Raw genomic sequence first — 57,671 nt, 5'->3', positions numbered from 1 at the left:
TGCCTGGTTTTAAAACCGCAGAGGCTGGGCAAGCTATTCCTTTGCCTCTCTTGATCATTATTATCCGATGTTAGGCGTGGACCGTTTTTCTCCCCCTTACCGCGCATTGCCAAAGAGGGCGTAAGGTAAGCAGTGCGTACCTTGTCAATCTATGATGCCGCCGGCGGATTTTAACTAACCCGCCAGTCTCCGTAATTCAGCGGCCAAATCGCGACTCAAACGGTTGAGGCATTCGTTGAGCGCCGCCACGATAATGGGATAGTCGGAAGTCGAAGCCGGTTCCGTGTAGGATACCTGCCGGCTCATTGTCACTCCATCGCCGCGCGCGATGCGCCATTGCGCGGTCAGGCCGGCCTGTCCCTGTGCGTCCGCATGAAATTCGAGAATAGTGACCGAGACCCGGAAAGTCGCCCGTTCCGACCTGTTTGAAGTATCGGAACTCCTTACTTCTGCTGGCACCAGCAGCGTGAGGTTCTGGGTCAACACACGGCGGATATTGTGGTCCAGTGATTCGGCCCAACGGTTGAGTTCGCTCAGTCGATAAGCATTTTTGCCGGCCGCGGTTACAATCTGGGGCCTGTCCACATAATAGGGAATGCGAACAGATGCCAGAATGACAGCGGGCTTTGGGGCGGCGATGGCCGGTCCGATGCTTTCGGCTTCACTCAGCGGCTCAAGCATAAAAAATTGCGACGGGGACGAACTGCAGGCTGCCAGGGACAGCAGTAAAACGGGCAGCAGGGGAAGAAAAACGGGCCGGTTCGCGGGCATGGCGGATATCCTCTAGTCTTGTTTGCCTGAAAGCACCGCTTCCGGGTGGCGTTCCAGATAGTCGGTCAGATTTCTGACGGAGCGCGCTGTCTCCCTGAGCGCTTCCAGGGTTTCCTGCAATGCCGATTCAGGGCCGACGGCGCCGCCCAGCTTCGTCATCGAATCCTGCGTCCTGTCAAGAGCGGCGGTGGCGGCCATCAGCGTCTTGTCGGTGTTGGCGATAATGGGCTGCAAATCCTTGATCAAGGCGCCAGTGTTGGCCATGGCGTTGTTGGTATTGACCAGCAACGGTCCCAGATCGCGATTGATCGTCTTGACCATGGTTTCCGTTTCCTCCAGGGTGTGGGCCAGGGCGACGGTGGACTTCTTCATCTCCTCGGAAGACAGAAAGGTCTTGATTTCACGCAAACTGGCCGATAAATCCTGAACGATGTCTTCCAGCGGCAATTCGTTGATTTTCCTTGCCACTTCCTCGGCCGTGTTGCGCAGTTCGTCAGCCGTCGTCGGAATGGCCGGGACTTCCAGTAATTCCCGATATTCAAGGCCGGTAAACACAGGCGGTTTGTCGGGATGCACGTCGAAGTCGATGAAAAGCAGCCCCGTCAACAGGCTTTGCATTTCGAGCCGGGCGCGAAAACCCGCGGCAACGAGCCGGTCCCGGTTCTCCTCCCGCTCCTTACGCGTCACCGCCCGGGGAAAAGATGCGCCTTCCGGACCGGTTAACGTATCGCGATCGATCTCTATCACGACCGGCTTGTAGATTTTGTCGGTCTTAGGATCGAACTGCAGAACGATATCGGTGACTTCGCCGACTTTGACGCCCTGCATTTTTACCGGCGCGCCAATCTCAAGCCCATTGAGCGAGGACTCAAAGAAGATCACGAAACGGACTTTATCGGCACGTAAAAACCGCCCGCCGCCGAACACGAAGACCGCTATCAGCAAAAGCGCCAAAGCGCCGACCGTGAAGCCGCCGATAGCGACAGGATTGATGGGTTTACTCATGGCAGCATTGCTCCCTTCTAAGGAACGGGAATGAAATAAGACCCGCAAATGAGGCAGGATTTCTGTTCATGTTCAACGACTGCATGGATGCAGGAGGTAGAGCAACGCATGGAGCAGTTGCCGAGGCGCGCAAACAGGCGCATGGCCAGCCATGTAACTGTTTGCGCAACGCTGAAGAGGGATGGAAAGACAAGTCAGTTGCGGGAATTATAAAATTCACGTTCCTAAGCCGGTTTATCGACATTGCTTTCGCCTCGGGTCAAAAATTGTATGATTCTGGGATCGCTGGACTCGGCTAGCAGTTTCCTGGGCGCACCGGTCGCCAGCATGGTCTTGGTCTCGGGGTCGAGGAACACCGAGTTGCTGCCAATGGCGAAAATGCTCGCCAGCTCGTGGGTGACAACGACAATGGTCGTGCCCAGCGTATCGCGCAGGCTAATAATCAGGTCATCCAGCAGCCTGGCGCTGACCGGATCGAGCCCGGCCGACGGTTCGTCGAAGAACAGGATCTCGGGGTCGAGCGCCATGGCCCGGGCCAGGCCGGCGCGCTTTTGCATGCCGCCGCTGATCTCGGACGGATAATAGTCCTCGAACCCGGCCAGGCCGACCAGGGCGAGTTTGTAAGATGCGATGTCGGCGATCTCGCGAGAGCCCATATCGGTGAACTCGCCCAGCGGCAAGGCGATGTTTTCGGCCAGGGTCAGGGAACTGAACAGGGCGCCGCTCTGGTACAGAACCCCGATGCGCCGCATGATGCGGACACGCTCCTCGTCGCTGGCATGCCAGAAATCCTGCCGGTCGTAGAAGACAGCGCCTTTCGCGGGCCGCTGCAGGCCGATCAGATGCTTGAGTAACGTGCTCTTGCCGCAGCCGCTGCCGCCCATGATGATGAAGATGTCGCCATGGTCGATGGTAAAAGTCAAATCCTGCTGAATCACGAAATCGCCGTACGCCATGGTCAGGTCGGTGACGGTGATATGCGGCGTGTTCATGGCGCGTCCCTGGCGTCGCTCATATGCCCAACCGGTTGCATAATAACGTGATCAGCGAATCCGCGACCACGATGTAGACGATGCTGTTGACCACGGCCGCCGTTGCCGCATCGCCGACCGCGGAGGCGCTGCGTCCGCACTGCATGCCGCGCATGCAGCCCGCCGTGGCGATCAGCAGCGCAAACACCAGGCTTTTAAAGATACCGATGCTGAAATCGGTCAGGTCCACAGCCTTCTGGGTTTCGTTGTAATACTGGATCAGGGATACATCGAAGGCGCTGACCGTGACCAGCGCCCCGCCCAGAATGCCCATCAGGTCGGCGTAAAGGCACAGCAGCGGCAGCATCAGGATCAGCGCCAGCATGCGCGGCAGGACCAGGAACTCCATCGGCGAGATGCCCATGGTCTTGAGCGCGTCGATCTCGCTGTTGACGTTCATGGTGCCGAGCTGCGCGGCATAGGCGGCGCCGGTGCGGCCGGACATGATCACGGCGGTCATCAGCGCGCCCATCTCGCGCACCGTGCCCAGGCCGACCAGATCGGCGATATAGATCTGGGCGCCGAACATGGCCAGCTGCACGGCGCCGACGAAAGCCAGGATCAGGCCCACCAGCAGGCTGATCAGCGTCACGATCGCCAGAGCCGCGGGGCCTGCGTCCTGTATGCACAAAAGTAAATCGACGGCGCGAAAGCGCGCCTTGCCCCGGATCAGCGACATGAAAGCCAGCATGGTCTCGCCGATAAAAGCGATCAGCCCCCTGACATCCTTAAGTCCGTTCAGGACCGTTTTACCGATGTCGGCCAGCATGGATTTTTTTTGCGTCGCGCGGCGCGCACCGGTTCGTTCCGGCACAGCGCGCGCTAGTTTGAGCAGCGCCTGTATACCTTCGGGCAGGCCGGAGGCATCGACTTCGATCTGCCGGGCCTGGCAATAATCGATGATTTTGAGCAGATAGGCCGGCAACCGGCTGTCCCAGCCGGCAAGCTCATGCGCTTGCAGCAACACGCGACTGGGACTGGTGGCGTCCAGCTCCGCCAGCACCTGCTCGGCCGGCTTGATTGCCGCGCCATGGCTCCAGTCGCCGGTCACCTGTATGGCCGCGGTCGAGTCGTCAATGGGTTTGACGCCGATAGGAGCCGGGGCAGCGTCGACCGCACTCACGGCAATTCCTCGCAGGCACTGGCGCCAAGGCATAAAGACCCGGTCCATAGGTTCAAAGGGGAGTTCATAATGCCTGTCGCTAACATGATCGGTTCCGCTTTAAGAAAAGGTTCATGGCAAGTCCTTTTTATAAGGGCATTGCAGGAATGTAACCGGGCTTTGAGAATATATCAGTAAGATACGGAATGAGACAACAAGGCTGGCTTTTGTATCCGTAGAGCTTCCGTTTTGCGTTCAGCCATGCCCCGCAAAGGCACATGAACAGACTCGTTCCTGCTGGTTACGCACCGAGTACCTGCACTGCCGTAGGTGCGAATTCATTTATGCCCTATGGGTACTTGTGCCCTTCAGGGTATTCGCACGAGCAAGGGGCGCTCTTTAAAGGCACATGTCAATTCGCACCCACATAGGAACACATGCCTCTGCCGAATACCAGCAACGGACCCCAGCGCTGCAGCGCTCAGCACGAGAAATAGCGATAAAACGCCCCATGCCCAACATCAATCAATAACAGGGCCAGGTCGTTTTGACGAAGCTGAGCAGGCCTAAAACGGCCGGCTGGCTCATTTCCTCCGGATGGTTCTTCGCCCAGTCGACAAACAGGGAAATCGCCTGGTCGCGGGTGGGCAGCGGATTGCTCATGCAGTACTGGGCGCGAACATCTTCCTGTTCGAAAGCGAGATTGCGATAAGAGTCGAAACCTTCCATATAGCCCGCGCAGAAGTGTATAGCGGCGACGTTATTGGGATCTTCGGCCGTAACGCTGCAAAGCGCCACCAGGTCGCGGGTTTCTTTTAACTGAAAGTTTTCCGGCGCGACTTCCGCTCCGGCGGCCAGCGCGCTCAGCGCCAGCGGAATTAAGACGATTAGCTGTTTGCATTGCATAAGGTAGGCCTCGCTGACTCGACGCTAATGGGCTGGTTAGCCATTTATTGAGACCCCGTGAGGGGAGGAGTGAATTAGCCATGATTATTCATTGTCATGGCCGGCTGTCTATTCGCGCCATTACTTATCAATAAGCGATATGAAGCGGTCGGCTGAACTGAAATTGAGTTAATTGAACCGTCCGGGCGATTTATGCCGCTCCAAAAAAAGGCGCTGGAAAATCCGTGGCATCAGTTTAAGATTACAATAGTCAGGGGCAGGCATTGAGTGATGCTTTGTCCCGGTTATTTTTATGATTGTTTCCTACCCGATAGATAAGAGGACGAATATGCACCAAGGCAGTGTGACAGCAAATATCGTGCAACCGCTGGAGCGGCGGATTTTTCTGGCCGATGTGCGCTGGGAGCAGGGCAGGATCGTCGATATCGCCAGACTGGGCGATGAAGACCCGAGCCGGTCGTACCTGTTGCCCGGTTTCGTCGATGCGCACGTCCATATCGAAAGCTCGATGCTGACGCCGGCCGAGTTCGCGCGCATCGCTTGCCGGCACGGCACGGTGGCGAGCGTTTCAGACCCGCATGAAATCGCCAATGTGCTCGGGCTGGAGGGCATTCGCTACATGTTTGACAACGCCGCGCTGACACCGATGCCGATCCTGTTCGGCGCGCCGTCGTGCGTGCCGGCCACGCCATTCGAAACGGCCGGCGCGCGCCTGGAAAGCGAACAGCTGGACTATCTGTTCGAGAACAGACTGAGCGGTTATCTGTCGGAAGTGATGAATTACCCGGCCGTGCTCGACAAGGATCCGAAGCTCATGGCAAAGCTCGATCTGGCCAAACGCTACGGCTGCCCGATCGACGGCCACGCGCCCGGCTTGACCGGCGACGCCATGCGGCGCTATGCCGAAGCGGGCATTTCCACCGACCACGAATGCGCCACGCTCGCCGAAGCGCGCGAAAAGCTGGCGGCCGGCATGCATGTCCTGATCCGGGAAGGCTCGGCGGCGCGCAATTTCGAGGCCCTGCATGTGCTGATCAGCGAGCATCCCGAGCAGGTGATGTTCTGCAGCGACGACAAGCATCCCGACGACCTGGTCGCGGGCCACATCAATCTGCTGGCGGCCAGGGCCGTTGCTTACGGCCATTCCGTCTTCGACGTGCTGCGCTGCGCCAGCCTGAATCCCATCCGGCATTACGGCTTGGTAACCGGCCAGCTGCGGGTCGGCGACCGCATGGATGCCGTGGAAGTCGAAAACCTCAAAACGTTTGCGCCGGTCAGCACCTGGATAGCCGGACAGCAGGTCGCCTCGCAGGGCAAAAGCCTGTTGCCCTACCGCCGGCACGAGCCCATCAACCGCTTCAATGCCCAGCCGATCACGGCGGCCCATCTGGAAGTGGCGGCGGGCGACGGGCAAATCCGCGTAATCAAGGCGAGCGACGGCGACCTGTTCACGCAGGAAACGCTGCACACGCCCAAAGTGGAAAACGGCAGACTGGTGCCGGACCTGGAGCGCGATATTCTGCTGCTGGCCGTCGTGAACCGCTATCAGGCCGCCCGGCCGGCGCTGGCGTTTATCGAGGGCTTCGGCCTGAAGCAGGGCGCTCTGGCGTCCAGCGTCGCCCATGACTCGCACAATATTATCGCGGTCGGCACCGACGCCGACGCCGTGTGCCGGGCCATGAACGCGGTCATCGGCGCGCAGGGCGGCATCGCGGCTGCCAGTCAGGATGGCGTCGAGCTGCTGCCGCTGCCGCTCGCCGGCCTGATGAGCCCAGACGATGGCGATACGGTCGCGGCGCGCTATGCACAGCTGAACGCCGCTGCCGGACGGATGGGTTCACCCTTGCGCGCGCCGTTCATGACGCTGTCGTTCATGGCGCTGCTGGTGATTCCTGAATTAAAACTGAGCGATAAGGGCCTGTTTGACGGCCGGACGTTTGCTTTCACCTCGTTGACGGTGTAATCCATGAGCCGATTCCTACTCAATCAGCGTCTGGTCGAAGAACAGCTGCCGGCCGGCACGGTCATGCTCGATGTGATACGCCGCCGTCGCGGCCTGACCGGCACCAAGGACGTCTGCCGCGAAGGCGATTGCGGCGCCTGCCAGGTGCTGCTGGGCAAACGCCAGGCCGGCGGGCTGCGCTATCAGGCCGTCAATGCCTGCTTGCTGCCGCTGGGCGCCGTGGACGGCGGCCATGTCGTGACCGTCGAAGGGCTGAACGGCGAGCGTTTGAATCCGATCCAGCAGGCGTTGGTCGACAACGGCGCGATCCAGTGCGGTTTCTGCACGCCTGGGCTGGTCATGGCGCTGACCGGCTTTTTCCTGAACAGCCCGGCATCCGATGAACACGCCGCCGTGGACGCGGCAGCGGGCAATCTGTGCCGCTGCACGGGCTACGCCGGCATCAGGCGCGCCATTAACCAGTTATGCCGCCGGTTTGATCTTTCCGGCTCGCCGCTGGCGCGACGAATCGAGGACCTCGTGCACTGGCAGATCCTCCCGCCTTATTTTTTGACAGCGGACGAGACGCTGGCCGCATTGCCGCTGCATCAGGCCGCGCCGTCGCCCGATGCCGTGCGGGTGGCCGGCGGCACGGACCTGTTCGTGCAGAAGCTGGCCTGGCTGCAGGCGCAGCCGCTGGATTTCCTGCCGGCTTCGGGCGACGGCATTCGCCGTGAGGGCAGGGATGGTATTGTCGATGCTACGACGACAATCGAACAGCTCAGAACCTCGCCGTTGTTCCGGCAGTGGTTTCCGTCCGCGGCGCAGGATTTCGAACTGATCTGTTCGGCGCCGGTCCGGGCGCGCGCGACGGTCGGCGGCAACCTGGTCAATGCCTCGCCGATCGCCGATCTGGCGGTGTTTTTTCTGGCTCTGGACGCGCGGCTGGTGATCGCATCGGCCACCCGTCTTCGCACCGTGGCCCTGAAGGATTTCTTTCAGGGCTATAAAAAAACCGATCTGCAGCCCGGCGAGCGGGTCCGGGAAATCCGGTTCGATACCGCCGCCGCGCAGCATTTCAGCTACGAGAAAGTCAGCAAGCGCACGCATCTCGATATCGCCGGCGTCAATTCGGCCCTGAGCATCGAGCAGGCCGACGGGCGCATCGTCAAGGCCCGTCTGGCCGCCGGCGGCATCGGGCCGGTGCCGGCTTATCTGGCGGCGACCGGTGCCTGTCTGCAGGGTAAAACCATCGAGCCCGCAACCGTTCTGGAAGCCGTCGAGATCGCCCAGGGCGAAATCACCCCGATCTCCGATATCCGCGGCTCCGCCGAGTACAAGCGCCTGTTGCTGCGGCAGCTGATATTCGCGCATTTTCTCAAGCTTTTTCCCGACACTATCCGCTGGGAGCAATTGCATGCACGCTAACGACACCGATCTGCACGCGCAGGGCGCCTCCACGTTTATCGACGATATGCCTGAGCCGGCCGGCCTGCTGCACGCCTGTCCGGTCGTATCCGGCATCGCCCACGGCCTGATCGAAAGCATCGATCTGAACGACGCCCTGGCCTGTCCGGGCGTGGTCGCGATCCTGCTGGCCAGGGATATTCCGGGCTGCAACAACATCGGCAATGTCGAAGCCGGGGAAGTGCTGCTGGCCGAACAGGAAGTCGTCTACCAGGGCCAGCCGGTCGCCGTGGTCGTGGCCGAATCCGACGCCGTCGCCCGGCGGGCGGCCGGACTGGTGCGCATCTGTTATAAAGAACTGCCGGCCGTGTTCGACGCCCGCGCCGCGCACGCGCAGGGCCTTCATATCGCGCCGCCGCGCATTTTCTCACTCGGCGACGTCGATCAGGCCTGGAAAGATTGCGACGTGATCGTCGAAGGCTCGGCCGTCTCGGGGGCGCAGGAGCATGTGTATCTGGAAACCCAAGTCGCCGTCGCTTATCCGCTGGAGAACGAGGGCCTGAAGGTCTTTTCGGCCACGCAGTCGCCGGGCATGGTGCAGCGCGTCATCGCCCGGGTGCTGGACTGCGCCATGAACAGGGTGGAAGTCGATGTCCTGCGCCTGGGCGGCGCTTTCGGCGGCAAGGAGGAGCAGGCGACCGGCTGGGCGGCCATGGCGGCGCTGGCGGCCGGCCGCCTGCAGAAGCCGGTCAAGATCAGGATGAACCAGGGCGAGGACATGCGCTGGACCGGCAAGCGCCATCCTTACGATTCGGACTTCAAAATCGGCCTGGACAAAACCGGCAGAATCCTGGCCTACGAAGTCTGCTTCTACCAGAACGCCGGCGCGGTCGCCGACCTGTCGCTTGCGATACTGGAGCGGACGCTGTTCCATGCCGGCAACAGCTATTTCATCCCCAACGTGCGCGCCACGGCCATCAGCTGCCGGACCCATCTTCCGCCTAATACCGCCTTCAGGGGCTTCGGCGGGCCGCAGGCCATGTTTGCGCTGGAGGCGGCGATCTTCAAGGCCGCGGCGGCCATGCACGTCGATCCGGCCCACATCCAGCGCCGGAATCTGCTGCAGGAAGGCCAGCCATTCCCTTACGGCATGCCGGCCGAAAACTGCCGGGCGCAACGGTGCTGGCAGCAATTGCACGATCGGTTCGACCTGCCGCGCCGGCAGCAGGCTATCGACAATTTCAACGCCGGCCACAGCCTGGAGAAAAAGGCGCTGGCCCTGATGCCGATCTGCTTCGGCATTTCCTTTACCGCGACCTTTCTGAACCAGGCCAGCGCCCTCGTGCATGTCTATGCGGACGGTTCGGTCAGCGTCAGCTGCGGCGCCGTCGAAATGGGCCAAGGCGTGAAGGAAAAAATTAGGCACGTGGCCGCGCGAACGCTTGGCATCGACAAAGCCCGCATCAAGGTCGAAAGCACCAATACCGCGCGCATCGCCAATATGTCGCCCACGGCCGCCAGCGTCGGCTCCGATCTCAACGGGCAGGCGACGCTGCTGGCCTGCCAGCGGATCCTGCAAGGCCTCAAAACGGTTGCGGCCCGGCTGGCGGGCGGCGAACCCGAGCAGATCAGCATCGAGCAGGAGCAGGTTTGTCTCGACGGCCGGCCGACGGCAACAGGCTGGAACAAGCTCGTCAGCGAGGCTTATCTGTCCCGCACCCCGCTGTCGGCGCACGCCCATTACGCGACGCCCAAGGTCTTTTTCGACAGGAGCACAGAGCGGGGCAGGCCGTTCGCCTATCACGTCTACGGCTGCGCCGCCGTGGAGGTGGCGGTCGACTGCCTGCGCGGCACTTACCGCGTCACCGACGTCAGCATCGTCCATGACGGCGGCAGAAGCCTTGCGCCTGACATCGACCGGGGGCAGGTGGAAGGCGGCGTCGTGCAGGGACTGGGCTGGATGACCCTGGAGGAAGTCCGGCATGACGGTCAGGGCCGGCTGCTGACCGACAGCCTGACTGCGTACAAGATCCCCGATCTCTATTTCGCGCCGGATATCGCCGTCGAATTTCTGGACGGCGATAATCCGGCCGCCGTCATGCATTCGAAAGCTGTCGGCGAGCCGCCGCTGATGTACGGCATCGGCGGCTATTTTGCGCTGGTCAAGGCGATACGGGCTTTCAACCCGGACTGGCAGCCAGGTTTCAGCGCGCCGATGACGCCGGAAAAGGTATTGCTGGCGCTGTATGAATGCGGCTGCTGACACTGCGCAACAGCTTGTCCGGCGCGCTGGTCTATGCCACGGGCGACAGCATCGCGGCGCTGCTGACGGGCGAATTCCAGGTTGCGCGCCTGATCGGCATGCTGTTGCTGGGCGGCACCTTATACGCGATCGAAATTCCCGCGTATTTCGCCTGGCTGGAACGGCGTTTCGACCAGCGTGATTTCGCCGGCCGCATCAAGCGGGCGCTGATGGCTCAGGCGTTCTTCAATCCGCTCTGGATCGCCAGGCATCTTGCGCTGATTCACTGTTTTTCGGGCCGGTTCGCCGAGATCCAGTGGCATCTGCTGAACGTCGGGCTGGCTTCCTTCGTGCGGATCGTGCCGGTCGGCCTCGTGGCCAATTACGTGATTCAGCATTTCATCCCGCTGCGCTGGCGTTTTCCGGCCAGCGCGGTTTTTTCCGCCTCGATGGCGGTTTACTACGCATTGAGCGAGAGGTTCTTTGGCTAATCAGGCAATATTTTGGCAGCGGGTCGCGGACGGGCTGGAACAGCACGGATCGGCCGTGCTGATGATCGTGGCCGGCAGCGAGGGCAGCTCGCCCGGCAAGGCCGGCGCGAAAATGGCTGTGTTCGCGGACGGCGAGTGCTTCGGCACGATCGGCGGCGGCGCGGTGGAGCACAGACTGGTCAAGAAGGCGCGCTCGCTGCTGGCGCATGGCGAATTTCAGCCCTTTTTAAGCCGGCAGCGGCACAATCTATCCGGGACGGACGGGCAGGCGACCGGCATGCTCTGCGGCGGCGAACAGACGGTCCTGGTGTACGGCTGCCGGTCCGGCGACAGCGCGCTGTGCCGGCAGCTGGCCGGCAAGATGCGCGGCGTGCTGACCCTGTCGCCGGCCGGCATGGCGTTCGATCCGGCGCGCACCCTGACCGGACACTATGCTTTGCAAGCCGGAAGCGAATGGCGCTACGAGGAAAACATCGGTGTCCGCAAACAGGCTTACCTGATCGGCGGCGGGCACGTCAGTCTGGCGCTGTCGAAAATTCTCGCCACGCTCGATTTCGAGATCACCGTTATCGACGAGCGCGACAACCTGGACACGCTGGCGCGCAACAGGGATGCGCATCGTAAAACGATCGTGCCGTACCGCGACATAGCCGATGCCATACCGGAAGGCCGTCAGGTGTTCGTGTTGATCATGACGCACAGTCACAAAACCGATGAAAAAGTCGCCGAAAGACTGGCCGGCAAAAAAGTGCGCTATCTGGGGATACTGGGCAGCCGGAAAAAAATCGCCCAGCTCAAAGCCAACCTGAGCGCCAGATTGCCGATCGAAACCCTGCAGCGCATCCGCGGCCCGATCGGCCTGCCGATCCACAGCCATACGCCGGAAGAAATCGCTATCAGCATCGCGGCCGAGTTGATTCAGCTGGTGAATGGCGGTTAGCCTGAATATTTCACCACGAAGGACACGAACGCCTCCAAGGACAGGAAATGATCCCGTCATTTCTCTGCATTCACCTCATCCATGGGGATTATGGAGGCGGTAGAATTGCGTCTGGAACAGCAATCGAGTACACGAAGGCTTTTCAATTCAAATACTTAGAAATATTTCATGATGAGCTTATGAAGTTATCGGTGATAAATGATAACGCCATGATTTTCTTCGTGTTCTCGGCAACTGCTCCTGCGTTGCTCTACCTCCCACATCCATGCGGTCGTTCGTGTTCTCTGTGGTTTCATGAAATATCCGGGTTAGGCTTTGATAATACTGGCGTAGGTGCGAATTCATTTATGCCCTACGGGTACTTGTGCCCTTCAGGGTATTCGCACTCAAAAGCACTGCCGCCTCCTGAAAAGCATCGGGCCGAATTACAACGACAGGCTAGTAGTCAGTCAATTTAATTATGGCGGGTAAATTGTAGGTGCGAATTCATTCGCACTAATCGCACGCTATGAATACTCTGCAAATTTTACTCGTTGGGAACGCATACCGGGCCATAAGACGTGCCGCTCCCAAAGTCCGGTATCGGTCCCCACGGAGGACTGTGGGAACCAGAAATAAGTAGATTGACTCACTGCCCGTCAGCTGCTTAATGCGGCGGCATCGGCCTGAAAGGTTTTGTGCATCCTGAGAAGAATGAACACGCGGAACGCCAGCACATTGCCGTCGACCCGCGCAGACAGCGCTTTATCGCGCAGCCAGTTCTTGACGGACTTGGGGAGCAGCGAGCTGATGTTCTCCTTTAATGTCGGCTTTCGAGCCTTCGATGCGGGCGTCTCTTCCCTGATCCCGTCAAGAATGTATTTGATAAATTCCGGTCCCAGAAGCTGGTCCGCATAACTGCTGCTAATTTCACTTTTAAGCAGATTAACGAAGGATTTGTTTCGGAGTATGTTTTTGGGGTCGGCATTGGCGTCCCTGGTGGCAAACGGCACACCGGGCCCAATCGTATTGACGATTTCCTTGAACAGAAACTTGTCTGTTCTCAGCGCATCCGGCATCGTTCTGACAATGCTCAGGATGGCTTTGGACAGCAACGGGTTGATCTGCTCGACATAGGAGAACTTGATATCCGACAACGCGGCAAGAATGGTGGGAATACGGTATGCGTGGTACAGCCTGTCCCGCCATGCGCTGAGGCTTTCGTTGTCGGCTTTTTCAAACTCCGCCGGCAGTTGTTGCGCGGGCAGGCCGAAATCCTCCACAATGTTTTTCAGATTTTCAAAGTCCGTGCATAATGCGCAGCCGACGGACAGCCTCACGGTCAGTTCCGACGATACCTGTGACCACCCGAATCCTTCATCGCCCCGGATCACGCCGGTGATGTTGTCGTCATGAAACTTCCGCCAGATTGCCATCCCATCCATGTAGCCCGAAAGGTGATCGATGCGGCCTTCGCCGCATAGCAGAAACCGGTCGATAATCGTCTCCAGGGGCTCGGGAGACAGGTCGGTATGATGATATTCATGCTGTACGCCCAGTGACTGGGCGAGTTCCCTGGCGATTTTGGCATCGTTGTTATCTTCGGCTAGAGACGATTCCAATCCCCAGGTCACCGTGTTCAAAGCCTTGGGGATGCCGATCTGCTCCTTGATAAAACATATTATCGCCCGGCTGTCGTAGCCGCCGGAAAGAGGCAGCAGCCAACGGTTGAAATCAAGGGATTCAAGCTGCTTGACGGTCTGCCTGATAGTGTCGGCCAATTGTTCCTTGTGCGCCTTGTCCGTACGGCTTGCCTCGGAAAATACAATAGGGTTCTGATTAACCGAGAGTGCCCAGGTCTTTTTGTCGAGCAGCACGGAAGCATCCGCCGGCAGCCGCCTGACGCGTTTGTCCCAGGAAAGCCGCGGTCCCAATGAACCAGTGGACAGCAGCCAGGGGATGACGCTTTCGTCAAAAACGAACGCCCCTAAAAAAAGAATGATGGCCCGTTGCGACGTCGACGCCACGAAAAGGTCATCGTCCTGGTAATACCAGATAGTCCTGGATCCGGCGCCATCGCTAACGACTTCTATTGCTTCGTCGCTATGTCTGAAAATGGCATAGTTGCCGTCCGGATAGCCGAACCCCGGCGTGCTCCAGTTCGTGTCCGACTGTTCATAAAGGCAGCCCAGCAGCAGGCTAAGGTCGGCTTCATGCAGTGCGCTGTTATTCAGCGTGACGGCATAAGCCGTTTTTCCTCTTACGCGGATTTTATGTCCGGAGGCCGGATTCACGTTGTCAGGTGTGAGCGCCTCGCAGATTTTGGCTAACCGGTTTTCAATGGTTTGATTAAAGTCATCATGACGACTATAGGCGTATAAGGCTTTGGACATGCGGAATTCGTTCCCTTGATGATGTTGGTGGCTGGCAATTAAATTACCGGGTATCTTCCATGGTTTCGGTATTAACGACAACAAGGTCATGGTGAAGTTGTGACCTTATTCCGGTTTGGCCATTTTTTCATCACAGCAAGGGGCTAAGCCGGTCGGTAGTTGTTTGGCCGTTAAGGCGTTTTCCGCATCTTGCCGCAGGCGATGGATCAGTTGGATATCCTGTTGTTCCAACGTTTTAATCGTAATAGTACGGGCATTCGGTCTCAACAACGCATCAAAAATCGCTTCCGCATCGTTAAAATCATTTCTGTTGCCTTGACAGAGGCTTTAACGCGCTAGGCATTGAGCGGCTTGACTTCATGACCCAGCGCCATCAGTTCTCTTGCCTTTATGCCCTATGGGTATAGTAATGCGAACTGCTGCACGCTTCTATGTACGGATTACGGGAGCGTCCGTAATCCAAAAAATGTTTGAACCAATTGTGTTGAGCTCGATTCTTTAGTGGGAAGAGTGCCGGCTACACTGTGTAGTTTCAGTGCCGGGTGGCACCTGTTCTAGATGGTTTTCTCCAAACTCTTCGCATGGGGAGCTGAAAAATGAAAGTATTTCACATCATTGCACGACTCTTTTACATGCTCTCGATGCTTGCGATGGCTTTCGCCGCGCCCGCCGCTCCTGCCGAGGTATTCCTTGCCGCGCCCGGCGCCCGTGCCGAGGAGCGCTTTGCCGGGTCCACTACCCGTGCCGAGGAACGCTTTGCCGGGTCCACCACTCCTGCCGAGGAACGCTTTGCCGGGTCCACCACTCCTGCCGAGGAACGCTTTGCCGGGTCCACCATCCCTGCCGAGGGAAATGGGAATCTTGCCGCACCTGCCACTTCCGGGGGGGACTTTGCCGCGCCTACTACCCCTGTCGATGGGAACTTTTACCAATTGAATTATATATCCAATGGGTTCATTCCGAGCAGTTTCCCTCCGCCAGCCAAAACCGACCCCAACCTGGTCAACAGCTGGGGGATTGCGTTCAATCCCTTCGGCTTCGCGTGGGTGGCCAACAATGGCACCGGCGTTTCCACGCTGTATGACGGCTTCGGCAATGCCCAGTCCCTGGTGGTCCAGATTCCATCGCCCGGCAACGACAGTGGCGGAGGAAGTCCAACGGGGATCGTCTATAACGGCTCGCCAGGCTTCATGGTATCAAAGGGCGCGACCTCCGGGACAAGCCGTTTCATCTTCGCTACGGAAGACGGCATAATCGCGGGCTGGGCGCCCGATGTCGATCCGACCCACGCGATCCGCGTCATCGACAACTCGACATCGACCGGCGCGGTGTACAAGGGACTTGCCCTCAGTGCGGGCGGTAGCGGGGGCCTGCTTTATGCCACCGACTTCCGTAACAGGAAAATCGATGTCTTTGACAGTTCGTTCAACCCTGTGATCCTGCCGGAGGGCGCGTTTACGGACCCGGCCGTTCCCTCCGTAGACGCGCCGTTTGGCATACAGGCAATCAACGGCAACATTTATGTTTCCTATGCCAAACAGGACGCCAACCGGCACGACGAGGAGAAAGGCGCGGGACTCGGCTTGGTCAATGTGTTCGATCCCAACGGCGTTTTACTCAGACGCATCGTGGCTGCCGAGTCAGCATCAAGGCAAATGCTGAACGCGCCCTGGGGGATGGTCTTGGCCCCGGCAGGCTTTGGCAAATTCAGCAACCGCCTTTTGGTAGGCAATTTCGGCGATGGCAAGATCAATGCCTTTGATCTTGCGACTGGAGAGTTTGCCGGCCAGCTCGAGGCTGCCAACGATCTTCCCATTCAGATCGACGGTCTGTGGGGGCTCGCCTTTGGCAACGGCTTCGCGAACCAACCGGTCAACACCCTGTTTTTTACCGCCGGGCCGGGCGATGAGCAGCAAGGGGTCTATGGCCGCCTTGATGTGCAGTGACACCAACATCGGATACAACGACGCAAATTGGGACGATTCCAAGACAGGTGGAAGCCGAATGCCAAAGCATTGCCCAGCAACAGCAATCCGCCGCGGCCAATGCCTATAATCAGGCCTATGCCTCGTGCATGGCGGCCAAAGAGTTTCCGGGCCTGTGAAAAATGGCGGTATCACAGGGGAGTGGGCTTCAGTCCACAATTTGTCACCGAATTGCGAGAAATTGCTGGCCGAAGCCTGTTTTTTGAGTCAAGCCAGTCGCTTGGCTCACGCCAAGGCGCTATCGGTTTTTTCACAAGCTCATACAAAGGCAGCAATAGCATCATGAATAGACTATCTGTCACACTCATTACGATCTTTATCGGCACGATCCTGATCCTCTCGGGCTGCTCCTTGCCCGTCCGGCAACCTGCCGTCCCGCAAGCCTGGTCCGAAAAAGCCGAAGTGGTCGGCCTGCCGGGTGTCCGTTATGAGGTTCGCGCCGAAATGCCGGGGTTCATCCGGGATGCGATGGAAAGCTTCTACCGGGAGCGCACCTACCTGGTCCAGCAGGGCAAGACAGGCACGCCGTCTACGGCCTACTTCCTGGCTCTTTCGGGCGGAGGCGATAACGGCGCCTTCGGCGCGGGCCTCCTGTCCGGCTGGACCGCCGCCGGCGATCGGCCGGATTTCAAGGCCGTCACCGGTATCAGCACCGGCGCCTTGATCGCGCCGTTCGCGTTTCTGGGGCCGAAGTACGACGTCCCCCTCAAAGAGGTCTTCACCCGAAGCGCGCCTAAGGATATTCTGGAGATGCGCTCTTTCCTGGCCGCGGTATTCGACGACGCCCTGGCCGACAACGCGCCGCTGGAACGGCTCCTGAAGAAACATGTGACGGAAGACATGCTGAAGGAGATCGCTCAGGAGGATGCGAAGGGCCGCCTCCTGCTGATAGCCACTACCAACCTGGATGCTCACCAGGCAGTCATCTGGAACATGGGCAAGATCGCTGCCAGCGGCCATCCCCAGTCTCTGGAACTGTTCCGCAAGATCATGCTGGCCTCGGCCGCCATTCCGGGTACTTTTCCCCCGGTGATGATCGACGTGGAAGCGAACGGCCAGCGTTACCAGGAAATGCACGTGGACGGCGGCGCCACGGCCCAGGTGTTTCTTTACCCGCCTGCACTTAAGGTAGCCGAGATCAGCAAGCAGCACGGCGTTGTCCGCCAGCGTCGGCTCTATCTTATCCGCAATGCCCGCCTCGACCCCGACTGGGCGGAGGTGGAACGCCGCACCCTGAACATCGCCGGTCGCGCCATTAACTCACTGATCCAAAGTCAGGGCGTAGGTGACTTATACAGGATCTATGCGGAGACTCAGCGGGATGGTATCGATTTCAATCTGGCTTACATTCCGAAAAGCTTCAATGCTCCTCACAAGGAAGAATTCGACACGGACTATATGCGCAAACTGTACCAGACCGGCTACGAGCTGGCCGTCAGAGGATACCAGTGGGAAAAAATACCGCCGGGATTGTAAGCGAAAGACCCTGTTCTATTTCGAAACTTTCAATTTTTTTAGAACTGAAGCGATATCAATCGAGACAAACTTACCAGGAAGAGGCGAATATTCCCTGTATAACGCAGCAACCTGTTTGCGCAGATGTCCGGGGGCGCAATCGGGTTTATGTGATGGTATTTGCCGCCGTCATCGCGGGTGCGCCCTATGCGAGATTCGATCTTGAGTATTCTCGTTTAGACCTGATTCAGATCAATCCGTAACCGGACATGACATCGATACTCTGAGGCGTTCCGGGCCGTCTTTCTTGCCCGCAAGCGGTTATGTCAGGGCGAAAGCTGTTTTTTATCAATCAGGAGAGTTGAAGATGAAAAATACTATCAAGCGAAAAAACTATGGCATTTTCGGGCTTCTTCCAGTCGTCTTGATGCTGGGCGGATGCGCCTCGACCGAGCAGGCGAGGGATGTCAAGTCATCCGGCTTCCTGGGTGATTACTCGATGCTTCAGGAAGGGGCAAAGGGACAAGCGCGAAGACTCTATATCAATCCAACTTATGAAAAAGCCTGCAAGACCTATGACAAGGTTCTGATCGACCCTGTCACCCTCTGGACTCGCGAAAATAAAGACTTGGCGGATCTGCCGGCCGAAGATCGGCAGATCCTGGTTAATTATCTGCACGGGGCTCTGGTGAGTGAGCTGGGCAAATACTATCAGATCGTGCAGGCGCCTGAGCCCGGGACATTAAGGATCAGGGCGGCGATCACCGAGGCGGAAGGTTCCTGGGCGGTGCCGGATACCTCCTCATCGTTCATGCCGCAGATGCTGGTCATGTCCAAGCCCAAGGAACTGGCGACCGGAACGGCGGAGTTCGTCAGCAAGGCCAGCGCCGAAGTCGATATAACCGACGCCATGACCGGTGAGCGGATTGCCGCGGCTGTCGACCGCCGGATAGAGCAACAAACACACGCTGGCAATACCCGGCAATGGGGCGGTATGAATAAGTCTTTTGACTTTTGGGCGAGACGAATGGCATACCGGTTGGCGAACTGCGGCGCTATGCCGCCGGAACAAGAGTAAGGCGCCCGATAGGGCAAACAAGTATCCGATATAGATCGAGAATACGGAGGAATGAGCATGTTAAACAGCCAAATTCGAAAAGCGATAGTCATCGGTTCATTTCTGGCCGGAGTAGGCGCTTCGTCCGCATCGGCGCAAGGTGACCTGATGATTTATCCCAAATCAGGGCAAAGTCCCCAACAGCAGCAACAGGATCAGACTCACTGTCATTCATGGGCGGTGCAACAGTCCAGCTATGATCCGGCCAATCCGCCTGTTCAGTCATCGAGCCGTGGCACTACCGGGAAGGAAGCTCTCCGTGGCGGCGCACGGGGAGCGGCCGCCGGGGCCGCTATTGGTGCGATAGCGGGCGACGCCGGTACGGGAGCCGCCATCGGCGCAACTGCGGGCGGGATGGGCCGTGCTTTCAAGGAGCGGGACCAGCAAAAACAAGATGCGGCAGCGAGCCCGCCCGGCCTCGACAACTATAACCGGGCCATGGCGTCCTGCCTGGAAGCGTTAGGCTATTCCGTGAAATAGCCGAATCGGGGCTTGTGCTCCTCGTTGCTTCCATCTGGACGGTGTAAGGTCCGTCAATGTGAAACTCGTCGCGCCGGAACGATGGGCGCGGTGCTGTGTCAATGATTCGAAGGGAGGAGGAAAATAAAGCAGCGAGACCCTATCGGCTGGAAGGCGGTAGACCAAGGCAACGGGCTAACGAAGTTTCAACCCCTATCATCGAAGGAGGCGGTTCATGAAGCCAATAAGATATCCGGGACTATTCGCCGTGCTGTGCGTGGCGCTTCTGGCAGGCTGCGCGGAGGAGCGGGCGGCGACACGTCCAGAACCGGCGGCAGCTCAGACATCGGCGCGGCAAGCCGTGGCGGAGCCGACGGAGCCTAAAGCTATCCTGATGCGCATGGCCGAGTTTCTGGCCAATGCCCCGCGGTTCAGCGTGAATCTCCGAGACAATTATGACGCGGTCCAGGCATCTGGTCAGAAGATCGAATTCGGGGAGCGCCGGAAGATCATCGTGAGCCGGCCCAACGGGCTGCGTGTCGAATCGGAGCATAGCGATGGCGACAAGCATCTCGTCCTGTATGATGGCAAGGACATCACTGTGTTCACTCCGTCGCAGAACGTCTATGCGCAGGCAAGCAAACCCGGCGGCATCGACGCAGCAATCATGTATTTTCTCAGGGATCTCCGCATGCGTCTTCCGCTCGCCATGCTCTTGACCAGCCGCTTGCCGGCCGAACTCGAACGTCGGACCCAGGCGCTTGATTATGTCGAGAGAACTACAATCGACGGGACACCGGCCCATCACCTGGCGGGACGCACTGAAACGGTGGATTATCAGGTCTGGATTTCGGAGGGCGCCCAGCCGTTGCCGCTTCGCATTGTGCTGACCTATAAGAATGCCGAGGGCCAGCCCCAGTTCCGGGCGCAGTTTGCCGATTGGAACTTCTCGCCGGAAATCCAGGACGCCCAATTCGTATTCACCCCACCAGAAGGGGCGCAGAAGATCGCCTTTCTCGCACAGCTGCCCCAACTCTCGCTTCGAGGGACAACTCCATCGGAGCCAACCGGAGGACAGCAATGAAGCCCCGACTTTCAGTGATCGTTACAGCTATGACGGCTATCATCGTTTTACTCATAGGGTCCGTGGATGAAGCTGCCGCCCGTGGCCGTGGGGGTGGCGGTGGAGGAGGCTATTCCCGAGGTGGGGTTGCGGCTAGCGGCAGCTTCTCGTCTGGAGCGTCAAGCTATCAGGGCGGAGGGGCTTCCCGTCAGGCTTCTTCCGGTTCGGCGCAACAGATGCAGCAAAGCCGCCAGCAGCAACAGCAGCAGCTTCAACAGACCAGCGCGCAGCAACAGCAGCAGGCTCAGCAGGCACGCTCGCAGCAGCAACAACAGGCTCAGCAGGCACGCTCGCAACAGCAGCAAAGCCGACAACAATACGGACAGCAGTCGCAGCAGAGTCGGCAAACGCAGCAGCAACAAGCACAGCAAAGCCGGCAACAAGCTGGGCAGTCCTATCAGGGGGCGTATCCACAGGGCTACCGCCCACCGGCAGGCTATTATCCACCGCCACCCTCCGGTTACTACGACAATGATAATTGGGACGATGGCGAAGTCGCCGCCGTGGCGGTCGGCGCAGCGGCGCTGGGTGCCGTTGCGGGCCATGCGGCGGGCGAGTCATCGGCCTCTAGCGCACCATCCACGACGACGGTGATCCAGACCGCACCTCCACCTCCACCTTCGGGCTCCGCGAGCCTGCCCTGCGCGGCTAGCCCTACGGTCGTTTCCGGCGTGACCTATTATCAGTGCGGTTCCACTTGGTATACCCAAGCTTACGGCAGCGGCGGCGCTGTTTATATGCCCGTGCCTCCGCCTTGATAGCAAGTAGTCAGGGCAGAGTCTAACCAAGTGAGATGGGAAGCGATCTCATAGGCTGGACATCCAGCCGGCTACAGAAAAATTGTCGACTCGACGGCTTGCGGATCGTTCGGTTCGCCGCGGCATCGCTCGCCGCGGTGGCTTCCGGCTTGCACGGACAGGATCTTGAACCACGTACCTACGCCAATACGCCCATCGGGCTCAATTTCCTGATCGCCGGCTACGGCCACCTGGAGGGTGGCGTGGCGACCGATCCGGCGCTGCCGATCGAAAACACGCAGGTCGAGGTCCATTCCACCGTGTTCGCCTACGTCCGCTCCCTGGAGGTTTTCGGAAAGTCCGCCAAGTTCGACGTGGTGGTGCCCTATGCCTGGGCCTCAGGCAGCGCCACGGCCATCGGGCAGTTCCGGGAGCGCGAGGTATCCGGCTTCGCCGATCCAAGAGTGCGCTTTTCGGTGAACCTTTACGGCGCCCCCGCGCTTTCCCTGGAAGACTTCAAAAACTACCAGCAGGATACCATCGTCGGCGCCAGCCTCGAGGTGACTGCGCCCGGCGGTCAGTACGACGCCGACAAACTCCTCAACCTCGGTACCAATCGTTGGTCGGTTAAGCCGGAGGTGGGGATTTCTAAGCATCTGGGATCGGTGACGCTGGAGTTGGCCGGCGGCGTCCGCTTCTACACCGACAACGACGACTCCTTCGGAGGCAAGGTCCGCGAACAGGATCCGATCTACTCCGTGCAGGGACACCTCATTTACAGCTTCAGTCACGGCATCTGGGCGGCAATGGACGCCACATTTTATACCGGCGGGCAGACGACCGTGGATGGCGTAAAAGGCAATAACAGGCTGGAGAATACGCGTCTGGGGGCCACACTCGCATTGCCCGTGAACCGAAACAATTCGGTCAAGCTCTACTTCAGTACAGGTGTGTCGACCCGTGCCGGCACCGATTTCGATGCGGCCGGGATCCTTTGGCAATACCGCTTTGGCGGAGGACTTTAATCGATATATCGATTTAGAAAAGACCGATGATGAACTAAAAACTTACTAAGGATGCGGCAATTAATAACTTCCCTGAATCTTGATGAATAAATAATCCTTTGTAGGGGCGACTTCGCCTAGAGCGCCTACTGTTGGAAGTCGCCCTGGGCGAATACCCTAAAGGGCACAAGTACCCTAAAGGGCACAAGTATCCCAAAGGGCATAAATAAATTCGCTCCTACAATTTGGCGAATACGTTCTGTATGGCGCTGTAGTCTATTTGTTAGTGTGTGCGGTAGCTTCACCGCCGAATGTGATGCAATCTGGAGAAATACAGCACAAACATGAAGTTTGGTTATGGCCAGCTTTTTGTTTCCTACATCCACTAGGGCGGGCATACGGGAACCGATGCGGTGGCGGGAGGGTCAACCAGCGTAGGGCCCGCTCACGTTGAGGCCGCTTTAAGCACATGCAGCCGATCCAGACCGGACTGATCTTTATCCCCAGTCGATGAAGCATAGACATTCTGAAATAAGGATAAGAATAATGAAAAAACAAGCGCATCTGATCATGGCCTTATTTATCCTGCTTGCTTTCGCCGGCTTTCACCCGACAGAAATAAGGGCGGCCGCACCCGGAGCAGCCAAGCTCGATCGCACCATCCTGCCCATTATCGAACCCAAGTATCCGCCGATCAAGGAACTGGACGTGAGGAAAGCCAAGGCTCCGCCGCGTTTCGAGGTCAAGGCGCCGGAGAGTGCGCCCAATGTGGTCATCGTGCTGATCGACGACATGGGTTTTGGTACGGCGGGTACGTTCGGCGGCCCGGTCGCCATGCCCAACCTGGACCGGCTGGCGCAAGGCGGCCTGCGTTACAACAACTTCCACACGACGGCATTGTGTTCGCCCACGCGCCAGGCCCTGAAGACCGGCCGCAACCACCACACCGGCAACACCGGCTCGATCATGGAGACCGCCACGGCGTTTCCCGGCGATACCGGCGTACTGCCGAACAGCGTGGCGCCCTTGGCCGAGATGCTGCGGCTCAACGGCTACAGCACCGGCGCCTTCGGCAAATGGCATGAAACGGCACCGTGGGAAATCAGCGTTTCAGGGCCTTTCGCCCGCTGGCCGACCCTGCAGGGCTTCGACAAGTTTTACGGTTTCATGGGCGGCGAAACCAACGAATGGTCGCCGTCGATTTATGACGGAGTAACCAAGGTCGAGCCGCCGCGTGACCCGAACTACCACTTCACCACCGACATGACCAATCAGGCCATCGCCTGGGTCCGCTATCAGCAGGCGCTGACGCCGGACAAGCCGTTCTTCGTTTACTACGCACCTGGCGCCACCCATGCGCCGCATCATGTACCCAAGGAATGGGCCGACAAGTATAAGGGCAAGTTCGACCAGGGCTGGGACAAGCTGCGCGAAGAGACGCTCAAGCGGCAGATCGAACTCGGCATTGTACCCGCCGGCACCACGCTAGCCGGCAAGCCCGAAGCCATCAAGGACTGGGACAAGCTCAGCCCGGACGAAAAGAAGCTGTTCATCCGCCAGGTGGAAGTCTTCGCCGGTTTCGCCGAACATACGGATAACGAAATCGGCCGCCTGGCCAAGGCGATCGAGGACTTGGGCGAACTGGACAACACCCTGTTCATCTACATCGCCGGCGACAACGGCGCCAGTGCCGAGGGCGGCATGAACGGCATGTTCAGCGAGATGACCTACTTCAACGGCGTGCAGGAGACGGTGGAGGATCAGCTCAAGCACCTGGATCACTGGGGCGGGCCCGAGACCTATCCGCACATGGCCGCAGGTTGGGCCGTTGCCTTCGACACGCCGTTCATGTGGACCAAGCAAGTGGCCTCGAACTTCGGCGGTACGCGCAACGGCATGGTCATTCACTGGCCCAAAGGGATAAAGGCCAGAAACGAGATCCGCAGCCAGTTCCACCACGTAATCGACATTGCTCCCACGATCCTCGAAGCGGCCCATCTCCCCGAACCCAAAGTGGTTAACGGCACAATACAGAAACCCATCGAAGGGGTGAGCCTGGCTTACACGTTCGACGACGCCAAGGCCAAAGACCGCCATATCACCCAGTATTTCGAAATTTTCGGTAACCGCGCCATCTATCATGACGGCTGGCTGGCCGGCACCGTGCATCGGGCGCCCTGGGAATCTCAATCCCGTCACCCCCTGACAGAAGACCTCTGGGAACTCTATGATGTGCGCAAGGACTTCAGCCTCAGCCAGGACCTGACTAAAGACAATCCGCAGAAGCTCGCTGAAATGCAGAAGCTGTTCATGACTGAAGCGGTCAAGTACAACGTCCTGCCGATCGACGACCGCCTGCTCGAACGCATTACAGCGGCCGAGGTAGGGCGGCCTGACGTGATGGGCGGCCGCACCTCGCTGACTCTCGGCGAGGGTATGACCGGCATGATGGAAAACGTCTTTATCGACGTGAAGAACCATTCCAAGACCATTACCGCCGAGTTGGAAGTTCCCGAGGGCGGCGCCAACGGCGTCATTCTCGCCCAGGGCGGCCGGTTCGGCGGCTGGAGCCTGTACCTGAAGGACGGCAAGCCCGCTTACACCTACAATTTCCTCGGCCTGAACCGATACACGGTGAACGCAACGGAAGCCTTGCCGGCCGGCAAGTCCACGCTAGTGTTCGACTTCGCCTATGAAGGCGGAGGAATGGGCAAGGGCGGAACCGGGACATTGTCCGTCAACGGCAGCAAAGTCGCCGAAGGCCGAATCGACCGGACGCAACCGAGGATATTCTCGGCCGACGAAACGGCCGACGTGGGCATCGACGACGCGACACCGGTAGTTGAAGGAATCGGCGAAGGCCCGCAAACGCGTTTCACCGGCAAGATCGAGAAAGTGACGATCGAGGTGAAATGAGCCCGGCAGAATGGGGTGAGCACTACCTGGAAAGCCGGGAGATTGGATGGTGCGCTTTATGGCCACTCTACTGTTCCCGACAGGACTAAAGAAATCCGTGTAAAAGTGAATGAAGTTGCCAATCATTGAGAAGAGAATAAATTATGAATCTGGCACCCATGTTGAAACATGAAATCAAAGAAATAGGCCTGGTTTCCCTTTACTTTTTCTTTTGTTTCAGTGTGTTCCTCACGTTGAAGAAATTACTGCTGGCTGACTACCAGATCGAAGTTTCAGTCCTTTCGACGGCGGCCATCAGTGCGCTCATCGCCGCGAAAATTGTGATCATTCTCGACAAGACTCATGCCGGCCGCCGCTTCGACGCCGGCTATTCTCTGGGATTGGCTGCTCTGTATAAGACGCTGATCTATATCCTGGTGACGTTTATCGTCTTGTACCTGGAGAAACTATTTCATGCCTATCGGGAGACCGGCACGCTCACGCAAGCTATCTCGTATGTGTGGGAGCATAAGGATCGCAACCTCATATTTGCCAAAGTGCTCTGTGTCGGTTTGGCGTTTTTTGCGTATCACCTGTACGCGGGGCTCGACCGCCGCCTCGGCGAAGGGACGCTTCGCAGACTGGTCATGGCATCGCCCGGAGAGACTCCGACCCCGGATAAGGGATAAGAAGGCGGAATTCAGTTCCCAAGAATAATGACAAGAGAGGTTAATCAATGGCTTACGAAATTTTAGGAATCGATAACGAGATCATACGTGCCCGTATTTCGGGCGTTATGAGGCTGGCCGACCAAAAGGAATTGCAGCAAGTGGCCCGCGATTTGATTGATCAAGGCATGAAACCGAGGCTGCTGGTGATGGCTGAGAATTTTGAAGGCTGGGAAAAGACGGAGGAATGGGAAGATGTCGGCTTTCTGACGGGCTATGGCGACTCCATTGTAAAGATGGCGATTGTGGGCGACGAACGCTGGAAAGAGCAGGTCTTCATGTTTACCGGCAAGGGACTGCGGACCACCGAGATCGAGTTTTTTCCGCTGCTTTCATTGGATGAGGCGGAGTTATGGATACGTTCATGAGCCAGGATTGCGTCCGCAAGGTCCGGCAAGAATCATTGCGAGCGAAGTATAAAGTACACGGAAATGGTCGCAGTCATACGTAACAGGTACTTGCTGGCCGTCCTTACCGTGCTGGCGATCACGGTACTTACGGCGGGATGGCTCGCGTACCTCGAGCTTCCGGCCATTCCACCGGTTCTCGTACAGCCCCCGATCCAGACCGATGCCAGCTATGTGGGACGCCACGCCTGCGCCGGTTGCCATGCCGAACAGGATCGCCTGTGGCGAGGCTCGCACCACGATCTCGCCATGCAGGAGGCGAGCGACGAGGCGGTGCTTGGGGATTTTCGCGACGCCGAATTCAGGAAGGACGGCGTGGTTACCCGATTCTTCCGTCAGAACGGGCGCTATCGGGTGCGTACCGACGGCCCGGACGGCAAGCCTGCCGATTTCCAGATCAAGTACACCTTCGGCTTTACGCCGCTCCAGCAGTATCTGGTCGAGCTTCCGGGCGGGCGGCTTCAGGCCCTGTCCATCGCCTGGGACAGCCGGCCGAAGGAGCAGGGCGGCCAGCGCTGGTTTCACCTCTATCCGAACGAAAAAATCGACCACAAAGACGAACTGCACTGGACGAAACGCTCGCAGAACTGGAACTTCATGTGTGCCGAATGTCATTCGACCAACCTGCAAAAGAACTACGATCCGGCCAACCGTACTTATAACACTACCGCGTCAGAGATCGACGTGGCCTGCGAAGCCTGCCATGGACCCGGTTCCAATCATGTGGCCTGGGCCGGGCGCAAGCCTGGCTACGAACGACTCGATGCCGGGACCAGGGGCCTGACCGTCCTGTTGAATGAACGCCAGGGAGTTCAATGGACGATCGATCCTGCATCGGGCAATGCCAGGCGCGGCGCTCCGCGCGGTTCCGAAAAGGAAATCCAGGTCTGCGCCCGCTGCCACGCGCGGCGCGCTCAGCTATCCGGCGATTACCGCCATGGCCCACTGATGGATACCCATCTGCCTTCGCTGTTGCAGGAGACGCTATATCATGCCGACGGCCAGATCGAGGGTGAGGTTTACGAATACGGCTCTTTCCTGCAAAGCAGGATGTACGCGGCCGGCGTGACCTGTAGTGACTGCCACGAGCCCCACGGTCTCAAGCTGCGCGCGACGGGGAATGGGGTCTGCCTGCAATGCCATAGCAAAAACAAGTACGATACCGAAAAGCATCATTTCCACCGCACCGGCTCTGACGGCGCCAATTGCGTCGATTGCCACATGCCGGCCAAGACCTACATGGTCGTCGATCCCCGCCGCGACCACAGTTTCCGCATTCCTCGCCCGGACCTTTCGGCGCGGCTCGGGACCCCCAATGCCTGTGCGAACTGCCACGCCAACAAGCCGGCCCGCTGGACGGCGGACAAAGTGCGGCAATGGTACGGCCATGACCCCAAGGGCTATCAGAATTACACCGAAACCCTGCACGCGGCACGGACGAGGGCAATCGACGCCGAGGCGCGTCTGCTCGCCTTGCTGCGCGATAAGGAACAGCCGGCCATCGCGCGGGCCACGGCGGCTGGTGAGTTGAGTCAGTGGCTGAGCGGAAATTCGCTTCCGGTGCTGGCCGAAGCGCTTGGCGATGCCGATCCGCGCGTGCGCGCCGCCGCGGTCGAGTCATTGGTGCCGCTGCCGCCGGAGCAGCTCTGGCAGCTCGCCCATCCGCTGCTGCGGGACCCGGTGCGAACGGTGCGTATGCTCACGGTGGGTGCGCTGGCTGGAATTCCCGTCGAACAGGTGCCTCCGAGCGAACGAGCTGACTTTAGTAAAGCCATTGACGAGTATCTGGCGTCGTTGCGGTTCAATGCCGACGAACCGGCCGCGCAGGTTAATCTGGGCAACTTCCACGCGACGCGCGGCGAATCCAGGGAAGCTGAACAGTCATACCGGGAGGCGCTCGTCATCGACCCCGATTGGCTGCCTGCCTACGTCAATCTCGCTGATCTCTACCGCCAGACGAACCGCGATAGGGAAGGGGAGTCTCTGCTACGAGAAGGGCTGGCGCGCCAGCCGAAAGCGGCCATTCTGCACCACAGCCTCGGATTGTTGCAGGTGCGGCGGAAGAATCTGCCTGCGGCTCTGGGGTCACTGAAACGGGCGTTGGAATTGGCACCTGAGGATGCCCGCTTTAGCTATGTTTATGCAGTGGCCCTGCAGAGCGCCGGGCATGCGCGGGAGGCCAGGGCCATCGTCGAGACCGCACTGATGCGGACGCCGGGTGATCTTTCACTGAACGAACTACGGTCTCAGTTGGCGAAGGAGATAAGCAAGCGATAAATACACTGCCACTCAATGCAATATTCTGAAACTAAAGGAATACACACATGAAACCGACATTCATAATCAATCTGTTGCTGATTACTCTTTTGATGCTGACCGGCTGCCAGTCCACCGGCGATAATCAAGCCGATGCGATAGATGCGGCTCAGATCGACCGCGATGTGGACGCCGCCCTGGCGAAGCTTTACGAAACCACGCCCTCGGCCAAACTGTTGGCGTCCAAGGCGAAGGGTATCCTGGTGTTTCCGAATATCGTCAAGGCCGGCTTCATCGGTGGCGCTCAGTACGGGAAAGGCGCTTTGCGAAAGAGGAGCCAGACAGCGGGTTATTACAATATCGTGGCAGGATCATTCGGTCTGCAAGCCGGGGTGCAATCATTTGATTATGCACTGTTCTTTATGAACGATGAGGCGCTTGCCTATCTCGATCGCAGCGAGGGATTTGAACTCGGCATAGGTCCGACAGTGGCTGTACTGGACGCAGGTGCGGCGGGAAATCTGAGTACCACGACTCTCAAGGATGATGTCTATGCATTCATATTCGGGCAGAGAGGCTTGATGGCAGGTATTAATTTGGAGGGATCAAAGATCACCAGGATCAATCCGTAACAGGATATGACATTGATGACACAACACGACAAGATGCGATTCCTATTGTAGCTGCATCCTACCGTGCTGCTCTTATGGATTTAATAACGTGGCGCCTGTTGTAGGGCATCCCTTTGTCCTTGCTGATAGGCCCGCTGTTCGGATTCCTTGTGTTTGCCATACAAATAACCGCCCGTAGTGCCGGCAGCAGCACCAATGGCTGCCCCCAGACCGGCATTGCCTGCCATTGCACCGATGGCAGCGCCGGCGGCAGAACCGCCCAAACCTCCGGTGACAGTGCGTTGCTGAGTCTCCGACATGCCGGCGCACCCGGCCAAATTAATAATGGCCAATATCGCTATGATTAAGATCGAAAAGCTTTTCATGTTGTATCCTCTTCAATTTATTTTTTACAAGGCCATTTTTCGGTTAAAAATCTGAATTCCGTTTCGACCGGCATTTCGTTCATGTATTCAGGGTGTTGTTGAGCCCATGAAACAAACATATCGATTGTCTCGTTGCGCGAAGGCTTAGGCTCCGGAGCACATAATATCTTCAGTTCCCGCTCATCTGCCGTCGCGGCCTGATAATAATGGAAAGCGCCGACCAGATAACCGTGGCAAAAATGGATGGCATCCCGATAATGGGGGTCTTGCGGCGATGCCGTACAGAGATTGATTAGGTTTTGTGTCTGCTTGGCTACGAAATCATTCTCGGTCACGTTGGCTTTTGCCGCGCCAGTGACAAATAAAGCGAGCAATAAGAAGAAGGGGGCGGGATGTTTGAGTTGCATAAGTTATATCCTCAGTTTTTTGCTTTAATGGGAAATAAATTCTCTACAACAGGAAAAGCGCATTTATACATGCGCCGCTCTATCAATTTGAAGAAAAGCATCTTCCTTATCTGTGGTGTATTTCTGTAGTCATTCCTCCCTATCCTTTTCACATTGCCTATAGCAAACATCTACTTCAAGCGGTTACTTTGTGTCATACATTGGATGTCATTGTGCTTATCTTGTTCCGGTTAATAAGGGAAACTAAAGCAAAAATGAAGGCGGTTATTTAATCGCTGGATCAAAAGGGACACAGGGCGTGATCTAATATTGCACTTGTTCCAATTATTTTTAAAAGATTGTCCATTAAAGCTAAATGTCGATTGATTTTATTCCATTCCCTCCTGAAACCCTGATACGCGTCCTGACTATGCTGTCTCTTGGCGGACTTTTACTTGCGGTCGGTATGCGGCTCGATCTCCAGTCCGTGGCTCGGGCCCTTATGTCGCGCCGGCTGTTGGTGGTCTTGCCTCTTAATTTCATATTGGTTCCCGTATTGGTTTCCGCTGTCGTGTGGGGTTTCGATCTGCCGCCGGAACTTTCTGCCGGCATGCTTTTGCTGGCTGCAGCGCCGTTTGCTCCGGTCGTGCCGGTTTTCGTCAAAATGGCTGGCGGCAATCTGACGCTCGCCGCTGGCCTGACGGCGATCTTCCCAATATTTTCCACTTTTCTTACCCCGCTGGTCTTCGAGGCGAGCCTCTCAAGATTCTCTTATGCCGGCTACGCCGATGCACTAAAGTTTTTTCCTTTGAAGAGCCTGGCAATCCTTTTTAACACAGTGACGCTTCCGATCCTTGTAGGAATGGCTCTGCGCCAGGCATTACCCGTCTTGGCCTGCCGAATGCTCAGCCCTCTGGAACGGCTGGCGGAAGCTGCCGGTGCTGCATCTCTGGCCTTCGTCACCTATGTGGAATTTGAGAGCATTGTGGCGACAGGTTTGAAATCGCTGTTGGCGATGGCCCTGGCGGGCGAACTGTCATTTTTGTTAGGGCTCGCGTTGGGCGGATCAAGGCCGGCCAGTCGGCAAGTGATCGCCTTTGGAACTGCCAATCGGAACATCGCCCTGGCGCTGCTTGTCGCCATAGATAGTTTCGTTGGCACGCCGGTGGTGGCGGCGGTTGTATCAAATGGCCTTCTGTTGATTTTTCTGGGGCTTCTTCATGTTGCCTTTTATCGCTTGGCCGATAGAAAAAAGAATACCGACTCCACCGGTTGATGTAGTCGATTTACAGCCATGCGCCTTACTGTGCCGGATTAATCTAACAGCTATGTTTTACTGCCTAATGTTAGCTACCTGTTGAATAGTAGCTTTTGTTCGCAGTTTAGCTTTTTGATCTTGAGGAGCCTGCATCAAAGAAACAAGATCACTATGTAAGACATAAAGCTGGTCTTTTCTTATTGCACCTGTCGTCAAATAAACCTTTCCGAACTTATATTCATCTGTAACTTTGGCGCTATTCCAATTGTCGTCACTGCGGACTGAAAAAACAGTTTCGGTTACTTTGCCTGATGCGCGGTTGGCAATGACGATCAATTCATCTTTACTGACCAGAACAAGTCCGTCACCGCCGATAAACCTTGTTGTCAGCTCGATTTCAGGTCGCCATGGCGCGTGCAGTAGCGGATGAGGCGTTAGCGGCGCAGACAGCGGAAGGAATACGAAGCGCGGCGCTTGCCATTGTGGCGAATAAGATGGCGGATGGATCGAACACATGAGTGGCTGATTTTGGCCCAGACTGTTGCTATTGGTACGACGGCTTATCCAACTTGCTGAAGCCGTTTTCAGTAATGACCCTATTTTGGGGCAAGCCCAAAATCATGATAACTCCGCCTGATGGCTTCATCACCAGCGGTCGGATAAAAAATGTTGAAAATTTTATGCGTTTTGACACGATCTGTGCCGATGGCGACTATTTGCTCAGCAACGGAACCTGCCCAAACCTCAGCACGTCGATATGACGAACAGTCATCAGCTACCGGATAAGTTGCCAGACGTCCGAGTTTTTGCCTGAGCATAGCATGAAAGCTAAAGTGCAAGATTTTGACATTATCTGTGTCGGCATTTTGACACTAACCCGGATATTTCATGAAACCACAGAGAACACGAACGACCGCATGGATGTGGGAGGTAGAGCAACGCAGGAGCAGTTGCCGAGAACACGAAGAAAATCATGGCGTTATCCTTTATCACCGATAACTTCATAAGCTCATCATGAAATATTTCTAAGTATTTGAATTGAAAAGCCTTCGTGTACTCGATTGCTGTTCCAGACGCAATTCTACCGCCTCCATAATCCCCATGGATGGGGTGAATGCAGAGAAATGACGGGATCATTTCCTGTCCTTGGAGGCGTTCGTGTCCTTCGTGGTGAAATATTCAGGCTAACTTGTCACTTTGGACATTATCTTTATCACTCGGCACATGCTCAGACTAGACCATAAGCTTCCAGTATGGGCGCCAGTTCCTTTTCTATCGTCTGGCGGGATAATCCGAATTCTTCCAGTGTGTAGTGATGATTACTTTGATAATTCTTATTCCGGGCTCCGATAGTCCTCAGCTTGTCCCGAAAGTATTCACTCATGGTCCAGCCGAAATGGTCGTACAGCCTCTCAATAGTCCCGATGGGATCGTTCCTGAGATCGCGGTAATCAATGCAGAAATAACTTTCCGAAGAGACTTGCGAGCGAAAACGGAACAGATGTTTATACCATTCCACCACCAGATCAGCGTAAGACCGAGACTCTGGGCCATTCTTGGCAATTTCCGGGGAATGGGCCTGCCAGGCCGGAACAGTCAGGCTGACATTGGAAGGAATTGATTCGAAGGGATCGCGGATGATAGTAATGAACCGCGCATCCGGGAATTCCTTTTTGATGGACTCGACTGCCCCGCATGATTGGGTCGATTTTATCAGCATCGTGCGTCCCTGGCCGTTGATATAAATCTGACGCTGCAGACAGTTCCGGTAATAGGCCATCAGTTTTTGGCGTTTTTCGGCTGGAAGGGCATCGGGAAAACCTACATTCCAAAGTTGCTCTATGAAGGGGAACAGCAGGTAGATGGCTTCGGAAGCGAACGCGTAGAGATAGATGCCTCCGTCCTCTTCCGCCTGGTCCAGCCGCATCATGTGCAGATCATCCCATCCGCCGAACCACTTTTTTTCACACCAATCCAGGAACCTGCTGAATAGGCCGCCCAGCTTATGGTCAAGGTAAACCAGAGCATCGATCAGCTTTTGAAAACAGATGGAAGGGAAGATAGTCTGGTACATTTTCCAGTAGATGAAGCGTTCCTCGTCCTGGCATAGCACTTGTTGGAGAAAAGTCGTCCCGCTACGGGGCGGAGCGATGATGAATACCGGTTGACGGACTACGATTTTCCGAAAGCCGGGGAACAAGAGGGTGTCCAGCCATCTGAAGAACGCCAACAAAACTATGAATGAAAGAAAGAGATTGCTGAAGAACAGGACATAGAGCCAGCGGCGTAAACGGAAATGTTTCTGTAACAGGGCAATACGCAAGGCTTTAAGGAAATCGCGATAGTTGAAATACATACCTGGAGTCTCCATTGTTGGCGATGGATATCATCTGGACAGTTTGGCTTTCCTGAGCTCATGACAAGTCTCTAGCATTTAAAGTATGTCGCCAATCAAATAAGATAATCTTGTCAACTCATTGAATAGACCCTTCAATGGCAAGAAAAATTCTTATGCAACGAGCAATCAGAGCCAATTGATCAGATGATGCCGGGCACAGCCAGTGATCAAGGTTGAATCGCTGTTGGCGATCTGTTGTTTGTTAATGCGATGCTATGGATTGCAAGGACTGTATCGCCGTGGCAGGCTGATGGCCAGGACAATTGGCCTGGTGGATTGAAAACCGCAGTGCCAGTCAATCAATGGCACTGCCCCAGGACTCCGCAAAGCCGTTCAAAAGACTTGAGCATTTTGTTTTTCAATAACTTCCGGCCTATTAAATGCCTGACATCGGTTGCAACTCCTGCTAACTGATCGGCATAACTGCGCACTTGCTGAAAGACCACCGTACCATCGCGAAACGCCAGACAGCCGGTGATCCATTGGCTGGAATTGTATGAATGCGACGCATAGAATTCACGGGTTAGAATCAATGTCCCGCCGTTCCAATCGTAATTGACGTGGTGTCTGAGAATGACGGCCGGCCGGTTTTGCACGTTTTTTTCGACCCACTGGAACATCTCGTTCGTTTTGGGCGGCAATGTTGTCGGGTAGTTTATCCAGGCTTTGTGCAAGTCTGGAACGTAGCGCGCCAGGATGACGCTTGCGTTTGCGGCCTGGTCAAGTTCCACGGAAGGCTTGATATTCAGGTTCTTCTCACGCGCATAAGAGGCTATTGCATAGGTTCCATTGCGTTGGTAGGCTTCAAATCGATCGAAAAGAATCTCACGGTAGCGTTGTTCGATTGTGTCCCGGATGGCTTTATGGGGGGAGCCATTGGAAGTGCGCTTGAGAGTTTTTAATTTCTCGATCTCGTGGCCGGAGAGATTGAATTTGTCGCCCGGTTCGGCATCCAACAAAGCCTCGGTTTCTTCGTCAGACAGAACGACAGGCGACAAGGCATCCACTTTACTGTGCGCCGTCAACATCCCATGGACAGTGACATCAACGTCGAGCAAATCCGGATTATCCGTCCGCAAATGTCCGGCCACCTTGGCCAAGGGAACCGGCAGATACCAGGCAATGCCTGCGGCAATCTCATCGGAGCGGTTCTCGCTCAAGGCATAAATGACGGGTTGTCCTTGTGCAAGTTCGTTAATCTGACGCTCATCCATTTCCAATACGCTCAAGACCTCCTCGACCGCCGGCGGTTCAGCAAAAGCAGGAATTCCCGTCACAATAAAACTGATGCCTAACAGGCATGCGATGGCGGCAGCATGATTTAATATTCCTGACATTGTGCGACTCCTCGATCTTCAAGCTGTGCAGGCTAGTAAAATAAACTATAAACGTTCATGGGTAGGGAAAAACAATCCGGCTAAACGGTCATTTCAGGTGCCGGTATCCAGCTTGAGCGCTTCAGCCAGAGCGATCCAGTCTTCAGGGCTGAGCAGGGTGTTGATGTTTTCATCCAGCAAAATCAGGGTGTCGTCGTCAAAGTTGGCTTCTTTTATTTCCTTATTCCCGGTCAATTGGCGCATTGCGTAAAGCAAGGCCTCGTTGCCCGGCGTGTCGAGGCCCAAACCGGCTTCAATGAAATTCTGCGCCAGATAAGCCACTGAGCTGTTCGATCCCGGCCAGATGGCTTCATCCCGCCCTTCCAGCAGATGGATCAAGCCGTCAGGCCGCCGGCTGTTCAGGAGTCCCATCGCCACAGTGTTCAAAAAGCGGACCAGCTCCGTACCCTGGCTGGCCAGCCTGGGGTCTTTTATGACATGCCGGACATAAGCCAAAATTTCAAAGGTATGGGCTATCAATTCTTCCCGAACGGACAGCCTGGCATCCTGATGCAGGACTTCATGCCCCAATAAGATGCCCAACAGGCGGATATCCTCGTGCCGGTAGTTCTCATTGACAATGATTTTAAAGTGCCCGGTTCCATCGTCAATAACATGCGCGGCCACACCATCGCCAGTTGCAAGACGCCCGAAGGCGACACTGGAATAAACGTCGCTTTTGATGGCGTCCGCCGTCCCTCCCGCTGTGCTGTCGACAGTCGTCGCTAAGGCCGCCCGCAACAGAAGGTCCCGCGTTTTGGCCTGGATTGCGGGATCATCCATGATCTTCAGTCCAGGCTGCCCGGCTATTTGATTGACCTGGGCTCTCAACTGTTGCTCCGTAATCGGCGTGCCGGAGGCTGCGGCGGGATTTGCCGGCCGATCAGAAGGGTAGACCTGGGACAGGAACATTGTCTCGTCGGTCGGCGGAAACGCGGGGCCTTTCAGGCGATCTTCCAGGCTGGCCGGCTTGTTGGTTTTGCTCCATGCGCTATAGTCCGCCCTGGATTGACCGGTCCGACGATCGATCAAATCAGCCGCGTAGATAGACAGGCTCACCACAGCGATCAGGGTAACGATCACTGTGCGCTTTATCTGTATGTTACAAACCTCACGGTAGGATTTGTCCATAACGGAAGATCGATCGTATTGTGGGATATCGAGGAAGCAAATCTGAAACTGTGCTTCGGCAAAGAATATAGGAAAAGCCCGGCAAAATAACTTGGGTAAAATACCTATCGTATTCGTCTTGCATTCCGGGAATGCGCGGTTTATGAAAATATGATATGCATGGATGAAGCGGAAGCGCGCGGAGTGATTGACCAAAGCGCGGGGCTATCAAATTCTTGTTTATTATCTGAAGATTTCTTTGAGATCCGGCGGGGCATTTCAGGATAAAACGCTGCTGCTTAAAATACGGGAACGGGCGCCCGATCAGGGTTTCTTCAAGGGAAAAATCCGCTTCCAGTCCTTTTTCATGTCAACCACAGTCCAGCCTTTCTGCCCGGCCTCATCAAGCGCTTTGTCAAGCCGCCCGATGGAGGATTGCCGGTCATAGGCCGTCTCGCGTTTGTCGTCGGTATGATGAACGAGAAGCCCGAAACGCGGGCCATCGCCGGCTGTCGTCCATTGCAGCATTTGCAGATCGCCGTCGGAATTGCCGAATGCGGCGATTGGCCTGTGACCTATGAATTTATTGATAGCCACTGGCTTGCCGTCCTTGTCGTCGATAAAGTCGACCTCCGGCAGGCGCATAAGCACCGGTTTACCGCCCTGAAATTCGAATTTGGTTTTGATGCTGCTGCCGATAACCTGCTCCGGCGGGATGCCATACACTTTCTCGGTCCATGGCCGCATGAACTCGATGCCGCCGCCGGATAAGATGTACATCTTGAAACCTTTGCCGCGCAAATAGGCAAGCAATTCGAGCATCGGCTGATAAACCAGTTCGGTATAGCGCCGGTTGTGTTTCGGATGCTTTGCCTCAGCGAGCCAGTCTTTGACGATTTGAGCAAATTCTTCAGTGGTCATGCCCGCGTGAGAGGCCATGACCAGTTCCAGCAAAGCGCGTTCACCGCCTGCCATTACAGCCTTCAGGTCTCCGTCAAGCACGGATTTGAACGGCTCCGTGTCTTTCCATTCAGGATGCCGAGGGCTAAGCGCCTTGACGCGATCAAGCGCGAAAGCGAGCTGAACATACAGAGGCTGTTCGGACCACAGGGTGCCATCGTTGTCGAACACGGCGATGCGTTTGGCGGGCGCTATGAAATGCCTGCCGCCTTTTTGAGTCGTCTCTTTGACGAATTTTACGATAGCGGTCTTGACCGGTCCGCTGTTCCACGAGGGCAGGGGATCTGCGGTTCGGGCATGAGTGACCATCGAAAACGACAACAATAAGAAGCACAGGATGCTACGGTAGCCATAAAATGTTAAACGTATGCCGGATAATTGATTCATGGTGTCCTCGATACATTTGTTGACGCAAAATATAAGTCGAATCGAGCCTGTCTTCGAACATGAGGCGGATTCCCTGGATTTTTCAAACCGTGGCTTACCGGTGTCAGCCTTGTCTGGCAAAGGTCAGTCATAGAATTCGTTTAAGCTGCGTGTATAAAACAAACCTTGATCTGGATAGCGGGGTTCATTCAAGCCTGTCCCAAAACAAGGAACGATGGGGAGCATCGAGTTCCTTGGGCAAGCCGATCATATAAACCAGGCCAATTGCCAGATCCGTCAGCCCCAACGGCACGGCAATCAAGCCCAGATCACCGAAAAGACCCGCTGGAACGAGTAGCAGTGCAGCAGCGTAGCGCAGCAATGATTCCCAGTATACAAAGGAAGCGCGATGGCTGAGGTCGCGGGAGGACAGAATCAGAACCGCGCTGGTAAAGCCAAGGAAACCGGCAAGTAGCCAGCCCCACAAAGGAGCCGGGATATTGAGGCCGAGTATTCGGTAGACCGGCGGAAACAGCAGGATCACAGCTAAGCCGCCGTTGTAAAGTCCTGACCAATAAACAAAGTCCCTCATTTTGAATGGCATGGAAGTCTCCTGATTTAAAACGTTCAAGCAAACACTCAACCATTTCTGGACTGTAATGATAGGGCCTGTTCAGGGGGGCCGGCCGGCTTCAGAATGCTCACGCAAAAAAACATACATAAAAAACGCGGCCGCCGGTTTTTTTCGGCGACCGCGATTAACCTGTCAAACGGATGTCACCTGTTAATCGGCGTCTTCAGTTGCTCCATGACCTGGTCGATAGTGAAGCTGGCCGCTTTCTGGCGGGGCGGATAGTCTTTGAACGTGGCCAGAAATTTGCCGACGCTGCTCTGGGCCGGCACCATCAGGAAGGCATGGTCAAGATACCAATCCCAGTAGGTATTGGATGTGATGGACGCCTTCTCGTAAGGATCAGTGCGCAGGTTGTACAGCCATGGAATCCTTGTCTTGACGAAGGGTTCGCCCCATACCGCCAGCGTGCCCGCTTCCCGCTGCTGGGCGAACACTAGCTTCCAGTTATCGTAGCGCAACGCTGTCAGGTCGCCGTCGTCGGAGAAATAAAAGAAATCCTGGCGGGGGCTTTTTTGTTCCTGGCCGGTCAGATACGGCAGTTGGTTATAACCGTCAAGATGGACTTTGAAGTTTTTCCTGCCGGCCTTGTAGCCCTTGAGAAGCTTGTCCTTGACGTCGGGCGCCCCGGCCGCGGCCAACAGGGTGGGCGCCCAGTCCAGGTGGGAAATGATGTCGTTGGAGATCGTGCCGGGATTGATGTGACCCGGCCAGCGCACCATGGCCGGCACGCGGTAGGCACCTTCCCAGTTGGTGTTTTTCTCGCTGCGGAAAGGCGTCATGGCGCCATCCGGCCAGGTGTTCATGTGCGGGCCGTTATCGGTGCTGTACATGACGATGGTGTTATCGGCGATGCCCAATTCATCGAGCTTGGCCAGTACGGTGCCCACGTTTTTATCGTGGTCGATCATGGTGTCGTGATACGGACTCTGCCAGCGCCCGGCCTTGCCCAGACTCTCGGGTTTCGTGTGAGTGCGGAAATGCATGTGGGTGAAGTTGACCCAGACGAACAGGGGCTTGCCGGCCTTGGCTTGCTTGTCGATAAACTCGGCGGCGCGTGCGGCAATATCGTCGTCGATGGTTTCCATGCGCTTTTTGGTGAGTGGACCCGTATCTTCTATCTTCTGAGTACCGTCGGGATTGGCGAAGCTATGAATCACGCCGCGCGGGCCGAATTTCTTGCGGAATTCCGGAAAGTCGGCTTCTTTCGGGTAGTCCGGCAATTCCGGTTCCTCCTCGGCGTTGAGATGGTAGAGGTTGCCGTAGAATTCATCGAAGCCATGAGCGGTGGGCAGAAACTCGTCCTTGTCGCCCAGGTGGTTCTTGCCAAACTGGCCAGTGACATAGCCTTGGGCTTTTAATAACTCGGCGATGGTTGGATCTTCCTTGCGCAGGCCCGAATCGGCGCCCGGCATACCCACTTTGCTCAAGCCGGTACGGAATACGCTCTGTCCGGTGATGAAAGCGGAACGTCCTGCCGTGCAGCTCTGCTCGCCGTAATAGTCGGTGAAAGTGACTCCTTCGTTGGCTATCCGATCGATGTTGGGGGTCCGGTAGCCCATTAACCCCTTTGAATAAGTGCTGATGTTGGACTGGCCGATGTCGTCACCCCAGATGATAACGATATTGGGCTTCTTTTCGGACGACTGAGCGGGTTGGGCCGCGGCTGATCCATAGGTAAATGTCAGACTAACCGCCAAAGTCATCAATGTGAGCCAGGTAAGCTTGATGTAAGTCATTTTTTCCCCTTATCTCAAAAGTTTGCAAAAAATGAACGACCATTGCCTTGTTTTGGCATACATGCTCTTGCTTAGTTCCATCCGGAAGATGGCAAGATCTGTCAAAGTTGAAATCATCGCATCGGAACGAAGGGTGCAGTACGGTGTCAACGGTTCGAAAGATGATCGGTGGAAATAAGCTAGACGGAGACAGCGAGCTGGCGAAGTTTTATCTCATATCAGTGAAAGGAGGCAGTCCGTGAAGACGATACGACATCCGGAAATACGCACTGTGCTGTGCGTGGCGCTTCTGACGGTAGTGGCAGGCTGCGCGGAGAAAGGGGCGGTCACGCGCCCGGAATCACCGGCAGCCCAGGCGCCAGCGCTGCAAACCGTGGCGGAGCCGGCGGAGGCGGATGCTATCCTCATGCGCATGGCCGAGTTTCTGGCCAAGTCCCTGCGATTCAGCGTGAACCTCCGGACCAGTTATGACACTGTCCAGGAATCCGGCCAGAAGATTGAATTCGGCGAAACGCGAAAGGTCACCGTGAGCCGGCCCGACGGGCTGCGCGTTGAAGCGGAGCATAGCGATGGCGAGAGGCACGTCGTCCTGTACGACGGCAAGGACATCACGGTATTCAACCCATCCCAGAACGTCTATGCGCAGGCCTCCAAACCCGGCGGCATAGATGAGGCGGTCATGTATTTTCTCAAGGATCTCAGCATGAGGTTGCCGCTGGCCATACTCCTGGTCAGCCGGTTTCCGGATGAACTCAAGCGTCGGACCCAGTCGCTCGACTATGTAGAGAGGACTGAAATCTATGGAGTGCCAGCGCATCATTTGGCAGGGCGCACCGAGACGGTAGATTATCAGGTCTGGATTACAGAAGGCGCGCAGCCGTTGCCGCTACGCGTGGTGTTGACCTACAAGGACGCCGAGGGGCAGCCTCAGTTCCGGGCGCAGTTTGCCGATTGGAACTTTTCGCCCGAAATCCAGGATTCCCAGTTCGCATTCACTCCGCCTGAGGGGGCGAGGAAGATCTCATTCCTTGCGCAGTTGCCACAGATCGCGCTTCAGAGGGGAGCGGCCCAGGAACAAACCGGGGGACAGAAATGAACATCAGACCTTCAATATTCGTTACAGTTGTTATGGCCACAATCGTTTTTCTAATAGGGTCCGTGGATGATGCTGTCGCCCGTGGTCGTGGAGGCGGCGGGGGCTTCCGTGGCGGCGGAGGAGGCGGTTTCTCACGAAGCGGGGCAGCGGCTAGCGGCAGCTTTGCCTCCCGCGGCTCAAGCTATCAGGGCAGCAGGGCAGGCGCTGCATCCCGTCAGGCTTACGCCGGCTCAGCGCAACAGAGGCGTCAACAATTACAGCAGAACCCTCCGCAATACGACAGGCAGCAGTTGCAAGAGAGCCGGCAACAATACGGACAACAGGCGCAGCAGAGCCGCCAGCAATACGGACAACAAGCGCAGCAGAGCAGGCAAACGCAGCAGGAGCAAGCGCAGCAAAGACGACAACAAGCCGCGCAGTCTTATCCTTCCGGTTACTATCCACCCTCAGGCTATTATCCGCCGTCAGGATATTACTATGACCATGACGACTGGGACGACGGCGAAGTCGCGGCCGTTGCGGTCGGCGCGGCGGCGCTGGGTGCTGTCGGCGGCTATGCGGCGGGCGAATCATCGGAGCAGTATGCCGAGCCATCCACGATAGTGGTCCAGACCGCCCCTCCGCCCTCGGGCTATGCGAGTCTGCCTTGCGCTGCCACCACCAAGGTTGTTGCCGGTGTGACTTATTATCAGTGCGGCTCCACCTGGTATACCCAGGCTTATAGCAACAGCGGCGTCATTTATGTGCCCGTGCCAGAGCCACGCTAGATAACCCGAGCGGGAAGGAATTACCCTCTGCAGAAACGAATTGAAATTTATACCTCTGGACCTGCGTATTTAGCGCTTCTGCTACCGGTAGAAAGTAGGATTGGGCGATCTAAAGCCGTTTTAAAAATGTGGGGGCGACTTGTCGCCCGGACATAGGCGCCTACCAACAGTAGGCGAAGTCGCCCCCACAGGCTGCGTAGGTCCTATAACCCTGTGATCGGGCCGGGGCAATGTCCCTAGCCCTTTTTTCAGTTCATTGCATTTAATCTGTCACTGGAGGATTGTCATGAGACGGCTTAACCTAACTGTGCCAAGTTTATTTGCCCTGACCGTTCTGGCCGGATGCGCATCCGGCCCCCCTGTGGCTGCACGCCAGCCGTACATGGGCGAAGAGATCGACCGGCCCGACCGCATCATTGTTCATGACTTTGCCGCGACGTCCACCGATGTCCCGCCCGAATCCGATCTCGCCGGCCGAATCGCTGGGTACCTGGTGCCGCAAACGGCTGGGCAGATCGAGACAGGCCGTACATTGGGCGCTCAAGTTGCACTGAATCTGGTGGCGGAGATCCAGAATATGGGACTGCCTGCCGTATGGGCTGGGAGCCAACTGGCGCCGCAGGCCGGTGACCTGGTGATCAGGGGGTACTTCGTTTCCGTCGTTCAGGACAGCGCCGGCGAGCGTATGCTGGTCGGGTTCAGCTCTGAGACGGCTGATCTGAGAACAATAGTCGAAGGCTATCTGGGGGCGGATCAGTGGCAGCGCCGGCTTGAAACGGGACTGACCGGGACCGGGAGCGAGAAGGTACCGTATAGTCTGGCAGATTTTACAACCCTTGCCGCGACCGGAAGTCCTCTTGATCTTGTCACGGGCGGCACGTCGAACTTAAAAAGAGAAAGGAAAGACCCGCCGACGATCAAGGACGCCGCTCAAGCGACCGCCAGTGAAATCGCCGATCAACTGAGGATGAAATTCAGAGAACAGGGTTGGATCTAACCGGATGCCTGATGCTCATTTATCGCTCCGTAGCCTGACAGCCCAGGAAAACAAGACCATTCGAAAAAAGGACACCTTCCATGACTATAAAAACCTGTTTTTTCACGTTTTTCAAAACCCTGATAATGCTCGCAGCAGCCTTGGCGGCGACGTCCGAGGCTGCTGAAGAGGGCGCCGTCAAAAATCCCTGGGCTTTCAATCTCACGCTGTACGGCTGGCTGCCAGGCGTGGACGGCGACTTCTCCGCAGGCCGGTTTAGCAAGTCGGTCGATACCAGCTTTATCGATATTGCCGAAGAGCTAAGGAACTTCCCGCTGGCTTTTATGGGCAAGCTCGAAGCCCATTACGAACGGCTGGGGTTGTATGTGGATGGCAATTACATGGATCTGGATTTCGAGCCCAGATTCGACCAGGGAATCAGCAAGGGCTTGTCGAGCCAACTGGGAGTCATGGAGTACGGGGTCATGTACCGGCTGTTCGGCGTGCCGGCGGCGGAACAAGTCGGGCGCTGGACGGAAAAGACGCGGTCCAATGGGCTCGAAGTCTATGCAGGCGGGCGGACCATCTGGCTGGACAACCAGGTTGAGTTCAGGGGTATAGGCAAAGCCTCGTCCAGCGAGAGCCTCACCAGTCCGCTCATCGGCGGGCGGTTCACGGTGGAATTCAGCCCGGAATGGTTCGTGCTGGTGGACGGCAACGGCGGCGGCTTTGGCGTGGACGACATCGAATTCGCCGGCTCCGTAATGGGCATGGTCGGCTATCGCACCACTTTGTTCGGTGTACCTGCCTCGTTGGAAGCGGGCTATAGAGCTCTGCGCCTGGACTTGAAAAAACGTCTCATTGAAACCAACGTCACCATAAACGGGCCGTTCATCGGGCTGACAGGCTATTGGTAAAGGTCGATGTGGTTGATTCAAGGCATTGGTGCCGAAGTATTGAAGCAAGACTGTCATGCTATCGGTGGCACTGGATTTTAAGGAGTTTTGCAATGGGCAAATTGATTGCTTTACCGGTGTATTGGGTCTTGATTATGACATTGTCCGGCTGCGCCGCCCTCCGGCCCCATTCTCCGCCGCCGCAGCAGGTCGAGGCGCTGGTCCGGATGCCGGGCATGCCGGAAGTGCGGGCCTGGGGCGATGAATTCAGCCCGGTATTCCAGAAGGACTTGATCGAATCCTTACGTCAGGAACAGCGAAGCGGCCTGTTCCGGGAGGGCGAAACTGTCGACATCCTGGCGATCTCAGGCGGCGGCGGGGATGGCGCTTTCGGTGCGGGAATGCTGTGTGGCTGGTCTGCCGCCGGCAACCGCCCGAGCTTTAAGCTGGTTACCGGCATCAGCACGGGGGCATTGACCGCGCCGTTCGCATTTTTAGGGCCGGCCTATGACGATAAGTTGAAGAAGGTGTACACGACTATTTCTTCGAAGGACATTTTCAAGCTGAAATCCTTCTTCGGTATGGTGCAGACGGACGCCATCGCTCTGAATGATCCTCTCGCCAAGCTCACCACGGAATATATCGACGAGAAGATGCTCAAGGACATCGCCGCCGAGCATCTCAAGGGGCGGCGGCTCTATATCGGCACTACCGCCCTCGACGCCCAGCGTCCCGTGATCTGGAACATGGGCGCCATCGCGGCGTCGGGCCGTTCTGATGCGCTCGAACTGTTCCGTAAGATCATGATTGCATCCGCCGCTGTGCCGGTAGCTTTTCCGCCGGTTTATATTCCGGTCGAAGCCGGTGGGAATAGCTATGACGAAATGCATGTCGACGGAGGCGTGACCAATCAGGTGTTTCTCTACGGTCCTATGTTGAACTTGCCGGCTGGCAGGAAAATATTGGGATATGACCAGCCCCTCCGAAAACCGCGGGTCTTCGTTATCCGCAACACGCGAATCAAATCCAATTGGCTTGCCGTGAAGCCGGTTATGCGTTCCATCGCCCCACGCTCTGTCGCTTCGCTCATCAAGGCCCAGGGCGTCGGAGATATCTACCGCATTTACGTCATCACCCAACGGGACGGGCTCGATTTCAATTTGGCCCATATTCCCGATGAACTGGATACGAACCGGAGCGATGAATTCAACAAGCAGGTGATGAACGTCTTGTTCGATACCGGCTACAACCTGGCTCGCTACGGCTACCGCTGGCAGAAGACCCCGCCGGAGTTCTTTCCCGAGAATGGGGCCGGTTATGAATAGCAGCCAGCCTGGTTCAGGAGCAACCAGTCAATTTCTTTCGATAAAGCGCTGAATCATCAGGGCAAATACCATGAGAAAGTGTATCGGCGAATTATCCTCATCCCCTTGATGTCGGCAGATTGTGATAATGATGGCTGAAAAAGCGATCGGAAACACTGAGTCCAGCAGCGGGCGCGCCGCTGTTTCACTTTGTCAAACAGGGCGGGATTAAACGCTTGTCGGTAAATGCTATCAGGTGAGGTTTGCCGTTTGATCCCGAAAAAAGGAGTGCAACGACAATCCGCATCAATAGCCTTAATCAGTGAAATTATCCTTGATACTTGTCTGATGTTTAGTGGCGATAGGGATAGTATTTTATGGAATATATTATTACTTTATAACTGATGTTACGCATTAGTTGAATTAAGACAGGTTTAACAAAGTACCTCCAGCGCGGTGGTTATTTGAATTCAACTGTAGGGTCGAATTCATTCGACCCGAAACGCTTGCTATTCAGTTTAGTGCGAATAAATTCGCACCTACGCGTGCATGAACATTCAGGCGATGAGGTCACTGTCAGTTGAATAAAGATCGGTTTAACAACCTATCGCCAGCGCGGCAGGCAGGATAAAAACGGCCCATGCGTAACATCAGTTTATAAAATATCCTGAAATCCTTTGGGCAAGCCCGCATTAAGTTTTCAAAATAAAAGTGTATTTAAATAACTCAGATTAAGCATAATCGGGTTATTGGATGAAACTTTGTTGAATTAAGCTTATCCAATGTTTGCCAAAAAAAAGCATTAAAATCATTGGTTTATTGTTTTTAAATGCTATTGACGAGAGAAATTGGTAAAGACAGGCGCTGAACGAGGAAAACATTAAAACTGTTTAATAGATAAAATTTTATTAACGTTAATCTTCAGTAAGGGGAAATGTATGAAAAAAATAATAAAATTATCAATGCTTACCCTGGTTTTCAGTATGATTGCGGCTTGCTCGACTACTGGCAATATACAGTCGCAAATCGATGACTTGAATTCTAAAATTTCTCAGATATCATCCGATGCGGCCAGCGCGCAAGCTTCGGCGGCTGAGGCGACGGCAAGTGCCGAAGCCGCGGAAGCCGCGGCTAATAGGGCGGCTCAATATGCTCAAGATTCCAATAGAAAATTGGATAGCGGTTACATTAGGCCGACGATGAAATAACCTTGTTGTTCAAATAGCCCGATGAGAGCCTTTCCAGGCCTTCGGGCAATTTCTGGCCGCCTTCCGCAAATGCTGTCAAGTCGCATTTGCGGAAGGCCCGGTTGGTCGGAAACATCGGTTATTTAATTGGTTTTGTTATTTGAGGCGGCCTGTTTTTTATCGAGCTCCGCGAAAACGTCCTTGGCTACCAGAATGGCATTGATGGCGGCAGGAAATCCAGCAAAAACGGCCATTTGCAGGATTACTTCGACAATCTCCCCGCGACTGCACCCGACATTGAGTCCGCCTTGAATATGCGCCCTTAATTCAGTAGTTGCATTACCCAGCGTCGTAAGCGATGCAATGGTAGCTATTTCACGTTCTTTAAGCGACAGAACACCGCGTGAATAAATGTCGCCGTAGGGAAATTCGATGATATAGCGCGCCAGGTCGGGCGCAATATCCTTAAGTGCATCCATAACGCCTTCGCCGATAGACCCATGAATGCTTGAGAGTGTTTCCTGGCCGCGTGTATAGCGATTCGTATCCATCAGCTTTATCCTCTCTATGGTTGATCATGCAAATTTGATATTTTTTTCCGATGCATAATTCATTTGAATGATTTCCAAGCCCGTCATTGTTCCGGGTAATTGGCGCCAACGCCGCCTGATTCATGCCCGGTTATAGTCTGTTAGAGGAGGGTGGCGATGATCCTCATCAGCACGTCCTTGATCGGGATCTGGATGGAGAACAAGGCGATGATGGGAATCAGGGCCGGGATCGCGATGACGAACAATGAGGTCTTGCCTATCGGTACCAGGCGCATCTTCCTGACCGCCTGATAAAGGGACAGAGTGTCGGCTACCGGCCCGAGTTCCGGCGCCTGCAGAATCGAATCGTCAACTTCAGTTTCGCCCAGAATCCAGCGCCGGCGCACCAGGCGCCCGTGGTCACCGACCAGGATGCCGTATTCCAGCAAGGCGCGGCGCCTGGCGATAACAAGCGGCCGGAAAAACATCAGCAGCGGTGCCAGGCAAATGCCGACGAGAGCGATCAGAAAAACCGTGAGCAGGGTCTTTAAGGACTGAACGTCGGCTCCGTGATACAGGACCTGATGAGCCAGGCGCGACGACAGCACGGCCGAAACGGCGAAGGCGAACAGGCTGAACGCCTTCGGCAAGTGTTCCAGGAAACCCAGGCCGCCGGCACTGTCCGGATGGGTGGGCACGATGTCGAGGTCGAGCCGGGCGATGCGTTTAAGCAGCACGAATATCAGGAACAGGCGCCAAAGCCAGGCCGCCAGGAAGGCGACGAAAACAGGGCGGCTTACATAGATGAACCACCAGCCGCCAAATCCGAGATGGTCGCCGATGGCGGCCCAGTTGACTTCATGTTCGAATTCAAATCCGCCGGCGGCCGTGTCCAAGGCGGTCCAGATAACGATGAGCGCGATGATCGCAAGCCAGGGCAGGGAACTGTCGCGCAGGCGGGTCAGTCCCTCGATAATGCCGGCAAATTTCTGTTTCTGGGCGGCCGGCACCAGGCCGGAGCTCAGAAAATAGGGAATCAGCATCGTGCTCGTCTGGTGTGCTATGCCTTCGCCCGCTATGAACAGCGGTACGGCGAGCAGAAAGCGCACATGTACGCCGAAGTGCCGCAGCAGCGGATCCTCGACGGTGCCGGGCAGTATCCGGCCTGTCAGCAGGGCCCAAATGACGATGGGCAGCCAGGTGAGCACGATGAAAAACACCACCCGCCGCATGATGCCCAATCCCTGTTCGGGAATCAGCCCCACGCGGCGCTGGAGCCGAAACGGCAGGTCATCCCGGATCAGGGAGAACGCCAGCGATGGGTCGACGCTTTGTTTCATGTTTGACTCCTTATCCTGTATGTCCCAATGACTGTCGACGATGCAATAGCGTTCCACCGCCGACAGTGACCGCGGCACTTGAGGCCGCATCGGAAGGCGGCTTAATCGGACAAGTAATACTCCACGGTGGATACCACACGGATTTTCTTGATATGCGGATTGTTTTTGTCTCTAGGCTCTATGGAGAACTGTCCCTGGGAGGCTTTTTTTATCTTGCCCAGCTTGCTGTTGGAGTCTTCAGCGAATTTGAGCGCCACTTCTCTCGCCTTCGTCGTGGTTTCCTGGATCATTTCCGGCTTGATTTTATTCAGATCGGTGAAAAGATATTCGGTCTGGTTTTGATAGCCCTCACCGGTAAAGGCGATGCCGCGTTTGCCTAGTTCGGACAGTTCATTCATGGCTTGACGGACGGTGGAAACATTCGATGAATAGACCGTGACCGTCTGGATAGCCGCATACCGGAACTCGGCCTTTTGGCCGTTACCGTATTGCTGGGCCGATTTGTCGGTAATCGAGGGCAGGGAATGGGATATCTCGGCCGCCGTGATGCCCTTGGACACCAGAAATTCCTCGATGCTCTTTTTCGCGGCTTCGATCGAGTTATACAGGGCGCCGAGGTCGTTGCCGCTCTCGGTGAAAACGATTGGCCAAATCACGACATCCGCTGGCAGTTCCCGCTCGGATAACCCTTTAACGGTAACGCTGCGTTCATATTCCTTGAAATCGATGGCGGCCTGGCCCAGAAGATATCCGAGCGCGGTCAGGCCCAAAAAGACCGATAACCCCAGGATCAGGGCGTTTGTTCTATTTGTTTGGTTCATCTGCTTGATTCAGGTAATTATCCAGGTCCGCTAGTTTATAGGATGATTACCGTCAAGCACCAATAAAACCTTGTTCTTTGTTATCGGCCAGAATTTACCGGCTGCGCGCCAAGATTGCCAAACAATCCTGACCGGCAGCCTGTTACTCAGCCGGTCAGGATTGTTTAAAACGTCTGCAAATTATTCCGCCGGCGTTGAATGGTGCTGGATGTGTTCCGGTACGACATCGTTGCCGTGCTCGCTTATCTGGGCATCGAACCATTCGTGGAGCGCCTGGACATACTGGGGATATTCAGTGGAATAATGAATCTGAGCACCGTTCTCCAAGGCTTCATATTTAAATTGTATGTCGTCGGTTTCCGCCTTTTTTAATAGGGCGAGACCCGGCATATCGGGGCCGTGCATTTGTTCCGTCACGGAAAAATCGCCCTTTCTGAAGTCATTGGCCAGTTTTTGCAAATAGGCCTGGATCGATTTGATTTCGCGGGTATCGTCCGCCGATTTGGCGACAACATGCTGTACGCCGCCATGAACGGTCTTGGTAAACGTCTGTAGGGTTTTGTCAGGGGAATAAGGCACCAGTTGCTTCTGGCGTTGATTCACTTCAGCCATCTGGATAGGGCTGGCTTTTTCAAGGGCTGGCGCTGTTGCAGAAAAAAGCACAAGTCCAACAATCAATAAGGAGTAATGTTTCATAGTCGCACTTCACGTTAAGTTAAAACCAAATGAAAGACACCGTATCTTAAAACCGCACTATAAGAGACAGGGTTTTTATTGCTCAGGTTCAATATTCGATGCTGCTTAAATATATAAAGATCAACGAAAGGCTCAGAACGCAGCAGGGCGGATGAAATTGGCTCATAGCCGGTAAACGCTTCCGCCGCCATCATGGCATTATTAATGCTCACCGATAACTTCATGAACTCATTATGAAATATTTGCAAGTAATTGAATTGCTAAGCCTTCGTGTGCTTCGTGTCCTTCGCGGTGAAATATTCAGGCTAATTCGTATTGCACGCTTTCGGCTTCGATCAAGACCATTGCGGTTTCTCTCTTGCTGAAGTTTTCATCGATGATCAGCGCACAGATCGCGCGCGATCATGCCCCACATGCCGTCGGTATCGGGCAGGGGCGCAATGAGCCTGCCTTTGCCATTGTGTTTGTTGATTTTGATCAGCAGGGGCCGGCCGTTCCCGTCCGCGACGCCTAAAAGTTCATCCCGGGGACCGACCGCCAGGCTGAATACTTGTTTGAAGCCGATATCGCCGATGATCTCGGCCTGACCCGAATGCGGATCGATCCGGATCAGCAAGTCGGTCGCTTCCTCAAGCGTATTAAGCTGCCTGGCGGTGCCGTACAAGGTTCCGTTCGGCAGGAAAACCAGGTCGCCCGATGAGCCCAGGTCATTCCCGTAAACTCCCACTTTGTTGCCTTGTCCGGTTTCAGTATCGATCGTGAGCAGCTCGCCATCCCGCGTCGCGGCGTATAACTGGCCGTCGACACTTGCCGCCAGGGCATTGATCCAGCGCTCCTCGCTCAAATACGCCTCGCCGATAATGTCGCCGACAAACTCGCCTTGTCTGGTAACGGTATCGATGGCGACCAGCCGGGTGAATGTCACGCCGAATAGTTTGCCATCGGGGAGAAAAGCGATATCGGTCATTTCCCTGATGCCGGTTTCGCCCAGGTTCAGAGGATAGGCCAGCTCAGTATTTCGCAGGTAAAGGTTAAGCACGTAAAGATTGCTGGAATCATCGCTCTGGCTGTGATCGTTGGCATAAAGAACATAACCGCTGCCGGGTTTGCAGCCGCTAGCTTCGGCGCCGAAACCGGTGCTTATCGTCTGAGAAAACAGGCTGGCAATAAGCAGGATGCGGGCTGAACACAGTAAATTGAACATGGGCGTCTCCTTTTCAAAATACTCGCAGGCTTGTAGTTCTTGTCAATTCATTTGTCGGCAAGACGCCGGATTCGCTGGTTGATGCGATTATTCATCATTTTGACTGACTGTCCATTCGCGCCATTACCTACGAGCAACAGCTCAGGAACGCGCATAAAACATTTTCCTCAAGTGCGTGGATGGATTTCCGGTGCAGGTGCGGATTTATTTATGCCCTATGGGTACTTGTGCCCTTCAGGGTATCCGCACAGTGCGAATAGTGCGAATACCCTTGCAGGGCACAAGTGAATTCGCACCTACAATTTATCCGTCATAATTAATTAAACAGGACTTACGCAAGCCTGTGGGGGCGACTTCAGTCGCCCATTCAGATAAAAGGCGACTGAAGTCGCCCCCACAGGTTTTAAACCCGCTTGTTTCGGCGGATGAACAGGCAAACTGCGTGAGCCTATTAAATTGACTGACTACTATGAGCGGGAGTGGGATGAAAATGGCCGCCAGACGGATTCAGGATGACTTTTCCATTTCATCCCGAAGCCAGCGCTCAAGTACGTTGATGATGTAAGCTTCCTGTTCCGGCGTTAGGGGGCGGCCTTTCGGGATTCTGTGCCATTTTTCCAGGCAGCCGCGGCAGCAGCAGGCGGTCGCATGCTGGGCGACAAAAACGGGGTGCCCCCGGAATGGGGTTTGTTTGCCGTCATTGGCAATCACGGCCGGGGCCAGGCGTTTGGCGATGAAGTCCCGGGCGTGATCGATGATCGTGGGCAGGCCTTTGGTCCGCAGATAAACGAGGTCCTTGCCCTGGAGGTGGAATTTGCGGCGGAAGGCCGACTTTGAGAGTGCCTCAAAGATTTTGTCTAAGTCTCGCATGTTGTGAATTTAAACCGCGAGGAGCACAGAAACAAGAAATTTCGGGACTGACGCACGCCTGTGGGGGCGACTTCAGTCGCCCCCACAGGTTTTAATACCGCTTGTTTCGGCGGTTGAACGGGCAAGCCGCATAAGACCCTGGTTTTTTACTAGGACTTTTCTCCGTGAACTTCGTGCTCTTCGCGGTTCATGTCTTCTATAAATTTAACTGATGTTACGCGGTCAGTTGAAGTTAGTTTGATTTAATAAAGTGTCGCTAGCGCGACGATTATTTGAATCGGGTTTATCGCACCCGAAGGCGAGTTACGCTGAGAAGCCCATCCTTGGGCTTCTCCCTTCGGGTCAGCTAAAGCTGACCAAATTCGCTCCTGGCGAATTTGTCTTTGCGCGGCCAAAAGAAAGTAACCAAAGACAAATCTGCCTGGAGCAGATTTGGATGCGAAGCACGCGCAGCGTGAGTGCCTGGATGGCACGAGTCAGCAGGCCGCCCGTTGCCGCTTGCTCCCTGTGCTCCTCGCTTTCGCCGAGGGTTGCCAAAAGGGACTCCTGTCCCTTTGGCAACGCGCTTCATCCCTGAAGCGCCCCTTCGGGCTGCTCACTCGGCACATCCCAGTGCCTCGCCCTTTGGGTGCGATGCATGCAAATCGGCTATCCTGCCGATTTGTCTCGGCGAAAGCTCCGGTGCTCGGCGCGGCAAACGGGATGAAACCGCCCGTGCGTAACATCAGAATTTAATGCGCCACGGCTTCCACCTGCACCAGGTTATCCGAAAACGTCGGGGCATGGCCCATGTTGACGAACTCGGCCGAGCTGATGATGTTGACCGTGCCTTTGTTCAATTGCCGCCAATAGCCCAGCGTGGCGACGACGATGCCGGGATTGACGTCGTCGGTGATGCGGGCGTCGCCCTCGAAGCCGCCCCGGTCGTTGAAGACGCGAACCTTGTCGCCGTCCTTGATGCCGCGCGCGTCGGCATCCACGGCATTGATCAGCACGAACTGTTCGCCTTGGCCGCGGATTTTCTGTTCCATGTTGGCATAGCAGGAGTTCAAAAAGCCGTGGCTCTTAGGCGAGATGATGTTCAGCGGGTATTTTCTGGCCAGTTCCGGGTTGGTCGCGGCGGTTTCCCGGGAAGGCACGTAATCGGGCAGGATGTCGAGCGGTTCGCCCGGCTGGAAATCGTCATACATCTGCCGGAAAGGTCCGGCCACGAAATTGCCGCGGGCGGCGGACTCGGACTTGAATTCGCACTTGCCTGACGGCGTCGGGAAATTGCCTTGCCTGTGCGGCGCGCGCGTATCGGGCGCGCCGATCTTCAGGCGCGCGTAGCCGTGCTTGCGCAGGTACGCCAGGTCAATGCCCTCGCAGGCCGGCGAATTCCAGTCGATATAGTGTTCGAGACATTCCGCGTCGGACCATTTGAACTGGTCCTCCTCAAAGCCCAGGCGCGCGGCCAGGCGCCGGAAGATTTCGTTGTTCGGCACGGCTTCGCCGGGCGATTCCACGCACTTGGCATTGTAGGTCAGATAGAAATGACCCCAGGACAAAATGATGTCCTCCATTTCGGCGCCCATTGACGCCGGCAGGATGATGTCGGCATAGGCGGCCGTGTCGGAGATGAAATGCTCGGCCGAGACCAGGAACAGATCCTCGCGCAGCAGCCCCTGGACGATCTTGTCGGTCTCCGGCGCCTGGGTCACGGGGTTGGAATTCCAGCACATCATGGATTTGATCGGCGGGTCCAGCGGCAGTTCGCCGGTCAGCGCGCGGCCGATCTGAAGATTGTTGACCACGCGCGTGCCCTTGGGGATGAGGTCCGGGCGGCAGATCTGGTCGAATTTGTAGGGATGCTCCCACACCGGCATCTGGTAGATGCCGCCGCCGACATCGCGCCAGGCACCGGTCAGGGCCGGCAGGCAGCAGACGGCGCGGATGGTCTGGCCGCCGCCGTAATGGCGTTCGAGGGCGACGCCGATGCGCATGGCGGCCGGTTTCGTGGTCGCGTATTCGCGCGCCAGCGTCCGGATGTCCTCGGCCGCGATGCCGGTGATTTCGGCGGCCCATTCCGGCGTGCGCGTCCTGGCCCGTTCAGCCAGTTCCTCGTAGCCGACGGTGTAGTTGGCGACATAGTCCCGGTCGATCAGGCCTTCTTCGATGATGGTGTGGATCATGGCCATGGCCAGGGCGCCGTCGGTGCCGGGCCGGGGCGCGATATGCCAGTCGGCCTGCTTGGCGGTCTTCGACGCATAGGCATCGATGACCACGACCTTGGCGCCTCGCTTTCGCGCTTCCACGACAAAATGCCAGTGATGCAGGTTGGTGCTGACGCTGTTGCAGGCCCAGATCACGATGTATTTGGCATGGACGAAACTTTCCGGGTCCAGTCCGCCGCTCGGGCCGTTGGTCAGCAGCCAGGCTGTCGCCGAACCTTCGCCGCAGAACGTGCGTTCGCAAACCGTGGCGCCCAGTCGGTTGAAGAAGGCATCGCCGCCGTTCAGGCCATGGACAAGGCCCTGATGGCCCAGATAACTGTAGGGGATGATCGCCTCGGCGCCGTATTCGGCAATGATGGCTTGCCAGCGGCTGACGATTTCAGCTAGCGCTTCATCCCAGCTGATGCGCTCGAACTGTTTGCTGCCCTTGGGACCGGTGCGGCGCAGCGGATACAGTACGCGTTCGGGGTGGTAATGGCGTTTTTCGTAATCCTTTAATTTGACGCACAGGCCGCCGCGCGTCATCGGGTGCCCGGCATTGCCCGTGACGCCGGCCAGTTTCCCGTTCTCGACTTCAAACACCATGGCACAGGTGTCGGGGCAATCGTGCGGGCAGGCGCCCGGATGGGTTGTTTTTATTACTGCGGCCATTTTAAAACGTCCTCTTGCGTTATTTAAATTGTATCGATTCACGACAATTTCGGGATGCTATCACGAATCTTTCTAACGTCTCAACGATCGGCCGGACAGGAAGGCGAATTGCCCGAGACCGACCGTTCGTAAACCGCGAGGTCGCGGATCCAGGCATGGAGTTCCTTGATGGCAAGCGGCACCGTCCAGCCTATCTGGCTGAGCGGAACGTAACCGCCGGCGACTTGCAGGCGATCGCACCAGGAGGTTTTCTGGCGGCACAGATACCGTTTTGCCCGGTGCATGTGCAGATTGTCCGAGGCGATAATAATGCGTTTATGGTTTTCCAGGTGATGCAGGGAGCAGCTGATGTTCTGCCAGGTATTGCGCGCCCGGTCTTCGATGATCAGCTGATCCTGCGGAACGCCGAGCTCGCGCGCGAACGCGGCCATTATCTCGGCCTCGACATGGCTGTTATGGACGGCCGCGCCCGATACGATCAGCCTGTCGCAGGCCTGGTTCCGATACGCCGATACGCCGACTTCCACGCGCATGCGCTGCATCGGATGGAGGCTGCCGTCAGGATTCGCGGGGAACCCCGCCACCAGCACGGCGCAATTGCCCGGATCGGCTCCGGCAGGGGCAGGGCGGGAAGCCAGCCAGTAAGCCAGTTGCGAGAGCGCAAACAGGCCGATGAATACGGCTGAAGCCCGCTTCAGCCATTTGTTCAAGGCCGTGACGATCACCGTTATTCCTTGTCGGCATACAGGTCGTCAATGAGTTGTTTGAACCAGGCGGGCAGGAAAATAACGACAAACAAGCCGATGGTGCTGGTAATCGGAATGGGGCCGACGCCCAGCACTGAAAAAACCAGCAAGATCAGGGCGCATATGATTCTGACTCGGGTTGAGGTGTTCATAATGGCGTTTTCCTATGGGGGCCGATCGGGTTAAGGTTAAAAAGGTTTTACCACGAAGGTTAAGGAAAGCACGACGTTTTTTCTTCGTGACCTTCGTGGTTTAAATCAGTCGTAGGGTACGCAGTGCGTACCTTTTTAAAAAGCCGTGATGCGCTGGCAGATTTTAACAGGTCCGCAGTGCGTACCCTACGGCACGGGCAAATATTCACAATAAATTATTTTATCCCCAGCCGCCTGGCGAGACGGTGCAGGTTGCCGCGGTCCAGGCCCAGGCGGCGCGCCGCTTCCGACCAGTTTTGACCGGCTTCGGCCAGGGTGGCGAGAATGCGTTCTCTCTGGAAGTGATCGACCGCCTGGGTGAGTGATAGCTCGGCGGTTTTATTGACTGTCTCGTTCATCGGTTTTTCGTTGCTGGCTGTGATATCGAGGTCGCAAGGTTCAAGCATCACCGAGCGTCCCTGGATCGACGAGGCGCGCAGGACGGCCCGCAGGATGACATGCTCCAGTTCGCGGACGTTGCCGGGCCACGGATAGGTCCTGAGCCGTTCGATGGCCGCCGGCGCCATGCGAACCTGATCGAGGCCAAGGCGCGCCCGGGCCTGGGTCAGGAAATAGCCGGCCAGTATCGCGATATCGTCGATCCGCTCGCGCAACGGCGGTACATGCAGCGGGTACACGCTGAGCCGGTGGTAAAGGTCGGCCCGGAACCGGCCGTCCCTGACTTCCCCGGCGAGATGCCGGTTGGTCGCGGCAATGATTCTGACGTCGGCGCGGTGACTTTTGTCCGATCCCAGGCGCTGGATTTCCCCGAACTGGACCGCGCGCAGCAACTTGGCCTGGATCGCAAGCGGCAGTTCCCCGACTTCATCCAGAAACAGCGTGCCGCCGTTGGCGAGTTCGAACTTGCCGGCGCGATCGCCATTAGCGCCGCTGAAGGCGCCGCGTACATGCCCGAACAGCTCGCTCTCGGCCAGCGCTTCGGGCAGCGCCGCGCAGTTGACATAAACCAGGGGCTGGCCGGCTCTCGGCGAGCGGGCATGGATGACGCGCGCCACCACTTCCTTGCCGACGCCGGTTTCCCCCATCAGCAGGACAGTCAGGTCGGCTCCGGCGACAATGTCGATTTCGCGGTTCAGCTTCTGCATGGCCGGGCTTTCGCCGAGGGCCTGGTTGCTGCGCTGCAAGGTCTCGTTGACCAGTTCGCTGGTCACCAGTTGCCGGTGTTTCGCCAGGCGTTCCAGCGTGCTGATATAGGTTTCGTAGCGCAGCGACACGGTGGCGAGGGCAGCGAAAGTCTGGAACACCTGGTCATCGATATGATCGAAGGCGCCGGGTTCCATGGCATCCGCCGACAATACGCCGAACAGCGTGTTCTCGTTATAAAGGCTGCAGCCGACGCAGGCATGCACGCCCAGTTGGCCGCCGGGATCATTGGCCAGCATCGTATCGTAAGGATCGGGCCGGTTATCGTCGGCGGGGAACCGGACCGGGGTGCGCGACTGGATAATGGCGGCCAGGCGCGGATGCTGTTCCGGCCGGAATGCCTGTTCCTGGACTTCCGGCAGTAGGCCGAAGGTGGCGACCGGAATCAGCACCCCGTCCTGATAGCGCAGCAAGGCACAGGCATGATTGCCGGTGATTCTGGCGAAGATGTTCAGGAATTCGCTGTAACGGTCCTTCATGGAAAGGTTCGCGGTCAGGCTCAGCACGACCGCGCGAATCGCCTCTTCCATGGTTTCAAATTCCAGGGATTGAGTCATTTGTTCAGGTTGCTTGTAGTCAATTTGATACTGAGTGTGTCAATAAGACATCGTCATGTCCAGTTTTATTTAACCGGTGTTTACGCGCTCTTCCTCCTGTTTCCTTCGTAGTATATACACTGCGTGCGTTGTGCAAAGCCGTCTTCAGTCGGGCGGGGCATGCCGCTCCGTCCGAAACGATTGAAATTGAGTAAGCGCCTCCCGCCATTGGACGCAAATCTCGAAGGATTGTTAAGGACGGGGGCAAACCCCGCCCCGCCTGAAGGGTATGCAATGCAGATCCCGCGGCATTCGGCGCCCTGGCTAATCAGGCTGGCAACACCGCTTTTTTGAAAATTTTGCTGTCATTATGACAGCATTGCAATCTAAATATAAAAACAATACAACAAATTCAATAACTTATAAAATGGCATATATATTGCAATACCTGTGGAATCATCTTCACCGGCTTTTTACCGTGTGCATTATGTCTAATGTTTCTCGAACAGAGAATTCCTCAATCCTGCCTGGAGAAGAACAATGGCTTCTAAATTGGTGAACAAAACCGCAGAAAAAGTATTGGCTAACAGCCCCGGCAGCGTCTTTATCATGCTGTCGATGTTGCTGGTCATATTAAGCGGCTGCATGGCGGCGACAATAAAGCCGCCAGTTGCCGAGCTCGATCACATACGCACGGTGGTTGTCGTGCCGGTGGAATCGCCGCCGCTCGAGGTGACGCCCGATCTGATCGAAACCCGCATGCCGGTGTACGGGCATTTTAACAATATGGTGTTGCCGGCATTCCTGGAGGAAAAAATCTACAGCAACCCGGGCGGTATATTGATCGCGGGTTTGATCGGCGGCGGCGACGTTGTAACGGCCGCAAC

Annotated in this window: 52 protein-coding genes (1 of these 52 running past the window's edge); 26 read left to right on the top strand and 26 right to left on the bottom strand. The window is 56.3% G+C overall.

Going from position 1 to position 57,671, the window contains the following annotated elements:
- Positions 1-174: 174 nt before the first annotated feature.
- The 5 genes from METMA_RS0123105 to METMA_RS0123085 all read right to left on the bottom strand — a co-directional run bounded on the left by METMA_RS0123105 (position 175) and on the right by METMA_RS0123085 (position 4,815).
- Positions 175-771, bottom strand: coding sequence for a PqiC family protein (locus tag METMA_RS0123105; RefSeq protein WP_020161501.1), 597 nt, complete (start codon positions 769-771; stop codon positions 175-177).
- Positions 772-783: 12 nt separating this feature from the next.
- On the bottom strand, positions 784-1,776 hold the full coding sequence (locus METMA_RS0123100) for an MlaD family protein (protein WP_020161500.1): 993 nt from the start codon (positions 1,774-1,776) through the stop codon (positions 784-786).
- Between the two features lie 224 nt (positions 1,777-2,000).
- Positions 2,001-2,768, bottom strand: a complete 768-nt coding sequence (locus tag METMA_RS0123095) for an ABC transporter ATP-binding protein (protein ID WP_020161499.1) — start codon at positions 2,766-2,768, stop codon at positions 2,001-2,003.
- Positions 2,769-2,787: 19 nt separating this feature from the next.
- Positions 2,788-3,930 (bottom strand): MlaE family ABC transporter permease, encoded by a 1,143-nt coding sequence (locus METMA_RS0123090; protein ID WP_232216418.1) that lies wholly within the window; start codon positions 3,928-3,930, stop codon positions 2,788-2,790.
- A 504-nt stretch (positions 3,931-4,434) separates the two neighbouring features.
- On the bottom strand, positions 4,435-4,815 hold the full coding sequence (locus METMA_RS0123085) for a Rap1a/Tai family immunity protein (RefSeq protein ID WP_020161497.1): 381 nt from the start codon (positions 4,813-4,815) through the stop codon (positions 4,435-4,437).
- Positions 4,816-5,143: 328 nt separating this feature from the next.
- On the opposite strand from METMA_RS0123085, the gene ade reads away from it, so the two are divergent.
- Genes ade through METMA_RS0123060 form a run of 5 tightly spaced genes read left to right on the top strand, consistent with a single transcriptional unit; the run spans position 5,144 to position 11,837 of the window.
- Positions 5,144-6,778, top strand: a complete 1,635-nt coding sequence (gene ade, locus METMA_RS0123080; protein ID WP_020161496.1) for an adenine deaminase — start codon at positions 5,144-5,146, stop codon at positions 6,776-6,778.
- A gap of 3 nt (positions 6,779-6,781) precedes the next feature.
- Entirely contained in the window at positions 6,782-8,185 is a 1,404-nt protein-coding gene (locus tag METMA_RS0123075) for an FAD binding domain-containing protein (RefSeq protein ID WP_020161495.1), read from the top strand.
- The gene (locus tag METMA_RS0123070; RefSeq protein ID WP_020161494.1) at positions 8,175-10,427 is read left to right on the top strand and encodes a xanthine dehydrogenase molybdopterin binding subunit; all 2,253 of its coding nucleotides are present in this window, start codon (positions 8,175-8,177) and stop codon (positions 10,425-10,427) included. Before METMA_RS0123075 ends, METMA_RS0123070 begins: the two co-directional genes overlap by 11 nt.
- Positions 10,415-10,897 carry a hypothetical protein gene (locus tag METMA_RS0123065; protein ID WP_020161493.1) on the top strand — a complete coding sequence of 161 codons (483 nt, stop codon included), beginning with the start codon at positions 10,415-10,417 and terminating at the stop codon, positions 10,895-10,897. Before METMA_RS0123070 ends, METMA_RS0123065 begins: the two co-directional genes overlap by 13 nt.
- Positions 10,890-11,837, top strand: coding sequence for an XdhC family protein (locus tag METMA_RS0123060; RefSeq protein ID WP_020161492.1), 948 nt, complete (start codon positions 10,890-10,892; stop codon positions 11,835-11,837). The genes METMA_RS0123065 and METMA_RS0123060 overlap by 8 nt, the downstream gene beginning before the upstream one ends.
- A gap of 638 nt (positions 11,838-12,475) precedes the next feature.
- On the opposite strand, the gene METMA_RS0123050 is transcribed toward METMA_RS0123060, so the two are convergent.
- Entirely contained in the window at positions 12,476-14,209 is a 1,734-nt protein-coding gene (locus tag METMA_RS0123050) for an asparagine synthase-related protein (RefSeq protein WP_020161490.1), read from the bottom strand.
- A gap of 596 nt (positions 14,210-14,805) precedes the next feature.
- On the opposite strand from METMA_RS0123050, the gene METMA_RS25475 reads away from it, so the two are divergent.
- The 13 genes from METMA_RS25475 (at position 14,806) to METMA_RS0122975 (ending at position 29,007) form a co-directional block, all read left to right on the top strand.
- Positions 14,806-16,155: a TIGR03118 family protein gene (locus METMA_RS25475; RefSeq protein WP_198014591.1), complete on the top strand. Its 1,350-nt coding sequence runs from the start codon at positions 14,806-14,808 to the stop codon at positions 16,153-16,155.
- Positions 16,152-16,313, top strand: a complete 162-nt coding sequence (locus tag METMA_RS27300; RefSeq protein WP_156830603.1) for a hypothetical protein — start codon at positions 16,152-16,154, stop codon at positions 16,311-16,313. The genes METMA_RS25475 and METMA_RS27300 overlap by 4 nt, the downstream gene beginning before the upstream one ends.
- 163 nt (positions 16,314-16,476) lie before the next feature.
- Positions 16,477-17,670 (top strand): patatin-like phospholipase family protein, encoded by a 1,194-nt coding sequence (locus METMA_RS0123030; protein WP_198014590.1) that lies wholly within the window; start codon positions 16,477-16,479, stop codon positions 17,668-17,670.
- Positions 17,671-18,016: 346 nt separating this feature from the next.
- Positions 18,017-18,727 (top strand): DUF3313 domain-containing protein, encoded by a 711-nt coding sequence (locus tag METMA_RS26020; protein ID WP_020161485.1) that lies wholly within the window; start codon positions 18,017-18,019, stop codon positions 18,725-18,727.
- Positions 18,728-18,784: 57 nt separating this feature from the next.
- Positions 18,785-19,246: a glycine zipper domain-containing protein gene (locus METMA_RS0123020; protein WP_020161484.1), complete on the top strand. Its 462-nt coding sequence runs from the start codon at positions 18,785-18,787 to the stop codon at positions 19,244-19,246.
- Between the two features lie 214 nt (positions 19,247-19,460).
- On the top strand, positions 19,461-20,309 hold the full coding sequence (locus METMA_RS25465; RefSeq protein WP_020161483.1) for a DUF2092 domain-containing protein: 849 nt from the start codon (positions 19,461-19,463) through the stop codon (positions 20,307-20,309).
- Positions 20,306-21,106 carry a hypothetical protein gene (locus METMA_RS27290; RefSeq protein ID WP_156830601.1) on the top strand — a complete coding sequence of 267 codons (801 nt, stop codon included), beginning with the start codon at positions 20,306-20,308 and terminating at the stop codon, positions 21,104-21,106. The genes METMA_RS25465 and METMA_RS27290 overlap by 4 nt, the downstream gene beginning before the upstream one ends.
- A 35-nt stretch (positions 21,107-21,141) precedes the next feature.
- Positions 21,142-22,110, top strand: coding sequence for a transporter (locus METMA_RS0123005; RefSeq protein WP_020161481.1), 969 nt, complete (start codon positions 21,142-21,144; stop codon positions 22,108-22,110).
- Positions 22,111-22,635: 525 nt separating this feature from the next.
- Positions 22,636-25,005 (top strand): arylsulfatase, encoded by a 2,370-nt coding sequence (locus tag METMA_RS0122995; protein ID WP_020161479.1) that lies wholly within the window; start codon positions 22,636-22,638, stop codon positions 25,003-25,005.
- Positions 25,006-25,148: 143 nt separating this feature from the next.
- Entirely contained in the window at positions 25,149-25,673 is a 525-nt protein-coding gene (locus METMA_RS25460; protein WP_051114379.1) for a hypothetical protein, read from the top strand.
- Between the two features lie 47 nt (positions 25,674-25,720).
- Positions 25,721-26,080 (top strand): SpoIIAA family protein, encoded by a 360-nt coding sequence (locus METMA_RS0122985; protein ID WP_020161477.1) that lies wholly within the window; start codon positions 25,721-25,723, stop codon positions 26,078-26,080.
- A 63-nt stretch (positions 26,081-26,143) separates the two neighbouring features.
- Positions 26,144-28,396 carry a tetratricopeptide repeat protein gene (locus METMA_RS0122980; protein WP_156830600.1) on the top strand — a complete coding sequence of 751 codons (2,253 nt, stop codon included), beginning with the start codon at positions 26,144-26,146 and terminating at the stop codon, positions 28,394-28,396.
- Between the two features lie 47 nt (positions 28,397-28,443).
- Complete coding sequence (locus tag METMA_RS0122975) at positions 28,444-29,007, top strand: lipid-binding SYLF domain-containing protein (RefSeq protein WP_020161475.1); 564 nt, start codon at positions 28,444-28,446, stop codon at positions 29,005-29,007.
- A gap of 80 nt (positions 29,008-29,087) precedes the next feature.
- Here the strand turns inward: METMA_RS0122975 and METMA_RS0122970 are convergent, their stop codons facing one another.
- Positions 29,088-29,372: a glycine zipper domain-containing protein gene (locus METMA_RS0122970; protein ID WP_020161474.1), complete on the bottom strand. Its 285-nt coding sequence runs from the start codon at positions 29,370-29,372 to the stop codon at positions 29,088-29,090.
- A 17-nt stretch (positions 29,373-29,389) separates the two neighbouring features.
- Positions 29,390-29,779: a Rap1a/Tai family immunity protein gene (locus tag METMA_RS0122965; protein ID WP_020161473.1), complete on the bottom strand. Its 390-nt coding sequence runs from the start codon at positions 29,777-29,779 to the stop codon at positions 29,390-29,392.
- Between the two features lie 355 nt (positions 29,780-30,134).
- Here METMA_RS0122965 and METMA_RS0122960 point away from each other — a divergent pair, with 355 nt between their 5' ends.
- A complete protein-coding gene (locus METMA_RS0122960; protein ID WP_232216417.1) occupies positions 30,135-31,034 on the top strand; it encodes a bile acid:sodium symporter family protein in 900 nt (299 codons plus the stop codon).
- A 57-nt stretch (positions 31,035-31,091) separates the two neighbouring features.
- Here the strand turns inward: METMA_RS0122960 and METMA_RS0122955 are convergent, their stop codons facing one another.
- From METMA_RS0122955 to METMA_RS0122920, 7 genes are all read right to left on the bottom strand, one after another.
- Positions 31,092-31,532, bottom strand: a complete 441-nt coding sequence (locus tag METMA_RS0122955) for a hypothetical protein (protein WP_020161470.1) — start codon at positions 31,530-31,532, stop codon at positions 31,092-31,094.
- Between the two features lie 712 nt (positions 31,533-32,244).
- The gene (locus METMA_RS0122945; protein ID WP_020161468.1) at positions 32,245-33,372 is read right to left on the bottom strand and encodes a sulfotransferase family protein; all 1,128 of its coding nucleotides are present in this window, start codon (positions 33,370-33,372) and stop codon (positions 32,245-32,247) included.
- Positions 33,373-33,713: 341 nt separating this feature from the next.
- A complete protein-coding gene (locus METMA_RS0122940) occupies positions 33,714-34,751 on the bottom strand; it encodes a hypothetical protein (RefSeq protein ID WP_020161467.1) in 1,038 nt (345 codons plus the stop codon).
- 93 nt (positions 34,752-34,844) lie between these two features.
- A complete protein-coding gene (locus METMA_RS0122935; protein WP_152565072.1) occupies positions 34,845-35,921 on the bottom strand; it encodes a hypothetical protein in 1,077 nt (358 codons plus the stop codon).
- A gap of 303 nt (positions 35,922-36,224) precedes the next feature.
- Positions 36,225-37,247 carry an HAD family hydrolase gene (locus METMA_RS0122930; protein ID WP_020161465.1) on the bottom strand — a complete coding sequence of 341 codons (1,023 nt, stop codon included), beginning with the start codon at positions 37,245-37,247 and terminating at the stop codon, positions 36,225-36,227.
- A gap of 184 nt (positions 37,248-37,431) precedes the next feature.
- The gene (locus tag METMA_RS0122925) at positions 37,432-37,830 is read right to left on the bottom strand and encodes a hypothetical protein (protein ID WP_020161464.1); all 399 of its coding nucleotides are present in this window, start codon (positions 37,828-37,830) and stop codon (positions 37,432-37,434) included.
- Between the two features lie 173 nt (positions 37,831-38,003).
- Complete coding sequence (locus METMA_RS0122920) at positions 38,004-39,596, bottom strand: arylsulfatase (protein ID WP_020161463.1); 1,593 nt, start codon at positions 39,594-39,596, stop codon at positions 38,004-38,006.
- A 238-nt stretch (positions 39,597-39,834) separates the two neighbouring features.
- Between METMA_RS0122920 and METMA_RS25455 the strand changes: the two genes are divergently transcribed.
- The 6 genes from METMA_RS25455 to METMA_RS0122885 all read left to right on the top strand — a co-directional run bounded on the left by METMA_RS25455 (position 39,835) and on the right by METMA_RS0122885 (position 45,843).
- Entirely contained in the window at positions 39,835-40,692 is an 858-nt protein-coding gene (locus METMA_RS25455) for a DUF2092 domain-containing protein (RefSeq protein WP_027147558.1), read from the top strand.
- 32 nt (positions 40,693-40,724) lie between these two features.
- Entirely contained in the window at positions 40,725-41,459 is a 735-nt protein-coding gene (locus METMA_RS25450) for a hypothetical protein (RefSeq protein ID WP_156830599.1), read from the top strand.
- A 286-nt stretch (positions 41,460-41,745) separates the two neighbouring features.
- The gene (locus METMA_RS0122905) at positions 41,746-42,456 is read left to right on the top strand and encodes a DUF4410 domain-containing protein (protein WP_040590807.1); all 711 of its coding nucleotides are present in this window, start codon (positions 41,746-41,748) and stop codon (positions 42,454-42,456) included.
- An 80-nt stretch (positions 42,457-42,536) separates the two neighbouring features.
- The gene (locus METMA_RS0122900) at positions 42,537-43,352 is read left to right on the top strand and encodes a porin family protein (protein WP_020161460.1); all 816 of its coding nucleotides are present in this window, start codon (positions 42,537-42,539) and stop codon (positions 43,350-43,352) included.
- 92 nt (positions 43,353-43,444) lie between these two features.
- Positions 43,445-44,656: a patatin-like phospholipase family protein gene (locus tag METMA_RS0122895; RefSeq protein ID WP_020161459.1), complete on the top strand. Its 1,212-nt coding sequence runs from the start codon at positions 43,445-43,447 to the stop codon at positions 44,654-44,656.
- Between the two features lie 917 nt (positions 44,657-45,573).
- Positions 45,574-45,843, top strand: coding sequence for an Lpp/OprI family alanine-zipper lipoprotein (locus tag METMA_RS0122885; protein ID WP_020161457.1), 270 nt, complete (start codon positions 45,574-45,576; stop codon positions 45,841-45,843).
- A gap of 122 nt (positions 45,844-45,965) precedes the next feature.
- Here METMA_RS0122885 and METMA_RS0122875 read toward each other — a convergent pair whose 3' ends face one another.
- The 11 genes from METMA_RS0122875 to norR form a co-directional block, all read right to left on the bottom strand.
- A complete protein-coding gene (locus METMA_RS0122875; RefSeq protein ID WP_020161455.1) occupies positions 45,966-46,373 on the bottom strand; it encodes a carboxymuconolactone decarboxylase family protein in 408 nt (135 codons plus the stop codon).
- A 140-nt stretch (positions 46,374-46,513) separates the two neighbouring features.
- A complete protein-coding gene (locus METMA_RS0122870) occupies positions 46,514-47,692 on the bottom strand; it encodes a hypothetical protein (protein WP_027147556.1) in 1,179 nt (392 codons plus the stop codon).
- Between the two features lie 101 nt (positions 47,693-47,793).
- The gene (locus tag METMA_RS0122865; RefSeq protein WP_020161453.1) at positions 47,794-48,513 is read right to left on the bottom strand and encodes an SIMPL domain-containing protein; all 720 of its coding nucleotides are present in this window, start codon (positions 48,511-48,513) and stop codon (positions 47,794-47,796) included.
- A 180-nt stretch (positions 48,514-48,693) separates the two neighbouring features.
- Positions 48,694-49,209 (bottom strand): hypothetical protein, encoded by a 516-nt coding sequence (locus METMA_RS0122860; RefSeq protein ID WP_027147555.1) that lies wholly within the window; start codon positions 49,207-49,209, stop codon positions 48,694-48,696.
- A gap of 14 nt (positions 49,210-49,223) precedes the next feature.
- Positions 49,224-49,421 carry a hypothetical protein gene (locus METMA_RS0122855; protein ID WP_156830598.1) on the bottom strand — a complete coding sequence of 66 codons (198 nt, stop codon included), beginning with the start codon at positions 49,419-49,421 and terminating at the stop codon, positions 49,224-49,226.
- A 158-nt stretch (positions 49,422-49,579) separates the two neighbouring features.
- Complete coding sequence (locus METMA_RS0122850) at positions 49,580-50,413, bottom strand: SMP-30/gluconolactonase/LRE family protein (RefSeq protein ID WP_020161450.1); 834 nt, start codon at positions 50,411-50,413, stop codon at positions 49,580-49,582.
- Positions 50,414-50,920: 507 nt separating this feature from the next.
- A complete protein-coding gene (locus METMA_RS0122845; RefSeq protein WP_020161449.1) occupies positions 50,921-51,283 on the bottom strand; it encodes a DUF4186 domain-containing protein in 363 nt (120 codons plus the stop codon).
- 731 nt (positions 51,284-52,014) lie between these two features.
- Complete coding sequence (locus tag METMA_RS0122840; RefSeq protein ID WP_020161448.1) at positions 52,015-54,147, bottom strand: molybdopterin-containing oxidoreductase family protein; 2,133 nt, start codon at positions 54,145-54,147, stop codon at positions 52,015-52,017.
- Positions 54,148-54,227: 80 nt separating this feature from the next.
- On the bottom strand, positions 54,228-54,872 hold the full coding sequence (locus METMA_RS26015) for a YdcF family protein (protein WP_020161447.1): 645 nt from the start codon (positions 54,870-54,872) through the stop codon (positions 54,228-54,230).
- Between the two features lie 2 nt (positions 54,873-54,874).
- Positions 54,875-55,045 (bottom strand): hypothetical protein, encoded by a 171-nt coding sequence (locus METMA_RS27625; protein ID WP_020161446.1) that lies wholly within the window; start codon positions 55,043-55,045, stop codon positions 54,875-54,877.
- Between the two features lie 215 nt (positions 55,046-55,260).
- Positions 55,261-56,805, bottom strand: coding sequence for a nitric oxide reductase transcriptional regulator NorR (norR, locus tag METMA_RS0122825; RefSeq protein WP_020161445.1), 1,545 nt, complete (start codon positions 56,803-56,805; stop codon positions 55,261-55,263).
- Between the two features lie 519 nt (positions 56,806-57,324).
- Here norR and METMA_RS0122820 point away from each other — a divergent pair.
- A protein-coding gene (locus METMA_RS0122820; protein ID WP_020161444.1) for a hypothetical protein crosses the window boundary here: on the top strand, positions 57,325-57,671 show its start. It continues 559 nt past the right edge of the window; only the first 347 of its 906 coding nucleotides appear in the window; the start codon lies at positions 57,325-57,327; the stop codon falls past the right edge of the window.

It is taken from the genome of Methylobacter marinus A45 (genome assembly GCF_000383855.1).
Classification (GTDB): domain Bacteria; phylum Pseudomonadota; class Gammaproteobacteria; order Methylococcales; family Methylomonadaceae; genus Methylobacter; species Methylobacter marinus.
The sequence above is the reverse complement of the archived record's forward strand: the minus strand, read 5'-3'. Positions and strand labels throughout refer to the sequence as shown.

Bases quoted from the DNA above. Each gene is read 5' to 3' on its own strand.
- METMA_RS0122870 (WP_027147556.1), bottom strand. From the start codon at position 47,692: ATGAAACAAAGCGTCGACCCATCGCTGGCGTTCTCCCTGATCCGGGAT.
- METMA_RS0123050 (WP_020161490.1), bottom strand. From the start codon at position 14,209: ATGTCCAAAGCCTTATACGCCTATAGTCGTCATGATGACTTTAATCAA.
- METMA_RS0123070 (WP_020161494.1), top strand. From the start codon at position 8,175: ATGCACGCTAACGACACCGATCTGCACGCGCAGGGCGCCTCCACGTTT.
- METMA_RS25465 (WP_020161483.1), top strand. From the start codon at position 19,461: ATGAAGCCAATAAGATATCCGGGACTATTCGCCGTGCTGTGCGTGGCG.
- METMA_RS0122995 (WP_020161479.1), top strand. From the start codon at position 22,636: ATGAAAAAACAAGCGCATCTGATCATGGCCTTATTTATCCTGCTTGCT.
- METMA_RS25450 (WP_156830599.1), top strand. From the start codon at position 40,725: ATGGCCACAATCGTTTTTCTAATAGGGTCCGTGGATGATGCTGTCGCC.
- METMA_RS0122845 (WP_020161449.1), bottom strand. From the start codon at position 51,283: ATGCGAGACTTAGACAAAATCTTTGAGGCACTCTCAAAGTCGGCCTTC.
- METMA_RS0122925 (WP_020161464.1), bottom strand. From the start codon at position 37,830: ATGCCATTCAAAATGAGGGACTTTGTTTATTGGTCAGGACTTTACAAC.
- METMA_RS0123005 (WP_020161481.1), top strand. From the start codon at position 21,142: ATGGGAAGCGATCTCATAGGCTGGACATCCAGCCGGCTACAGAAAAAT.
- METMA_RS0123020 (WP_020161484.1), top strand. From the start codon at position 18,785: ATGTTAAACAGCCAAATTCGAAAAGCGATAGTCATCGGTTCATTTCTG.
- METMA_RS0122860 (WP_027147555.1), bottom strand. From the start codon at position 49,209: ATGAAACATTACTCCTTATTGATTGTTGGACTTGTGCTTTTTTCTGCA.
- METMA_RS0122905 (WP_040590807.1), top strand. From the start codon at position 41,746: ATGAGACGGCTTAACCTAACTGTGCCAAGTTTATTTGCCCTGACCGTT.
- METMA_RS26020 (WP_020161485.1), top strand. From the start codon at position 18,017: ATGAAAAATACTATCAAGCGAAAAAACTATGGCATTTTCGGGCTTCTT.
- METMA_RS0122985 (WP_020161477.1), top strand. From the start codon at position 25,721: ATGGCTTACGAAATTTTAGGAATCGATAACGAGATCATACGTGCCCGT.
- METMA_RS0122970 (WP_020161474.1), bottom strand. From the start codon at position 29,372: ATGAAAAGCTTTTCGATCTTAATCATAGCGATATTGGCCATTATTAAT.
- METMA_RS0122875 (WP_020161455.1), bottom strand. From the start codon at position 46,373: ATGGATACGAATCGCTATACACGCGGCCAGGAAACACTCTCAAGCATT.
- METMA_RS0122960 (WP_232216417.1), top strand. From the start codon at position 30,135: ATGTCGATTGATTTTATTCCATTCCCTCCTGAAACCCTGATACGCGTC.
- METMA_RS0122955 (WP_020161470.1), bottom strand. From the start codon at position 31,532: ATGTGTTCGATCCATCCGCCATCTTATTCGCCACAATGGCAAGCGCCG.
- METMA_RS0122935 (WP_152565072.1), bottom strand. From the start codon at position 35,921: ATGGACAAATCCTACCGTGAGGTTTGTAACATACAGATAAAGCGCACA.
- METMA_RS0122850 (WP_020161450.1), bottom strand. From the start codon at position 50,413: ATGTTCAATTTACTGTGTTCAGCCCGCATCCTGCTTATTGCCAGCCTG.
- METMA_RS0123030 (WP_198014590.1), top strand. From the start codon at position 16,477: ATGAATAGACTATCTGTCACACTCATTACGATCTTTATCGGCACGATC.
- METMA_RS0122840 (WP_020161448.1), bottom strand. From the start codon at position 54,147: ATGGCCGCAGTAATAAAAACAACCCATCCGGGCGCCTGCCCGCACGAT.
- METMA_RS0123075 (WP_020161495.1), top strand. From the start codon at position 6,782: ATGAGCCGATTCCTACTCAATCAGCGTCTGGTCGAAGAACAGCTGCCG.
- METMA_RS0122980 (WP_156830600.1), top strand. From the start codon at position 26,144: ATGGTCGCAGTCATACGTAACAGGTACTTGCTGGCCGTCCTTACCGTG.
- METMA_RS25475 (WP_198014591.1), top strand. From the start codon at position 14,806: ATGAAAGTATTTCACATCATTGCACGACTCTTTTACATGCTCTCGATG.
- METMA_RS27290 (WP_156830601.1), top strand. From the start codon at position 20,306: ATGAAGCCCCGACTTTCAGTGATCGTTACAGCTATGACGGCTATCATC.
- METMA_RS27625 (WP_020161446.1), bottom strand. From the start codon at position 55,045: ATGAACACCTCAACCCGAGTCAGAATCATATGCGCCCTGATCTTGCTG.
- METMA_RS0122900 (WP_020161460.1), top strand. From the start codon at position 42,537: ATGACTATAAAAACCTGTTTTTTCACGTTTTTCAAAACCCTGATAATG.
- ade (WP_020161496.1), top strand. From the start codon at position 5,144: ATGCACCAAGGCAGTGTGACAGCAAATATCGTGCAACCGCTGGAGCGG.
- METMA_RS0123095 (WP_020161499.1), bottom strand. From the start codon at position 2,768: ATGAACACGCCGCATATCACCGTCACCGACCTGACCATGGCGTACGGC.
- METMA_RS0122965 (WP_020161473.1), bottom strand. From the start codon at position 29,779: ATGCAACTCAAACATCCCGCCCCCTTCTTCTTATTGCTCGCTTTATTT.
- METMA_RS0122865 (WP_020161453.1), bottom strand. From the start codon at position 48,513: ATGAACCAAACAAATAGAACAAACGCCCTGATCCTGGGGTTATCGGTC.
- norR (WP_020161445.1), bottom strand. From the start codon at position 56,805: ATGACTCAATCCCTGGAATTTGAAACCATGGAAGAGGCGATTCGCGCG.
- METMA_RS0122885 (WP_020161457.1), top strand. From the start codon at position 45,574: ATGAAAAAAATAATAAAATTATCAATGCTTACCCTGGTTTTCAGTATG.
- METMA_RS25460 (WP_051114379.1), top strand. From the start codon at position 25,149: ATGAATCTGGCACCCATGTTGAAACATGAAATCAAAGAAATAGGCCTG.
- METMA_RS0122920 (WP_020161463.1), bottom strand. From the start codon at position 39,596: ATGACTTACATCAAGCTTACCTGGCTCACATTGATGACTTTGGCGGTT.
- METMA_RS0122945 (WP_020161468.1), bottom strand. From the start codon at position 33,372: ATGTATTTCAACTATCGCGATTTCCTTAAAGCCTTGCGTATTGCCCTG.
- METMA_RS0122895 (WP_020161459.1), top strand. From the start codon at position 43,445: ATGGGCAAATTGATTGCTTTACCGGTGTATTGGGTCTTGATTATGACA.
- METMA_RS0122930 (WP_020161465.1), bottom strand. From the start codon at position 37,247: ATGAATCAATTATCCGGCATACGTTTAACATTTTATGGCTACCGTAGC.
- METMA_RS0123065 (WP_020161493.1), top strand. From the start codon at position 10,415: ATGCGGCTGCTGACACTGCGCAACAGCTTGTCCGGCGCGCTGGTCTAT.
- METMA_RS0123105 (WP_020161501.1), bottom strand. From the start codon at position 771: ATGCCCGCGAACCGGCCCGTTTTTCTTCCCCTGCTGCCCGTTTTACTG.
- METMA_RS0122975 (WP_020161475.1), top strand. From the start codon at position 28,444: ATGAAACCGACATTCATAATCAATCTGTTGCTGATTACTCTTTTGATG.
- METMA_RS0122940 (WP_020161467.1), bottom strand. From the start codon at position 34,751: ATGTCAGGAATATTAAATCATGCTGCCGCCATCGCATGCCTGTTAGGC.
- METMA_RS0123100 (WP_020161500.1), bottom strand. From the start codon at position 1,776: ATGAGTAAACCCATCAATCCTGTCGCTATCGGCGGCTTCACGGTCGGC.
- METMA_RS0123085 (WP_020161497.1), bottom strand. From the start codon at position 4,815: ATGCAATGCAAACAGCTAATCGTCTTAATTCCGCTGGCGCTGAGCGCG.